This window comes from Acidobacteriota bacterium (genome assembly GCA_018268895.1).
Classification (GTDB): domain Bacteria; phylum Acidobacteriota; class Terriglobia; order Terriglobales; family Acidobacteriaceae; genus Edaphobacter.
In genome coordinates this window covers 633,893-691,563 of the sequence record JAFDVP010000007.1, presented here as the reverse complement: position 1 = coordinate 691,563, position 57,671 = coordinate 633,893, and the positions used below count along the sequence as shown (strand labels likewise).

Annotated in this window: 49 protein-coding genes and 1 pseudogene (2 of these 50 running past the window's edge); 34 read left to right on the top strand and 16 right to left on the bottom strand. The window is 61.3% G+C overall.

Features of this window, described 5'->3' with window-relative positions; genetic code table 11:
- A protein-coding gene (gene mfd / locus JSS95_10520; protein MBS1800249.1) for a transcription-repair coupling factor crosses the window boundary here: on the bottom strand, positions 1-766 show its 5' end (the start). 2,906 nt of this gene lie to the left of the window's left edge; only the first 766 of its 3,672 coding nucleotides appear in the window; it begins with the start codon at positions 764-766; its stop codon lies beyond the left edge, outside the window.
- Between the two features lie 151 nt (positions 767-917).
- Here mfd and JSS95_10515 point away from each other — a divergent pair, with 151 nt between their 5' ends.
- The 3 genes from JSS95_10515 (at position 918) to galU (ending at position 4,744) form a co-directional block, all read left to right on the top strand.
- The gene (locus JSS95_10515) at positions 918-1,916 is read left to right on the top strand and encodes a substrate-binding domain-containing protein (GenBank protein MBS1800248.1); all 999 of its coding nucleotides are present in this window, start codon (positions 918-920) and stop codon (positions 1,914-1,916) included.
- A gap of 38 nt (positions 1,917-1,954) precedes the next feature.
- Entirely contained in the window at positions 1,955-3,448 is a 1,494-nt protein-coding gene (gatB, locus tag JSS95_10510) for an Asp-tRNA(Asn)/Glu-tRNA(Gln) amidotransferase subunit GatB (GenBank protein ID MBS1800247.1), read from the top strand.
- Between the two features lie 420 nt (positions 3,449-3,868).
- Positions 3,869-4,744, top strand: coding sequence for a UTP--glucose-1-phosphate uridylyltransferase GalU (galU, locus tag JSS95_10505; protein MBS1800246.1), 876 nt, complete (start codon positions 3,869-3,871; stop codon positions 4,742-4,744).
- A 151-nt stretch (positions 4,745-4,895) separates the two neighbouring features.
- Here galU and JSS95_10500 read toward each other — a convergent pair whose 3' ends face one another.
- Positions 4,896-5,270, bottom strand: coding sequence for a hypothetical protein (locus tag JSS95_10500; protein MBS1800245.1), 375 nt, complete (start codon positions 5,268-5,270; stop codon positions 4,896-4,898).
- A 74-nt stretch (positions 5,271-5,344) separates the two neighbouring features.
- On the opposite strand from JSS95_10500, the gene JSS95_10495 reads away from it, so the two are divergent.
- Both JSS95_10495 and JSS95_10490 read left to right on the top strand, forming a co-directional pair.
- Positions 5,345-5,746, top strand: a complete 402-nt coding sequence (locus JSS95_10495; GenBank protein ID MBS1800244.1) for a hypothetical protein — start codon at positions 5,345-5,347, stop codon at positions 5,744-5,746.
- 89 nt (positions 5,747-5,835) lie between these two features.
- On the top strand, positions 5,836-6,312 hold the full coding sequence (locus JSS95_10490) for a ferritin-like domain-containing protein (protein MBS1800243.1): 477 nt from the start codon (positions 5,836-5,838) through the stop codon (positions 6,310-6,312).
- Between the two features lie 115 nt (positions 6,313-6,427).
- On the opposite strand, the gene JSS95_10485 is transcribed toward JSS95_10490, so the two are convergent.
- The 3 genes from JSS95_10485 to JSS95_10475 form a co-directional block, all read right to left on the bottom strand.
- On the bottom strand, positions 6,428-9,502 hold the full coding sequence (locus tag JSS95_10485; protein ID MBS1800242.1) for an LssY C-terminal domain-containing protein: 3,075 nt from the start codon (positions 9,500-9,502) through the stop codon (positions 6,428-6,430).
- Positions 9,503-9,661: 159 nt separating this feature from the next.
- Positions 9,662-10,045, bottom strand: coding sequence for a hypothetical protein (locus JSS95_10480; GenBank protein MBS1800241.1), 384 nt, complete (start codon positions 10,043-10,045; stop codon positions 9,662-9,664).
- Positions 10,046-10,326: 281 nt separating this feature from the next.
- On the bottom strand, positions 10,327-10,947 hold the full coding sequence (locus JSS95_10475; GenBank protein ID MBS1800240.1) for an NAD(P)H-dependent oxidoreductase: 621 nt from the start codon (positions 10,945-10,947) through the stop codon (positions 10,327-10,329).
- Between the two features lie 127 nt (positions 10,948-11,074).
- Between JSS95_10475 and JSS95_10470 the strand changes: the two genes are divergently transcribed.
- The 4 genes from JSS95_10470 (at position 11,075) to JSS95_10455 (ending at position 15,962) form a co-directional block, all read left to right on the top strand.
- Entirely contained in the window at positions 11,075-11,698 is a 624-nt protein-coding gene (locus JSS95_10470) for a TetR family transcriptional regulator (protein ID MBS1800239.1), read from the top strand.
- 90 nt (positions 11,699-11,788) lie between these two features.
- A complete protein-coding gene (locus JSS95_10465) occupies positions 11,789-12,244 on the top strand; it encodes a MarR family transcriptional regulator (GenBank protein MBS1800238.1) in 456 nt (151 codons plus the stop codon).
- 194 nt (positions 12,245-12,438) lie between these two features.
- Positions 12,439-13,320, top strand: coding sequence for a pirin family protein (locus tag JSS95_10460; protein ID MBS1800237.1), 882 nt, complete (start codon positions 12,439-12,441; stop codon positions 13,318-13,320).
- A gap of 311 nt (positions 13,321-13,631) precedes the next feature.
- Positions 13,632-15,962, top strand: a complete 2,331-nt coding sequence (locus tag JSS95_10455) for a DUF4838 domain-containing protein (protein MBS1800236.1) — start codon at positions 13,632-13,634, stop codon at positions 15,960-15,962.
- Between the two features lie 91 nt (positions 15,963-16,053).
- On the opposite strand, the gene JSS95_10450 is transcribed toward JSS95_10455, so the two are convergent.
- The gene (locus JSS95_10450) at positions 16,054-17,757 is read right to left on the bottom strand and encodes a hypothetical protein (GenBank protein ID MBS1800235.1); all 1,704 of its coding nucleotides are present in this window, start codon (positions 17,755-17,757) and stop codon (positions 16,054-16,056) included.
- Between the two features lie 85 nt (positions 17,758-17,842).
- On the opposite strand from JSS95_10450, the gene JSS95_10445 reads away from it, so the two are divergent.
- Both JSS95_10445 and JSS95_10440 read left to right on the top strand, forming a co-directional pair.
- Positions 17,843-18,655 (top strand): ABC transporter ATP-binding protein, encoded by an 813-nt coding sequence (locus JSS95_10445; GenBank protein MBS1800234.1) that lies wholly within the window; start codon positions 17,843-17,845, stop codon positions 18,653-18,655.
- Between the two features lie 190 nt (positions 18,656-18,845).
- Positions 18,846-19,601 (top strand): metallophosphoesterase family protein, encoded by a 756-nt coding sequence (locus tag JSS95_10440; protein MBS1800233.1) that lies wholly within the window; start codon positions 18,846-18,848, stop codon positions 19,599-19,601.
- A gap of 116 nt (positions 19,602-19,717) precedes the next feature.
- Here the strand turns inward: JSS95_10440 and JSS95_10435 are convergent, their stop codons facing one another.
- On the bottom strand, positions 19,718-20,608 hold the full coding sequence (locus tag JSS95_10435) for an SMP-30/gluconolactonase/LRE family protein (protein MBS1800232.1): 891 nt from the start codon (positions 20,606-20,608) through the stop codon (positions 19,718-19,720).
- Positions 20,609-20,799: 191 nt separating this feature from the next.
- On the opposite strand from JSS95_10435, the gene JSS95_10430 reads away from it, so the two are divergent.
- The 3 genes from JSS95_10430 to JSS95_10420 are packed head-to-tail and all read left to right on the top strand — an operon-like array spanning position 20,800 to position 23,490.
- Positions 20,800-21,579 carry a hypothetical protein gene (locus tag JSS95_10430; GenBank protein MBS1800231.1) on the top strand — a complete coding sequence of 260 codons (780 nt, stop codon included), beginning with the start codon at positions 20,800-20,802 and terminating at the stop codon, positions 21,577-21,579.
- Positions 21,576-22,364, top strand: a complete 789-nt coding sequence (locus JSS95_10425; protein ID MBS1800230.1) for a sel1 repeat family protein — start codon at positions 21,576-21,578, stop codon at positions 22,362-22,364. Before JSS95_10430 ends, JSS95_10425 begins: the two co-directional genes overlap by 4 nt.
- Positions 22,365-22,410: 46 nt before the next feature.
- On the top strand, positions 22,411-23,490 hold the full coding sequence (locus JSS95_10420) for a 3-deoxy-7-phosphoheptulonate synthase (GenBank protein MBS1800229.1): 1,080 nt from the start codon (positions 22,411-22,413) through the stop codon (positions 23,488-23,490).
- Positions 23,491-23,557: 67 nt separating this feature from the next.
- Here JSS95_10420 and JSS95_10415 read toward each other — a convergent pair whose 3' ends face one another.
- Both JSS95_10415 and JSS95_10410 read right to left on the bottom strand, forming a co-directional pair.
- A complete protein-coding gene (locus JSS95_10415; protein MBS1800228.1) occupies positions 23,558-25,561 on the bottom strand; it encodes an ABC-F family ATP-binding cassette domain-containing protein in 2,004 nt (667 codons plus the stop codon).
- A gap of 41 nt (positions 25,562-25,602) precedes the next feature.
- Positions 25,603-26,670, bottom strand: coding sequence for a hypothetical protein (locus tag JSS95_10410; protein MBS1800227.1), 1,068 nt, complete (start codon positions 26,668-26,670; stop codon positions 25,603-25,605).
- A 128-nt stretch (positions 26,671-26,798) separates the two neighbouring features.
- On the opposite strand from JSS95_10410, the gene JSS95_10405 reads away from it, so the two are divergent.
- The 17 genes from JSS95_10405 (at position 26,799) to JSS95_10325 (ending at position 44,495) form a co-directional block, all read left to right on the top strand.
- Positions 26,799-27,137 (top strand): hypothetical protein, encoded by a 339-nt coding sequence (locus JSS95_10405; protein MBS1800226.1) that lies wholly within the window; start codon positions 26,799-26,801, stop codon positions 27,135-27,137.
- A gap of 82 nt (positions 27,138-27,219) precedes the next feature.
- Positions 27,220-28,218: an LOG family protein gene (locus JSS95_10400; protein ID MBS1800225.1), complete on the top strand. Its 999-nt coding sequence runs from the start codon at positions 27,220-27,222 to the stop codon at positions 28,216-28,218.
- On the top strand, positions 28,215-28,874 hold the full coding sequence (locus tag JSS95_10395) for a leucine-rich repeat domain-containing protein (protein MBS1800224.1): 660 nt from the start codon (positions 28,215-28,217) through the stop codon (positions 28,872-28,874). Before JSS95_10400 ends, JSS95_10395 begins: the two co-directional genes overlap by 4 nt.
- A gap of 164 nt (positions 28,875-29,038) precedes the next feature.
- On the top strand, positions 29,039-30,217 hold the full coding sequence (locus tag JSS95_10390) for a hypothetical protein (GenBank protein MBS1800223.1): 1,179 nt from the start codon (positions 29,039-29,041) through the stop codon (positions 30,215-30,217).
- Positions 30,218-30,268: 51 nt separating this feature from the next.
- Complete coding sequence (locus JSS95_10385) at positions 30,269-31,168, top strand: hypothetical protein (GenBank protein MBS1800222.1); 900 nt, start codon at positions 30,269-30,271, stop codon at positions 31,166-31,168.
- Between the two features lie 94 nt (positions 31,169-31,262).
- The gene (locus JSS95_10380) at positions 31,263-31,592 is read left to right on the top strand and encodes a PadR family transcriptional regulator (protein MBS1800221.1); all 330 of its coding nucleotides are present in this window, start codon (positions 31,263-31,265) and stop codon (positions 31,590-31,592) included.
- Positions 31,593-31,604: 12 nt separating this feature from the next.
- Positions 31,605-34,331 (top strand): ABC transporter permease, encoded by a 2,727-nt coding sequence (locus JSS95_10375; protein ID MBS1800220.1) that lies wholly within the window; start codon positions 31,605-31,607, stop codon positions 34,329-34,331.
- A gap of 76 nt (positions 34,332-34,407) precedes the next feature.
- The gene (locus JSS95_10370) at positions 34,408-35,718 is read left to right on the top strand and encodes a multicopper oxidase family protein (GenBank protein MBS1800219.1); all 1,311 of its coding nucleotides are present in this window, start codon (positions 34,408-34,410) and stop codon (positions 35,716-35,718) included.
- Positions 35,719-35,796: 78 nt separating this feature from the next.
- Positions 35,797-36,594 carry a hypothetical protein gene (locus JSS95_10365; GenBank protein ID MBS1800218.1) on the top strand — a complete coding sequence of 266 codons (798 nt, stop codon included), beginning with the start codon at positions 35,797-35,799 and terminating at the stop codon, positions 36,592-36,594.
- A gap of 75 nt (positions 36,595-36,669) precedes the next feature.
- Positions 36,670-38,154, top strand: a complete 1,485-nt coding sequence (locus JSS95_10360) for a hypothetical protein (GenBank protein MBS1800217.1) — start codon at positions 36,670-36,672, stop codon at positions 38,152-38,154.
- A gap of 256 nt (positions 38,155-38,410) precedes the next feature.
- The gene (trpB, locus tag JSS95_10355; GenBank protein ID MBS1800216.1) at positions 38,411-39,655 is read left to right on the top strand and encodes a tryptophan synthase subunit beta; all 1,245 of its coding nucleotides are present in this window, start codon (positions 38,411-38,413) and stop codon (positions 39,653-39,655) included.
- Complete coding sequence (locus JSS95_10350; protein MBS1800215.1) at positions 39,652-40,014, top strand: hypothetical protein; 363 nt, start codon at positions 39,652-39,654, stop codon at positions 40,012-40,014. Before trpB ends, JSS95_10350 begins: the two co-directional genes overlap by 4 nt.
- A 6-nt stretch (positions 40,015-40,020) precedes the next feature.
- Entirely contained in the window at positions 40,021-40,782 is a 762-nt protein-coding gene (locus JSS95_10345; GenBank protein ID MBS1800214.1) for a tryptophan synthase subunit alpha, read from the top strand.
- A 160-nt stretch (positions 40,783-40,942) separates the two neighbouring features.
- Positions 40,943-41,206, top strand: coding sequence for a chorismate mutase (gene pheA / locus JSS95_10340; protein MBS1800213.1), 264 nt, complete (start codon positions 40,943-40,945; stop codon positions 41,204-41,206).
- Between the two features lie 59 nt (positions 41,207-41,265).
- A complete protein-coding gene (gene aroF / locus JSS95_10335; protein MBS1800212.1) occupies positions 41,266-42,303 on the top strand; it encodes a 3-deoxy-7-phosphoheptulonate synthase in 1,038 nt (345 codons plus the stop codon).
- 9 nt (positions 42,304-42,312) lie between these two features.
- The gene (locus JSS95_10330; GenBank protein ID MBS1800211.1) at positions 42,313-43,173 is read left to right on the top strand and encodes a prephenate dehydrogenase/arogenate dehydrogenase family protein; all 861 of its coding nucleotides are present in this window, start codon (positions 42,313-42,315) and stop codon (positions 43,171-43,173) included.
- 83 nt (positions 43,174-43,256) lie between these two features.
- Positions 43,257-44,495 (top strand): threonine ammonia-lyase, encoded by a 1,239-nt coding sequence (locus JSS95_10325; protein ID MBS1800210.1) that lies wholly within the window; start codon positions 43,257-43,259, stop codon positions 44,493-44,495.
- Positions 44,496-44,551: 56 nt separating this feature from the next.
- Here JSS95_10325 and JSS95_10320 read toward each other — a convergent pair whose 3' ends face one another.
- The 4 genes from JSS95_10320 to JSS95_10305 form a co-directional block, all read right to left on the bottom strand.
- The gene (locus tag JSS95_10320; protein MBS1800209.1) at positions 44,552-44,896 is read right to left on the bottom strand and encodes a VOC family protein; all 345 of its coding nucleotides are present in this window, start codon (positions 44,894-44,896) and stop codon (positions 44,552-44,554) included.
- Between the two features lie 128 nt (positions 44,897-45,024).
- A complete protein-coding gene (locus JSS95_10315) occupies positions 45,025-45,654 on the bottom strand; it encodes a thioredoxin domain-containing protein (GenBank protein ID MBS1800208.1) in 630 nt (209 codons plus the stop codon).
- A gap of 53 nt (positions 45,655-45,707) precedes the next feature.
- Positions 45,708-46,910 carry a D-alanine--D-alanine ligase gene (locus JSS95_10310; protein MBS1800207.1) on the bottom strand — a complete coding sequence of 401 codons (1,203 nt, stop codon included), beginning with the start codon at positions 46,908-46,910 and terminating at the stop codon, positions 45,708-45,710.
- Positions 46,911-47,079: 169 nt separating this feature from the next.
- Positions 47,080-48,276, bottom strand: coding sequence for a glycosyltransferase (locus JSS95_10305; GenBank protein ID MBS1800206.1), 1,197 nt, complete (start codon positions 48,274-48,276; stop codon positions 47,080-47,082).
- On the opposite strand from JSS95_10305, the gene JSS95_10300 reads away from it, so the two are divergent.
- Positions 48,275-48,472 carry a hypothetical protein gene (locus JSS95_10300; protein MBS1800205.1) on the top strand — a complete coding sequence of 66 codons (198 nt, stop codon included), beginning with the start codon at positions 48,275-48,277 and terminating at the stop codon, positions 48,470-48,472. The two genes, JSS95_10305 and JSS95_10300, sit on opposite strands and share 2 nt — an antisense overlap.
- On the opposite strand, the gene JSS95_10295 is transcribed toward JSS95_10300, so the two are convergent.
- Complete coding sequence (locus JSS95_10295; protein MBS1800204.1) at positions 48,473-50,911, bottom strand: RelA/SpoT family protein; 2,439 nt, start codon at positions 50,909-50,911, stop codon at positions 48,473-48,475. It abuts the gene before it with no gap.
- 1,259 nt (positions 50,912-52,170) lie between these two features.
- Here JSS95_10295 and JSS95_10290 point away from each other — a divergent pair.
- Positions 52,171-52,929 carry a hypothetical protein gene (locus JSS95_10290; GenBank protein MBS1800203.1) on the top strand — a complete coding sequence of 253 codons (759 nt, stop codon included), beginning with the start codon at positions 52,171-52,173 and terminating at the stop codon, positions 52,927-52,929.
- Between the two features lie 357 nt (positions 52,930-53,286).
- Here JSS95_10290 and JSS95_10285 read toward each other — a convergent pair whose 3' ends face one another.
- Both JSS95_10285 and JSS95_10280 read right to left on the bottom strand, forming a co-directional pair.
- Positions 53,287-53,838, bottom strand: coding sequence for an ATP-binding protein (locus JSS95_10285; GenBank protein MBS1800202.1), 552 nt, complete (start codon positions 53,836-53,838; stop codon positions 53,287-53,289).
- Between the two features lie 131 nt (positions 53,839-53,969).
- Positions 53,970-56,855, bottom strand: a complete 2,886-nt coding sequence (locus JSS95_10280) for an aconitate hydratase (GenBank protein ID MBS1800201.1) — start codon at positions 56,853-56,855, stop codon at positions 53,970-53,972.
- 656 nt (positions 56,856-57,511) lie between these two features.
- On the opposite strand from JSS95_10280, the pseudogene JSS95_10275 reads away from it, so the two are divergent.
- Positions 57,512-57,671 (top strand): annotated as a pseudogene (locus tag JSS95_10275) (YXWGXW repeat-containing protein) (it continues 602 nt past the right edge of the window).

Sequence of the window (57,671 nt, the reverse complement as noted above, 5' to 3'; positions counted from 1 at the left end):
GCGCATTGATCGCGCCAAGCAGCTTCTCCGTCACAGGAGTTTCGGTCAGCGGCAGCAGCAGCGCGCGATCCAACGAAGAGCTGCTTCGCTGCGTCTCCGGATCGAACCGGCGAATCGACTCAATCTCATCGCCAAAGAAATCGATACGCACCGGGCTGTCCTGCTCCGGCGAGTACACATCGATGATGCCGCCGCGAATCGTCACCTGGCCTGGCATCTCCACAACATCGACCTTCGTATAGCCGACGGAGAGCAGATGCTCCACCAGCATCTCCGGCAGATGCTCCTCGCCCACGCGCAGGTCGAGCGCAAGCGCGGCATAGTAGCCGCGATCGAAGAGCTTCATGCAGGCCGATTCGATGGGAGCGATCACCAGCCGCGGCGTTCGCGCCTTGTGCGCGCATATCTTCCACAGAGCCGACGCGCGCGTCTCCTGAATCTCCGGGTGCGGCGAAAGATTTTCAAATGGAAGTACGTCATGCGAGGGAAGGCGCAGCACCTGCGACGGTTCAAGCGCGCCCGTCAACGCGCACGTCTCGAGCGCCGCCGCATGAAGCGCCTCTGCCGATTTGTTGTCCGAAACAACGATCAGCGCCGGGGCCTCGGCCGCGCGCACGAAGTACGGCAGATACAGTGCGCGAGCCGTCACCGTCAGCCCGGAGACACGACGACGCCCCGATCCGGCGCTCAGATGACGCCGTACACGCTCAAAAGCATCAGTATGCTCCAACTCCGCAAGCAGTTCGCGGACGAACGGTAAAACCATGCTGTCCTTGATTTTAGTTGAAGCCGCAGAGCCAGAACTGCCCGCGCGGGCGTATTATCTCGCCGCCGCATTTTTGTAAGCCGCGGTGCTGCCCGCGCAACCGGGTTGAGCGAGTGCTTCGGACAGCATGTCTTTTGCGGAGGTTCGAAGAATGAGTATCTGGACGAAAGGCATCATCGTCGCCGTCATTGGTGTGCTCCCGCTTCTTGAAGGGTGCACACGCCACTCCAAGAGCGAGCGCTACTACCTGGTAACCGTCAATGTCGACCTTCCTTACTGGAAGACCGCCGCTGAGGGCTTCCAGAAAGCCGCAGCCGACTACGGCGTCACCTCCGATGTGCGCGGCCCGCGTAACTTCGACCCACAGGCCGAGGTGCAGGAGTTCCGCTCCGTCGTCGCCTCCAAACCCTCCGGCATCCTTGTCTCGGTAACAGACGCAACCCTCCTGACTCCTGAGATCGATGCAGCGATCGCCGCCGGGGTCCCCGTCATCACCATGGATTCAGACGCACCAGCCAGCAAGCGCCTCTACTTCATCGGCACCAACAATCTCCAGGCAGGCCGCCTTGGCGGACAGCGGGCAGCGGCTGTTCTTAATGGCAAAGGCAACGTCGTCTTCTTCACCATGCCCGGCCAACCCAATCTCGACGAACGTCTCAAGGGCTACAAGGACGTCTTCAGCAACTTCCCTAACATCAAAATCATCGAGGTCTTCGACATGAAGGGCGACTCCGGCGTCGCCATGGACAAGGCCCAGCAATACCTGGCGCGCAAGGACAAGGACCGCATCGACGCCTTCATCTGCCTGCAATCCTCTGCTGGAAAGGACGTGGGTGAGGCCATTCGCCGCGCCAAAGCTGACGGCGATCCCGGCCGCCTGCTGATCGCGATGGACACCGACGTTGCCACCCTGCAACTGGTCAAGGACGGCATCATCGACTCCACCATCTCGCAAAAGCCCTACACCATGGCGCTTGTCGGCCTCCGTGCGCTCGACAATCTGCATCACTACCCGGTAAAGATGGGCGAGGATTACGACCTCGACCCGTTCTCGCCCTTCCCCTCCTTCGTCGACACCGGCGTCTCGCTCGTCGACAAGAGCAATGTCAACTCGATCCTCACCCGCAAGGAGTCCTCAGGCCCGCAGTAGATACTCGCCTCTCGTCACTTGATAAAATCAAGATGACCATGTCGACCGCCACCGCGCTCTCACCCGAGGTCCTCGCCAAATACCAGCCCGTCATCGGGCTCGAGGTCCACGTTCAGCTCCTCACACAGACCAAGGCCTTCTGCGGCTGCGTGAACCAGTACGGTGGCGAACCAAACACCCACGTGTGCCCGACCTGTCTCGGCCTGCCCGGAGCACTGCCCGTGCTCAACCGCCAGGCCGTCGAGTACGCCGTGCTCGCGGCCAAGGCCATCAACTGCGAGATTCGCGAGACCAGCATCTTCTCGCGTAAAAACTACTTCTACCCCGACTCGCCCAAGGCCTACCAGATCTCGCAGTTCGACAAGCCCATCGCCGAGCACGGCTGGATCGACGTCCCTGCCTTCGACGCGGCAGGCGCGCCCATCACCAAGCGCATTGGCGTCACTCGCCTGCACATGGAAGAGGATGCCGGTAAGAGCCTGCACGACGGCTTTGCCGACTCTATCAACCGCACCTACATCGACCTCAACCGCTGCGGAACGCCGCTGGTCGAGATCGTCTCCGAACCCGACCTGCGCACACCCGACGAGGTCTTCGAGTACCTCACCAAGTTGAAAGAGATACTGCTCTACACCGGCGTCTCCGACTGCAACATGGAAGAGGGTTCGCTGCGCTGTGACGCGAACGTAAGCGTGATGCTCAAGGGCGCAAAGCAGTTCGGCACCAAAGCCGAGGTCAAGAACGTCAACAGCTTCCGCTTCATTCGCTCTGCGGTGCAGTACGAGATCGAGCGCCAGATCGGCGTGCTCGAAGACGGCGGCCGCGTCGTGCAGGAGTCGCGTTTGTGGAACTCCGGCGAAGGCCGCACCTACTCCATGCGCTCCAAGGAGCAGGCCCACGACTACCGCTACTTCCCCGAGCCCGACCTTCCGCCGCTTGTTGTTGGCTCCGAATGGCAGGCCGAGATCATCGCGCGCATGCCTGAGCTTCCTGAGGCACGCCGCGCACGCATGATCGCCGAATACGAGATCAGCGAACAGGACGCAGCCACGCTGACCGCCACGCAGTCCTTCGCCGACACCTTCGAGGTCGCCGCCAAGAAGGCAAAGTCGCCGCGCCGCGTCGCCGCCCTGCTTACTACTGAACTCACGATGCGCCTGCGTTTGAAGGGCCTCGAACTCGCCCAATCCCCCGTGACGATGGACGGTCTCGTTATGGCCGCCGACCTTCTCGAAGCAGGCACCATCAGCTCCAGGCAGCTCAAGCAGCTACTCGATACTGCCTTTGAGAACAACGAGGACTTCGCCGCCGTCTACGAGCGCGAGAAGCCGCAGCAGATCTCCGACACCGGCGCGATCGAAAAGATGATTGACGAGGTCATCGCCGCGAATCCCAAACAGGTGGAGCAGTACAAGGGCGGCAAGAAGACCGTCTCCGCCTTCTTCGTCGGCCAGGTCATGCGACTCTCCAAGGGCCAGGCCAATCCGGCACTGCTCAACGAGCTTGTAACTAAAAAACTGGACGCACAGTAAATCGGGTGCCCCATCCTTCGCGCAGTGAAGAGTGGGAATGTAAAACACTCAAACGACCACCAGCTGGGTGCCCCATCTTCGGCGCGGTTTCATCGCGACTAAGGTGGGCATTCGAGCGAAGCTCGAACCGCTTTGCTTAAGGGCACGGCTTCAGCCGTGCCACAAATTTCAAATAAGTGAGGGGCTTCAGCCCCTGAGGGCATTGCCCGCACGGCGAAGAACGTACCTCAGCGGCTGAAGCCGATTTCTTGTACTTAGTCTTTCGGCACGGCTAAAGAGCCTGTCCTGAGCGAAGTCGAATGGATGCCCTCAAGCAAGGCATACAACAGCACAATAAAGACAGTTCCCCCAAGCGTGGTATCCCAACCTTCCCCCTGCCTTGCTACGATTCCCACATACGATTCTGCATCGAAGGAATTCATGACTCAGAAAATCCGCAAAGCCGTCTTCCCCGCCGCGGGCCTCGGCACCCGCTTCCTCCCCGCCACCAAAGCCATCCCCAAGGAGATGCTCTGTCTCGTCGACAAGCCGCTGATCCAGTACGGCGTCGAAGAGGCCGTAGCGGCAGGCTGCACCGAGATCATCCTCGTCTCCAGCCGCGGCAAGGCCTGCATGGAAGACCACTTCGACCGAGCGCCCGAGCTTGAAGCCTCACTCGCCGCAAAGAACAAGACCGCGCTGCTCGAGGTCGCCAAATCCGTCACGAAGCTGGCCAAGATCACCGTCACGCGCCAGGCCGAACCGCTCGGCCTCGGCCACGCCGTTCTCATGGCGAAAGAAATCGTGGGCAACGAGCCCTTCTGCGTCATCCTGCCCGACGACATCGTCGACGCGAAGACCGCCTGCATGAAGCAGATGGTCGAGGCTTTCGAGGCCACCGGCTCGTCGATCCTCGGCTCCGAAGTCGTCGAAGGCGCAGCCATCCAGAACTACGGCTGCCTCAAGGTCACGCCCGACGCGAAGAACCCGCGCCTGCTCAAGGTCTCCGACATGGTCGAGAAGCCCAGGCCCGAAGAGGCACCGTCGCAGAACGCCATCATCGGCCGCTACATCCTCACACCGCGCATCTTCGAGATGCTCGAAACCATCACCCCCGGCGCAGGCGGAGAGCTACAACTCACCGACGGCATCAAGGCCCTGCTCAAGCACGAGAACGTCTACGGCTTCACCTACGAGGGCAAGCGCCACGACGCCGGAGACAAGCTCGGCTTCCTGAAGGCCACTGTCGAGTTCGGCCTCAAGAACGAAAAGCTCGGCGCGGACTTCAAGGCGTGGCTCAAGCAGTTCCCGCTGTAAGCATCAATATCAGAACTCACACGAAACCCAACCACTCCCTCGGCCCTCGGCAAGACACTCCTAAAGAGTTGTCATCCCGAGCGAAGCCGAGGGATCTGCTTTTTGCCTGTGATCCCACAGAAGCCATTGAGCCCATTTACATCTACACCACCTAGACCTTTACGATTTTCCCCATTGATACCAACAGTTTCTTTTTGTTCATGTGCATGTTGCTTGAATTGTTCTCTCTCTTCCACCACAGAGCCTCACCTAAAGATGCGTCCGGAACCTTCGCGAACCCTTTACGCCTCTTCGCAATCGTCGCAGACTCTGCCGCAAAGGCAAGGTCGTCAATTTCTTCACTGTCCTTTGCTTTAGTTACTAAGACAAGCGCATCTTTCATTGGTCTTCGTTCAGTCTGATGTTGTCGTTGTTTTGAACGAGGTATATTTTTCCGACTAGATTTATCGTTTTCACCATACATATTTCGACCATCCTTCTTCAGGCTGGCTAGCTTCTTGTCCTGCGGACTTTTTACCTTGCTCATGACGCTACCATTATCCCGAAGAAATAGAGAATCTCAAGCAAATTCGATCCACGAAACAATTGCCAGGAGCACCGATGAAATCCTTCAACGAACAAAGCGCCACTCAATTTCTCAAAGACATTCGCAAGCCTCTGCTCTCGCTGCACAAGTCCATCCTCGATCACGAGCGCGCAGCGTATGAAAAGGCCGTCGGACCAGTCACGCCCGCAGCGTTTCTGCAGCAATTGCTCAGCGGAGCCGACTTTCGCTGGATCGCTCCGCTTTCAACGGCAATCACGAGCATCGATGAGCTCCTCGACGATGAGAAGGTAACCGCCGAGGAGAAGATCGCCGGAGCACAGGCCATCGCCTCGCTCTTCGCAGCAGACGCACCCGACAACGCCTTCCGCCAGCGCTACCTGCCGTTGTTGCAGGAGAGCCCGTCCATCCTCCACGAGCATGGACGAGTCGTTCAGGCATTGCGCAGCGTCGAGTAGAATCCGCGGTCTATCGTCTCCCCGCGCAAAACGCTGTATCTTCTTTCTGCATCACACAGATGAGGGAAATTCCCGACGGAGAAAGAAGCATGTCGAAAGATTCGAAGAAGAAGAACGGCGCTTTCACCCGCGAGAAGCTGGTAGCGCTCCTCAACCAGGACCTTGAGCGCGAATACCAGGCCATCATCGGCTACGTCAACTACTCGCAGGTGCTCAAGGGAGCGGCCTACATGAACATCGCCGGGGAGCTCGAAGTCCACGCCGGTGAAGAGCTCGCACACGCGCTAAAGCTCAGCTACTGGATCGACAACCTCGGCGGTATGCCTGCCGTCACTCCCAAGTCCGTGAAGACCTCCAACAAGGCCGAAGAGATGCTGCGCTTCGACCTCGAAGCCGAGAAGGAGACCATCCGCAACTACCGCCGCCGCGTCAAGCAGGCCGACGAGCTCAACCAGTTCGCCCTCGGCGAAGATCTGCGCGAGATCCTGCGCGACGAGCAGGACCACCTCAACGCACTCGCCACCGCGCTCGGCATCGATACCCCCGACCCTGGCATCGCCGACTGATTGCTTCATCAATTTGGTTTGGAGTCGAAGAACCGGGTACCCCATTCATGCGGCTTCATCGCATGAGTGGGGCATTCGAACGCAGCTCGAACCGCCTTCTCCCGTGCGAGAAGCCCTAAAACGTAAACGCCACGCCCAGCGTAAACCGCTCTTTGATGAACTTCCTCTCCGGCCCCACGCGGATCACGTCCGTGGTGTAAGTCTCATCGAGCGCATTGGGGTCGTAGTCCTCGTAGCTGTTCGCGATGATGTCCGGGTTCTTCGCCCACGTCTCACGCCAGTCCGCGCGAAGCATCATCCTCGGCGTCACCCGGTACTTAACGCCGCCTCCATATTGCAAACCGAAGTGGAAGATGCCGCCGCCGTCCAGGGGAGGCGTATTGCCGAAGTCGAACGCCGCCTTGAACAGGCCGATGTTCTTCAACCCCAGCGTATAAACGCCAGCCGGCTTCTTCAGCGGAGCGCCATTCAACGCAACGAGCTGAAGCACCGGCCCCACCGCAGCATATGGCCGCCAGCGCGATGCCGGCCGCGTGGGATGAATCAGCAGGTTGTACTCAAACTGTCGTGTCACCAGACCGATACGTTCTGCTTCGAGATCTGTTTCGTCGAAGGTGGCGGTTTGACCAGCAGGGATAGCAACGTTCAATAGCGCGAGCTGATATTTGACCTGCTGGCGAAAGTACGAAAACTCGTTGGAAAAATGCTTCCAGCTATTCACCGTTACCGAACCGCCCGCCGCCCATCCGTCGCCAACCTCATCTGCCATGAAGAGAAAATAGGTGGGATTCGTCGGCACCGAGGAGGTCTCAATCACGCCCACGGCCGACAGATAGCTGGACCGCATGTGCACATAGCCGCCCTCAAGCGCAAACTCGTAGCGCGGAGGGTCCCACTTGTGGTCTTCCTTCGCCTTTGCAATCGCGGCCAGATCTTCCGGGCTTGGCGCTGAGCCAGGCGACTCGCCCGGCTTTCGTCGCTGTAGACCCGGATTCGAGCCGAACCCCTTGTAGTCCGAACCCGAAGCATCTGTCTTGCGCCACGCTCCCGTGTCCGGCGGAAGTTCGCTCTCGTTTTTGAAGTAGTTGCGCGCCGCGAAGCCGCCCGCGATCCCCTGGTACACCAGATTGCCGCGATACAGGCTGTTGCGGATGATCAGCGCCGTATTGCGCGTCGAGCGTTGCATACGGTTCGGCGCAGGGGCCGGTGTCTCCGGCGTCGTCACCGGGTTCTCGCAGCTGCTGATCTTCAGCACCGCCGCTTCGCCATCCGTCAGCAGACGATCGCCGGTCGAGTTGTACGCATCGCGCGGCACCCACGGACGATCCACCATGTCCAGGCTCTCCACGCAGCCCGTATACATCAGGTCGTTCACCACCTTCGACCGCTCGTTGTCGATGTGCTGGTCGATCACGTGGATGAACGTCTTCTGCTTGCGCGAAAACGCGATGCCGATGTCCTGCGTCGACGACGACGTCAGAACTGTCTGCCCATCGTACTTGTCGTCGGTTGGGAAGACACGAAGATGATGGCGCGACGAGAACGTGTTCGTCGTCTTGCTCAGCGTGAACAGCGGCGGCCGCTCGTCGAGCAGCAGCACCGACATCGGTGCCTGCGTGTAGGTCTGGTTGCCGGTCAGCGTCTTCACCGTGCGGAAGGTCGACCCGGCGTACAACTCGTCGGTATGCACCCATCCGGCCGCGGCAAACGCGCGTTGCAAAGCGTCCGGCTTGCCGATAAACACCAGGTTCGTCAGGTCCGAGACCTTGTTCGACCCCTTCGTCCGCGTGCGATACGGCAGCGTCTTGACGAACGCCTGAAGCTCCTCGCGTCCCTGCGCGTTCTTCTCCATCGGCAGCACCGACGGAGGATAGACCGTCGACGTAATCAGCGGCTTCACGTTCTCCAGCAGCAGCTCCGTGCCGCCGTGATACAGAATCTCCGGCTCGGCCACTCCAAGCACCGCCGGCCCCGACGCCGACGCGAAGATGTACGCAATCGGATCAACCCCCGCGAACGACAGGACGCCGTTCTCCACCGAGCTGCCGATCGTCCCCGTCGACCGTATTCCCTGGATCTTTCCCTGCTCGTTGACCTTCTCCTGCGCGTTCTCCACAGAGAACACGCGCATGTCGGTCTCAAGCGCATGGCCGTCCGGCGTCGTCACCTTCGTCCACTTGATTGTCAGCGAGGCCGTCTCATGCTTGAAGCCCCAGCCGGTGCTGTTCGCCTGCGTCACCGTGCCCTCGAAGTGCGACCCCGCCGGCACCATGATCTCGCCATCCACCACGACCGGCGTGATCGACACTGCCTTCACCGTGTCGCCCTCGTGCGTCGACCGCGACGACAGCTCCTGCGTCAGCCGTATGCCGAAACGCTGCCCCGCCGGAACGCCCTTGACCGGAGTCAGATCGGCAACCGGCACAGCATAGGTCGCCTTCAGGCCAAAGAGATTGATCAACTCCCCGTTCGTACGCCAGCGGCCTTTGGCAATCGAACCGTTCTCCAGCTCGACCATGGCGTCGCCATTCGGAAAGACCTGGAGGTACTTCGGTGCGGTCTGTGCGGTTTGCGGCGGAGCATAGATCTCGTGGAGCTCGGTCCCCAGCAGCACGCCGACCTTCGCCGTCTTCGACACACCCGCCTGCGCAAAACTCAGCGTCCGGTCACTATGAAATTCAGGAGAGGTTGCGTTCAAAAGCAGCCCCGGAATCGCCTGGTCGTCGCCGACCACGACCGATGGAGAACCCTCCGGTTGCTCTATTCCGCTCAACGCAAAGGCCCAGCGGTCGTCGGTCTCTTTCGTCTCGACAACCGAACCCGACGCGAACGGCACTCTCCCCAGCACGCGCCTGCGTCCGCTGGCAAGATCGTAGTAGCGCAGGATGTACTGCTTCGCCACCTGCCCCTTGGCGGGCTGCAACACCAGGATCAGCGCACCCGCATCACCCCGGACCCGCCACGCCGCCACAGCGTGCGGCGCAATCTTGCGGACCTTGCCCTTCTTCTCTCCCGGCATCTGCGCTTCGCCGTCTTCATGGCCCGGCTTGCGCACAATCGTGATCGGAGCCAGCGGAGTCTCTGCTGCGGTTGCGACCGCAGACGCCCCCGCTTGCTGCACTGTGGGCTTCTGCGCCCAGGCGATTGGAACCATCAGAAGGCCGAGCAGCAGGTACTGACACGTCTGCATGTTGCTCAGCGCAAGACAACCCGACCGCCACAGCATATGGCCTCACGAGACTGTAGTTTTGAAAGACGGAGAGACGGCAGTATAGCCCCTGCCGTTCCTCTGCATCATAACCCAGCGCTTTCTCGCTTCGATTGATCTGCTTTGGCTTACCGGCCGCTGTCAGGCGTTGACCCGCTGCGCGAAGACACCCGAGAAGGCGCTGCGCACGCCGCTGAAGACGACGAGCCAGAGCACTGTCGCAAACAGCGCCATCGGCAGCCCCTCGGGCGCAAGAAACGCATGGAAGCACACAATGTTCACAATCACCGGCCCAAGCAGGATGAGGGCCAGAGGAACATACCGGTTCGCAAGCAGCAGAATGCCTCCCACCAGTTGCACCAGAAAGACCACAACAAGGTAGTGGGAGACAAACAGCGCTCCCATGTACTGTCCGGCGAGGCCCGCGGGGGGCTGCATCGGAATAAAGTGCAGGAACCCGTTCGCCCCAAAGACGGTGAACAGAAGCCCCAGCAACACGCGCGAAATCGTAACGGCGATCTTCATTTCTCTCTCCTCAATCGAACCCGGCTACCGGCCGGGTACCGGGTTCCCCATTCATGACGCGGTTTTATCGCGGCATGAGTGGACATTCGAGCGAACCTCGAACCGCTTTGTTAAGGGCACGGCTTCAGCCGTGCCGTCCTGCTTTGGAAGAGGTAAGGGGCTAGCCCCTGAGGTCAGCTCCTCATGCAAACGATGACCTCAGCAACTGAAGCCGCTCTCCTCGCTGGAGCTTCGACACGGCTAAAGCCGTGTCCTTAAACAAAACTGATACAAACAACCCTTTACGCCGCCAGCTCTCGCACCTGCTCCAGGGTTGGCTTCAGAAACTCGCCGCGCTCGACCGCGCCCATCATCACCTTGGCCGCGCCGCCCGCAGTGATGAACGCCACATCGGTAATTCCAAGAAACCCGAGCACCGCGCGAAGATATGGCTCGACGAAGTTCATCGCCGCGCCGGGAGTTCCCTCGCTGTACACGCCGCCACTCGCAACCAGTACCGTCGCCTTCTTGCCCTTTAGCAGACCCTCCGGCCCGTTTGCGCCGTAGGCGAAGGTCTTGCCGCGACGCGCCACCTGGTCGATCCAGAGCTTCAGCACAGCGGGGACGCCAAAGTTGTGCATCGCCGCTCCAATCACGATCTCGTCGGCCTGTTGCAGCTCGGCGATCAACTGGTCCGAGAGGGCAAGCACCTGCTTCTGCTCGGCGGTCTGGGCGTCGTCCGGGGTGTATGCCGCGCCGACCCAGCTCTGGTCGATCGGCCGGGCAGGATCGGCGGCAAGGTCACGTTCGATCACCTGTCCACTTGGGTTTTTCGCCCTCCAGGCGAGGACATATTCCCGGCTCAACTCCCGCGTAATGGAGCTTTGAAGTGGGCTTGAATCGATATGAAGTAACGTTGACATCGTAGTGCTCCTTTTTAACGACATAAGACGTCTAACCGACTAACGTCGTATTACAGAGAAGTAGACGACACTCGTTGGTTGTTCGATTCTTTTTCTCTCTGATAGCCTCTAATAGGGAGGAGCCAGGATGCCGATCTCAGATTGTGAAGTTCGCGACCCCCGCATTCGGAGGACCCGTCATGCCCTTCAGGGATCTCTGCGCGAGCTGATGCAGACAAAGAGCTTCGACGAGATCTCTGTCCAGGACATCACCGACCTGGCCGACGTGAACCGCGCCACCTTCTACGACCACTACAACGACAAGTTCGCCCTGCTCGACGCCATGGTGGCCGGAGGCTTCCATAAGTTGTTGGCAGAGCGCAACATCATGTTCGACGGTACCTGTCCATCGGCCGCCAGCGCGATCATCCTGGCCACCTGCGACTACCTGACCTCCACCCATGCCAGCGCCGACTGCAACCGAAATAGCGCCTTTGAGCCGCTTATGGAGGCAGGCATTGTGGCCGCCATTCAGCGCACACTCCTTAGAGGTATTAAGGACAAAGCCGCTCCCGAGGGCCTCACACCGGAGATCGTAGCCACGACAGCAGCCTGGGCGATTTACGGCGCAGTCAAACAGTGGTTCTACACCCCCAACCATGCCCCTGCCGTCGAGGCAGTGCAGCCGCTGCTGTCGCTGATCTTCCCGGTCCTGACGAAGGTTGTTTCTCCGTCGGATGAGCCGATAGAAGTTCACCTGACGGCTCAGTAAACGCCAACCACGGATTTTCCCTTATAAATCCAACAGGTTGGCTTTGTTTGAATCTTTATCTTGATATCAAGCATCTTTATATCAAGATACATGACAACGCCAACACAACACGAACAGGACCTGAGCGGCATGCACCTCTGGCTGCTTCTCTGGAAGGCATCGCGGGCGGTTGAGGCACACTCCGCCCGCAGCATTGCGCGCTTCGATATGGGTATCAGCGACTTTGGCGTTCTCGAAGCGCTGCTGCACAAGGGGCCGCTGACGGTAAAGCAGCTCGGCGAGAAGGTTCTGCTGACCAGCGGCTCGATGACCGCTGCGGTCGACCGGCTTATCAAGCGTGGGCTGGTGACGCGGTGCGACGACGAAAAAGACCGCCGCGCCCGCATTATCCAGCTCACCGGCAAGGGCAAGGAGACGATCTCGGAGGCTTTTGCGCAGCACCGGCTGGCGATGGAGCGGGCTGTCGGGAACTTCACCCAGCAGGAGAGAGTGGAGCTTCTTCCTCTGTTGCGACGTCTGGGGCGCACGGCGGAAGAGAATTTTTAGTTCTTCACCCGGCATCCTGCAAACCCACCTTAGCGACGAAGAAGCCGTCGCGAAGATGGGGCACCCGCTCGTATCCCACCCTTGCTGCGCAAGGATGGGGCGCCCGGATGATTACGGCTCGATAAAGTTTTGAACGCTACACAACGCACCACGCACATGAAGTGGCGCCCCCGTGCGCCGAAGGGAGCAATACGATGAGCACCACAACCACAACGCAGAAAAAAGTCATTGGAACCTATGGCCCCGGCAGCAATCACTGGGTCGGCGACGGATTCCCTGTGCGGAACCTCTTCCCCTCGAACGGGCTTCAGCTTGAGGTCTCACCGTTCCTGATGCTGGACTACGCCGGGCCGCAGTACTTCACGCCCAGCGCAAAGCGTCGCGGCGTCGGCGAGCATCCGCACCGCGGCTTTGAGACGGTCACCATCGCCTATCAAGGGTCGGTGGGCCATCGCGACTCGGCGGGAAACTCGGGCGTGATCTACCCCGGCGACGTGCAGTGGATGACTGCTGCCTCGGGCGTTCTTCACGAAGAGTTGCACGAGGCCGAGTTCTCCAAGGCCGGAGGGACCTTCGAGATGATTCAGCTCTGGGTGAATCTGCCGGCGAAGGACAAGATGTCCAAACCCGGCTACCAGGCCATCACGAAGGAGCAGATCCCGGTCGTAAGCCTTCCCGGCGGCGGACACATCCGTGTCATCGCGGGCGACGTCGACGGAACCAAAGGCGCGGCAACCACATTCACTCCGCTGAACGTGTGGGACGTGATCCTGAAGGCTGGCGAGAAGGTCGAGTTGACGGTACCTGAGGGCCACAATACGGCGATCGTTCTGCGCAAGGGCGATGTGACCGTGAACGGCTCGGCGAAGCTGACAGGCGAGGCGCGCATTGCTGCTCTCTCGCAGGAAGGCAACATCGTGACGATCGAGGCGAAGGAAGACTCGCAGCTTGTATTGCTGAGTGGCGAGCCGATCAATGAGCCGGTCGCCAGCTATGGCCCCTTCGTGATGAACACGCGCGAAGAGATCATGCAGGCGGTGGCCGATCTGAAGGCCGGCAAGTTCGGGCAGTTGTAAGCAATTGCATTGCCGGCTGCTGCAAAATACAGGTCCTTCGACTTCGCTGCGCTTCGCTCAGGATGACAGAGTTGTGGAGGGTAGCTGCGCTTCGCCAGGATGCAGATGGCAAGAGCAAGGGGTCTTCAGCAAACGCTGGAGACCCTATTTTTTTGGCTGGCAGGCCGCACAGGTAAATGGATCAGTTTGAACTCTCTCAGCCACAGCTGCGAACGTCATTCTGAGCTGCAGGCGAACCTATTTGCAACCGCCGCATGCTTGAAGAAGATTGTCGTGCAGCGAGTTTGGTAGGATCGACGCAACAAACTGCCATGAAATCGCAAACGAAGATAACCCGCCTTGAATTTCTAAAGGGCTCGGGGCTGGTTGCCGCGGGCTTTAGCTTTCTGCCTCAGGCCGTATTGGCTCAAGCGAAGCAGTCCCAGAAGAAAGTGAGTATGCGGAGGCTGGAGGAGTACCAGATTGTTGTTCCCAGCCAGGCGAGTCCGGTGGAACAGCAGGCGGCCGAGAAGCTCCAGCATTATGTGGCAGAGATGTCGCATAAAAACCTGGCGTTAAAGAGCGAAGGAGAGTACCGCAGCGGCCCTGCCTTCTTTATTGGACAGACGCAATATGCGAAGACGCGCAACACCGACTTCAAACAACTCAAGGAGGATGGCTTCGCCTTCCGTCCCGCGGGAGACAACCTGATCGTTGCCGGGGGTACGGGAAAGGGTGTTCTCTACGGCGTCTATGGACTGCTGGAGCTTTGGGGCTTCAGGATGTATACGTCGAAGGCGATCGATGTTCCGACGTCAGGTGCAGTCGGCATTCCTCGCGATGAGCTTGTGGTTGTTCCTGCGGTGCAATACCGGACCACATCGTACCCGGACACCCGCGCCCCGGAATACACCAACTGGCACAGGCTTTCGTCGCGCGACGACTGGGGATTGTTCGTCCACACCTTCAACGAGCTGGTTTCGCCGGACAGGTATGGCAAGACGCATCCGGAATACTTTTCGCTCGTCAACGGACAACGGCTGCCGGGGACGCAGCTATGCCTTTCGAATCGCGAAGTGCTTGACGTGCTGACGGCCAACCTGAAGGAAAAGATTGCGGCGAAGCCCCATGCCTCTTACTGGTCGGTGAGCCAGAACGACAATGACCAGTATTGCCACTGCGGCCCCTGTACGGAGCTGAATGCAAAGTATGGCGGAGTTCCGAGTGGGTCCATCCTGTACTTCGTGAATGACGTGGCAAAAGCGTTTCCTGAGAAGACGATCTCTACGCTGGCCTACTGGTACTCAAGAACGCCGCCGCAGAATATACAGGCCCAGCCCAACGTCAACATCATGCTCTGCAACATCGAGAGCAGGCGACAGGGGCCGGTCTTTGAGACCGATCCGAAGTTTTCCAATGACCTGATCGCGTGGGGAAAGATATCGGGCAACATCCTTATCTGGGACTACAACATCCAGTTTTCCAACCTGGTCAGTCCGTTCCCGAACCTTCATACGCTGAAGCCGAACATCAAGTTCTACACGGACCACAACGTCAACTCGCTCTTCATGCAGGCGAACGGACAGGCCGGCGGTGAGTTCTCCGGGCTGAGGGCCTATCTCATCTGCAAGCTGATGTGGGACCCGAACGCCGACGACAGCGCCCTTATCGATGAATACCTGAGCGGCTACTACGGGCAGGCGGCGCCGTATATTCGTCAGTACATCGACAGGATGCGCGAGTCGCTGTTGAGCAGCGGGTTCAAGCTGAACATCTTCGGCAGCCCGGAGGATGCGAAGGATGCCTACCTGTCGGCGGCGATGATGAAGACGTACAACGCACTGTTTGACCAAGCAGAGAAGGCGGCGGCGAAGAGTCCGCAAATGCTTACGCGGGTTAAGATCGCTCGCCTGCCGATCAAGTATGCGACGATCCAGATCGGACGAAACGAAGACGCGGACACTCCGCGAAGCATGTTCGCGCATACTTCGGACGGCAAGGTCTTCGTAAAGCCGGAGATGAAGGCCCTTGTCACGGAGTTCGTCAGCGGATGCAAGCAGGACGGCGTAACGAAGGTAAGAGAGCGCACCACGACTCCTGACGACTATCAGGCGTCCTACGACAGAGTCTTCACGAAGGTCGCGGAGACGCAACATGCCAGGTCATTCGGCAAGAAGATCGCGCCTGTCACGCTGCCTGAAGGCGGCGCTGCCAACGCGCAGCGGCTAACCGATGGCATCTTTGGTTCGTGGGAGTCGTGGAGCGCGCCGGATGTCAACTGGGTGGCCTACAAGGGCCAGCACATGGACTTCGTTCTGGACATGGGAGAGGTGACGGACATCGGTTCCGTGAACATGGATTTTCTCAATGCGCAGGCGCAGCCGGACTGGAACCTGCTTGTGCTGCCTGCCTATGTCAGCTACTCGACGTCAACCGACGGAAGCGCGTTCGGCAACGAAGTGCGGGTGAGCAATCCGAACAATCCGAATCCGAAGGAAGATCCGGGGATCGCGAACATCCCGGTGCAATCGTTCCGCGCCGACTTGAATACAAGGGCGCGTTATATCAAGGTGCATGGAGAGAGCATTCTTCATATGCCTTCGTGGCATATCCGCGCCGGAAGCCCGGCGTGGATTTATACCGACCAGATCGTGGTTGCGTAGCCGCGCTTTGTTGCATCGGCGCAGCGAACTACAGGGATTCTTCGGCTGCGCCTCAGAATAGCGGGCCTTCTCTCCCTTCAGTGGAGCTTTCTTAGAAACCGTTCGCTGTCACGAAGATCTCTTCAGGCTTTGCGGCGATGACGCGGTAGAGCGCGAACTGACGCGAGCTTTGGCCGCGCAGCTCGAAGAGCAGGCTGGCGCGGTTGCTGGCCTCAACGTCGACGGCGTCGACCAGGCGCATCCACGGCGTGCGGTCGAGATGCGCGGCGTCGGTGGCGGAGGCAAGCGCGACCTTGAGCTGTCCCATCCCGTCGTCCTGCGCAACAACGGTGACGTAACGCATCACGGAGCCTGTCTCCACCGTGTGCGCCATGTAGACATAGGTTGGCGCTCCGCCGTAGCTGAGCAGGTAGCCCTTCAGCTCTTCGCCTGCGAGAACCACCGGAGCATGAACCGGGGTAGTGTGGTGGGTCTTGCTGCGCGCGCTGGATGCGGACGCCTTCTTTGCCGCCAAGGATGGAGCGGGCCTGGCCGCAGCGGCCGTTGTGTCGTCGGTGGGAATGCCGCGTTTCAGCCTCGGAGGGCCAGCCTCTGTGCCTGCCTGCGTCGCGGGCTTTGCTGTAGCTGGTGTGCCTTCCGTGGTGTCGTCGGTGGGGATGCCTCGCTTGAGACGTGGTGGACCGGGGCCTTCATTGGGTGCTGGAGCGTTGGCGCTGCTGCCTGCGGCAACCTTCGTGCCGGTGGTTGCCGTCGATGGAAGCTGCTGAGGCGGCGTCACACCCGGAATGACGCCGTACTCTGCCAGCTTGGCGCGTGCGAAGCCCTGCATCTTTGCCAGGATCGCTGCGTGCTCGGCGGTGTCCTCCCACGGGCGGGCGAATGGATGAGGCTCGCGGTTCTTCGCGTCGGAGACGGCGACCATCTGCTTCATGTCGGGAGGAACGCCCAGCAGCTTGGGCATGTCGTTGTCGTCGTCGCTCGACTTGGTGTTGTGCTTCAGTCTCGGGCGATCGGGATCGTCGTTCAGCGAACCGGCGCTGGTCACGGTGGCGAGGTCGGTCCTCTTCTTTTGCTTGTCGTTCTTGATGTCCTCGGGAGAGCGGCGGCGCAGCGTTGGGCGCTCGGCCTTGTCGTCAGGATCAGGTGCGGTCTGCGATGGAGCGTTGTTGGTGTCGTCTGCCGTTGAAGCTGTGTCGTCGCTGCGGCGCTTCATCGTGGGGCGGTCGGTGTCGTCGCTCTTCTTCGCGGAGTCGTCGGAAGGGTTCGCGGACTTCTGCTGATCGGTGGGCCTGGAGGCGTCGGCACTCTTATCGGAGAAGTGCGGCTTGTTTGGATCGCCGCCGGAGACCGAGATGACGGGAAGCGTTTTGGAGGGCTTGAGCTTCGATGCGGACTTTCTCTCCTGCGCAGGGGCCTTGTAGCTGCCGTATGCTGTCCAGCCTTCGATGTAGGCCGGGGCGGGCGATCCCTCGGGCAGCGTGGTCTTGAGCGCGGTCTCGAGCACGAGGGTGCCTTTGCCAAGACCGGCGTCCTCGAGCTCGTAGACGTTGCCGGTGAGCAGGGCAAATGGAATGGGCTGGGGGAGATAGACTCCGGCATCCTCAATCTCGCCGTCGATAAAGACGGTGACGGGCACGAAGCGGCTGCCGGTAGGCTTGGCCAGGTCGCCAGTCCACTCATACACGCCGACGGCGCGGACCACCGTATCGGGGTTGGTGACCTTGTGCATCTGGGCATAGGCGCCTGTGGTCAACGCCACGCCGCAAGCCACGACCGAGAGAATCGCTGTTTTCATATCCGTCACGAGTTTAGACGTATAAGCCTCCGCGATGGACTACGATGCGCTCCGGCGCGGGCGCTTTGCAGCTACTATTGCATCAATGCCTGTGCCGCTCGTCTCCGCTGAAGACCTGTCGATCGCCTTTGCGGGGAGGACCGCCGTGGAGGGTATCTCGTTTCATGTGAACGAGGGCGAGACGCTGGGGCTGGTGGGCGAGTCCGGCTCGGGCAAGTCGGCGACGTCGCTGGCGCTGCTGCGCCTGTTGCCTCCTACAGCATCGGTTGCGGGCAACATTCGGTTTGCGGGCGAGGACCTGCTTGCTCTACCGGAAGATGCCATGCGGCGGCACCGCGGGCGCAGTATGTCGATGATCTTTCAGGAGCCAATGACGGCCCTGAACCCGGTGATGCCGGTGGGTGCCCAGATCGCCGAGGCGATACGCGCGCATCATCCGGAGCTTGGCCGCCGCGAGGTCCGTGAGCGCGTGCTCGAGGCGATGAACGACGTCGCGCTGCCCTCGCCCAGACAGAGATGGAAGGACTATCCGCACCAGTTCTCAGGCGGGCAGCGGCAACGCATCCTGATCGCCATGGCCATCGTCAACCGGCCACGGCTGCTGATTGCGGACGAGCCAACGACCGCGCTCGACGTGACGGTGCAGGCGCAGATACTTGCGCTGCTGAAGCGGCTGCGGAAGTCACATAACCTGGCGATGCTTTTTATCTCGCATGACCTTGCAGTCGTCTCGCAGGTCGCCGATCGCGTTGCGGTGATGCAGCACGGCCATATCGTGGAGCAGGCGACGGCAGAGCAGCTATTTCATTCTCCGCAAAACGCTTACACGCGCCGCCTGCTGGCCTCGGTGCCGACGATGCAAACCGATCGCACGAAGCCGCTGGCGACCATCGGATAGACGAGTCCGGATTGGCGCGGATAAGCGGATAAAGCAGGATGAGCGAGAAAAACAGCCAGTGCGGGAGAATCATGTCAACCCGTTCGAGGAGATGGTTCAACTCCGCACCGATCCGTGCCGGTCCGCGGTCGCGCGCCGTCAGTGCATCAAGTAAACTAAACTCTTGGGCCGGCAGGCCGACGATGACGCCATGCGAGCCCTTGTTTTCTCCGATGTTCACGGCAACCTTGAAGCGCTCCACGCAGCCCTTGCGGCTGCGGGCGAGGTTGACGCTGTGTGGAACCTCGGCGATGTGGTGGGCTACGGCGCGAGTCCCAATGAGGTCATCGAGATCGTCCGTGTGCGTGCGCAGTACAATGTGCGCGGCAACCACGATCGCGTCTGTTGCGGCCTGGCCTCGGCGATCGGCTTCAATCCCGTGGCGCGTACCGCAGCCGAGTGGACCCGCGAAGAGATGACCGCGGCGAACCGCGAGTGGCTTGCACAGCTGCCGAAGGGCCCCCTCCAGCCGGAGGGAATGCCCCGCGTCTCCCTGGCGCACGGCTCTCCGCTCAATGAAGATCAGTACATCATCACCATGCGCGACGCATGGGCCCCGCTACAGCAGAGCGGCGTCAATGTCACCTTCATCGGCCACACGCATCTGCAAGGCGGCTTTATGCAGAAGGATCAGGACTGGCACGAGCTGCGTCCGCGGTACAACACGCGCAACGATGCCGAGACGTGGACGTTGCAGGTCGAGGAAGGCTCACGCTATCTCATCAATCCGGGCTCGATCGGGCAGCCGCGCGACAACGACTGGCGCGCGGGGTTCGCGATCTACGATACAAGCGCGATGGAGATTGTGTTTCACCGGGTTCCTTACGACCTGACCGCCGCGCAGGGCCGGATTCTGATGGCAGGCCTGCCCGAGAAGCTGGCGGCGCGACTGCGCGAGGGCCGGTAGGCGCCTGCAAGATACAGAGATTCTTCAGCTACGCCTCAGAATGACGACGCCTTGCCACGCACAGCGATCTGAAGCAGCCCTAAGAACTCGCACACTTCAAAATCGGCCGCAACGGACTATTTGGGCATGGGGATCGACTCGGCCTTGCCGGTGGCGCGTTCGGTAAACCAGAGCGTATCGCCCGCGGGTTCAATCCCGGTCGGCGTCTTGAGTCCTTCCTTCAGCACGGTAACGTGTGCCTTCTCTCCGTCGACGGTGATGGCGAGAATCCTGCCTCCGCCATTTTCAGCCACGAAGAGCTTGCCGTTGGCCGCGCGCATGCCATCGGGTCCTTTGACCATCTGGTCCATCCAGATATCGACAGGCGCGCCCGGTTTGCCGGAAGCGTCAACCGGAATGCGGTAGAGCTTGTTGAAGAACACATTGTTGACGTAGAGCGTACCGTTCAGGAAAGTGATGCCGTCGATGCCATTCAACGTGCGATGTTCCAGGTACAGCTCCGCGGCGGAGGCGCCGGCCGGCAGCCTGAAGATCTTTCCATTGGCGGTATCCGTGATGTAGAGCGCCTTGTCCGGCCCGATGGCAAAGTCGTTGCATATCGTGTTGTCGCCCGGCAGGTTCCAGCGGACCTTCGGAGCGCCCGTATTGAGATCGAAGCCCCTCAGTGCGGTGTGCCGTTGCACGGGAGTGGTTCCCTGCACCGGAGTGAGCTGGCACGTCCACAGCGTGTGGCTGGCGCCATCGGCCAGCATGCCGAAGAAGAACGTCCCTGGGCCTTCGCTGCTGGCGTCGACAAACTTCTCTGCCGTGGACGATCCCGGACGCACCTTGTAGACAAAGGGAGAGCTGGCGCTGCCGACAAACAGCACGCCGCCCGGCGCTACGGTCAGGCTCTCGGGCTGCGACCTGGCATCGCCGATCAGGATGTCGGCGGCAGATGCGATTTGCGTAAGGCCCAGTGCCATGACGGCACAGGCGGCGAACCGGCGTATGTTCAAAGTGGCCATCTTTAAATCTCCTCAGATTGGTCTCGATCTAGGATCGATTGATCGCATCGACTCGCCAGAAGGACTCGATCTACCTGGCTATCTTATACGTGGAATGATACGGCAGGCTCTCGCAAGAGAGCTTGTTTTCCGATAACGGCAGGCCATCTGCCGTGCGTCCGCTTTTCGCTTAAACTGGAGATGGAAGCGCCATGCCCGCCGAGATCATCCTCCAGCAGACCCCTGACGACGCCGCTCTTGCCGGCAAGCGAGAGCAGCTCGCCGGTGTTCGCACTGCGCTTGCCGAGCGCGAATCGGAGCTTGCCCAGCTTCGCGCGCAACTGAAGACCTTTGAAGGAAGATATCTTCGCCAGGTCGGCATTCTCTACGCGGAGCTGGACGACATCGAGGCGCGCATCGCCGAGCGCGAGGTCGATCTCTACGGCTCCGACTCTGCCCGCAGCCGCGCCGAAGAGGCCCGTCGCCAGGCACAGGAGACCCACGATGCCGCCTTTGGCGAAGCACGAGAAGCCGAGGAGTTCGACCCGCCACCCAGCCTGAAGACGCTCTTTCGCGAGGTTGCCAAGCGCATACACCCCGACTTCGCGCGCGACGACGCCGAGCAACGGCACTTCACCTTGCTGATGGCCCGCGCCAACCAGGCCTACAGTCGCGGCGACACCGACGCGTTGCAGCGCATGTTGGACGATCACCACGAGATCGATTCTTCCATCGCCGGTGAAGGCACTGTCGCCGAGCTTCTGCGCATCGCGCGCCAGATACGCCACGCCGAGCGCGACATCGCCAACCTCGATGCCGAGCGGCACACGCTGCTCGCAAGCGAGATCGCCCATCTCTACCTCGACGCCGAGGCCGCCGCGCGCGAACACCGCGAGCTGCTGACGGAGCTTGCTGCCAGCCTGCGCGAGCAGATCGCCGATGCGAAGTACCGCCTCGAGTTCGTCAACCGCCAGGTGAACGCGCAGCGATGAACGACAAGGCTAAAGGCGGACTGCAACACATCCCCACGGGAGCAGCGCTTTCGCTGCACTCCACACGCGCTGGCATCATTGCGCGGGGCCGCCGCGACGCTGCCAACGCAGCCTCGAACCCGCACTACAAGCAGGCAATCGCGGACTACAACGCAGGCAGGCCCACCGAGGCCGCCGCCAGCTTCCTGCTGGCCGCGGAGCAGGGACACGCGGAGTCGCAGTACATGTTGAGCACCATGTACGACGAAGGACGGGGCCTGCCGCGGGATGCCGCCGAAGCCGCCAACTGGGAGCGCAGGGCCGCCGAGCAGGGCCATGCCTATGCGCAGGCCAACCTCAGCTTTCGCTACTACATCGCCAACGACTTCGCCGAGGCCTTCGCATGGTGCCAGCGCGCCGCCTACAGCAAGCTCGCCTGGGCGGAGTACAACCTGGGCCTGATGTATCGCAAGGGCGAAGGCGTACAGCAGAGCGACACCGAAGCCGCCTACTGGTACCGCCTGGCCGCTACACAGAACTTTGCCGAAGCGCAGCAGAAGTTGGCTGAGCTTTATTACTTCGGCCAGGGAGTCCCGCTCAACTACGCGCAGGCGGCGGCGTGGTATCGCCGGGCCGCCGATCAGGGCAACGCGGAGGCGCAGTTCCAGCTTGGCCACCTCTACGCCACAGGGCAGGGGGTCGAGCACGACTATACGCAGTCGCGCCACTGGATTCGCCAGGCAGCCATGCAGGGCCACGAACAGGCTCTGCGCGAGCTTAAGAAGCGCGAGTACCGCGACCCGTAGTCTGCATTACCCGCCGGGGCCTCCACCTGCTACGCTAAAAGAGTCCATGTTTCACACAACGAACAATCTCAGAATCAAGTCCTCCAAAGTCGTCCTTCCGCCGGTCTTTCTCCTTGAAGAGGAGATGCCCATTACGGAGGCGAGCTCCAGCACCGTCTTTGAGACGCGCCGCCAGATCGGCAATATCCTCGAAGGCACGGACGACCGCCTCGTCGTGGTCGTCGGTCCCTGCTCCATTCACGACGTCGATGCCGCGCGAGAGTATGCCACGCGGCTGAAGAAGGCCGGCGCCGCGCTCGCCAACGAGCTGCTGATCGTGATGCGCGTCTACTTCGAGAAGCCGCGCACGACGCTGGGCTGGAAGGGACTCATCAACGACCCGTACTTCGACGAGTCGTTCCGCATCAACGATGGCCTGCGCATCGCGCGTCATCTGCTGCTCGACCTCGCGAACATGGGAGTGCCCGCGGGCACGGAGTTCCTGGACATGATCTCGCCGCAGTACATCGCCGACCTGGTGAGCTGGGGCGCGATCGGCGCGCGCACGACAGAGAGCCAGGTGCATCGCCAACTGGTCTCGGGCCTGTCGTGCCCGGTGGGGTTCAAGAATGGCACCTCGGGAAATATCCAGATCGCGATCGAGGCCATCGTCTCGGCCAATCACCCGCATACCTTCCTGGGAACCTCGGAGACGGGGCAGTCGGCGATCCTGTTTACGGCTGGCAATCCGGAGTGCCACATCATCCTGCGCGGCGGCCGCCAGGTGACGAACTTCGACGCGGCATCGGTTGAAACCACCGCGACGCAGATGGTGAAGGCCGGGATCAAACCGCGCATCATGATCGATTGCAGCCACGCCAACAGCAGCAAGGACTTCCGCAAACAGGCCGCAGTGTGCCGCAACGTGCAGGAGCAGATCGCAGCAGGTGACAGCCGCATTATGGGCATGATGATCGAGAGCAACCTGGTCGAAGGCGCGCAGTCGCTGGTGAATGGCAAGGCAACCAATTACGGGCAGAGCATCACGGACGCCTGCATCGGCTGGGACGAGACGGAGTCGCTGCTGGGTGAGCTTGCTGAGTCGGTGGCGAAGCGCAGGCTGCTGCGCGAGAAGGCTCGCTCCTGACGACAGCGGTTCGCGCTTGCGTTGAATGAGTCCAGGTCTCAGAGGCGAGACCTAGGGCATCTGGCTCCTATGCCTGCTGCTCCTCAAGAGCCATCGCCAACTCTTCCCACTCGGCGGTAATCGTGGCCTTCTCGCTGCGCAGGCGGTCGAGTTTGGCGGCGTCCTTCTGTGACTGCTCTGCAGAGACGAAGTTGCCGAGGCGTTCTTCGGCGGCGGCGATCTCGCCTTCGAGCCGCGGGATCTCCTCTTCCGCGAACCTCAGGCGGTCCTCCATCTGCTTCAGCTTGATGGGATTCAGCTTCTTCACGGGAGTTGCCGGAGCGGACGACGGCGGTAGTGAAGCAGGTCCCTCCGCTGCGGCGCTTTGCGCCTCCGGTCGGGATGACACAGTAGTTGGGGCAGATGGTGTGGGCTTGAGGTCGGCGCTTAGCGACTCCTTCACCTTCTCCGGGCCGCCCTGCTTGCGCCATAAATAATCTTCATAGTTGCCGGGGTAGATGTGGACGCGCTTGTCCTCGACCTCGAAGACGCGCGTGGCGAGGCCGTCGATGAAGTAGCGGTCGTGCGAGACGAAGAGCACCGTGCCGGTGAAGTTGCGGATCGCGTCGAGCAGAACGTCCTTCGCGCGCAGGTCGAGGTGGTTCGTCGGCTCGTCGAGCAGAAGCATGTTGGACGGAGACACCAGCATCTTCGCCATCGCATAGCGGTTGCGTTCGCCGCCCGAGAGCACGCCGAGCTTCTTGAAGACGTCGTCGCCGGAGAACATGAAGCAGCCGAGGAGCGAGCGCAGCTCGACGACGGGCACCTTCGGAGCGGCGGCGGCGATGTCGTCGAGCATCTCGTTGGCCGGGTTCAGCACCTTGTACTGGTCCTGCGCGAAAAAGTCGACAAGCGCGTTGTGACCCAGCTTGATGTTGCCGCCGGTCGGAGCTTCCTGCTCGCTCAACATGCGGATGAGCGTCGATTTACCCGCGCCGTTTGCGCCGACCAGGGCGATGCGGTCGCCGCGCTCGATGGTGAAGCTGACGTTGTCGAGGATGGTCTTCTCTCCGCCGGCGGGCGTGGGGTAAATCTTGGTGAGGTTATTGACCTCGATGACGGTGCGGCCCGAAGCGGGAGGCTGCGGGATGGTGAAGTGGATCGTCGCCTCTTCCTCCGGCACCTCGATGCGCTCGATCTTTTCCAGCTCTTTGATGCGCGACTGCACCTGCTTCGCCTTCGTCGCCTGGTAGCGGAAGCGGTTGATGAAGGCCTCGAGCGCGTCGATGCGATCACGCTGATTCTTGTACGCCGCCATCAGCGTGGCGCGGCGCTCGTCCTTCTGCGTCACATACTTCTCGTAGTTGCCGTGGTAGACCTGCATCCGCTTGTTCCATACCTCGACGATCTTGTTCACCGTCACATCGAGGAAGTAGCGGTCGTGCGAGATGAGGATGAAGGCGTTGGGATAGTCGTGCAGATACTCCTCGAGCCAGTTGCGGCTCTCGATATCGAGGTGGTTCGTCGGCTCGTCGAGCAGGAGCAGCGAGGGCTTCTGAAGAAGAAGTTTCGCGAGCGCGATGCGCATCTGCCAGCCGCCGGAAAACTCTTCCGTCTTGCGCTCCCAGTCTTCCTTCGAGAAGCCGAGGCCGCCGAGCACCGCGCCCACCTGCGCGTCGAGCGTGTAGATGTCGTGCACGTGGAGCTGGTCGGCGATCTCGGAGTAGCGATCGGCGGCCGCGATGTACTCCTTCGACTTCGGGTCTTTTTCTGAAAGCGTGTGCGTCAGCTCCAGGGACTCGGCCTCGAGCGCGTGCAGGTGCTCGAAGACCGACAGGCACTCCTCGAAGACGGTCTTGCCGCGCATGGCGAGGCCGTCCTGCGGCAGGTAGCCGATGGTGGTGCCTTTGACGCGCGTGATCTCGCCGTAGTCGAGCGACTCGATGCCGCCGATGACCTTGAGCAGCGTCGACTTGCCGGTGCCGTTGCCGCCGACGAGCCCGGTGCGCTCGTTGGGGGTAATCAGCCAGTTCACATCTTCAAAGAGGAGCTTTTGGCCGAAGCGTTTGCCGGCCTGGATGAGTTGCAGCATGCACCTCTATTTTCGCATCTCCACGGTTGACGCGCTTTTCACTACCTGGTGCGCATTGCCGACCATTTGCCCTCGGCATCTCCTTCAATCTTCATGCGTCCCTTCGCAGCGTCCCCGTCAACCCACCCGGCAAACCTGACATGGGCCTCCGTTTTGCCGTCCGGCAGCGCGCCGGTGAGAGCAAACTCGACGTAGCCATCGCGCCATGTGCCCGCGATCGGGAGATCGTTGCCAAAGGATCCAGACCACGTGCCCGCGATCTTCGTTCCTTCGCGCGTCAGCTTCGCCGTGCCATTGAAGGGCCCCATGTCGGTTGAGATGGCGACATCCCACGCGCCTGCGGCCTCGCCGCCGTTACTGATCGGCTCAGGGCCGGCGGGCGTGATCTTCAGGTTCGAGAAGTAGGACTCCTCCCCGGCGAACCCCCACAGACCCACGGCGCCATTGAGCGAATCGCCCTTCAAGCCGTCAACGATCAGGCTAGGCTTCGACGATCCGTTGAGGTAGAGCGAGGCGTGGCGTCCGTGCACTTCGATCTTCATCTTCGTCCATGCTCCGGGCTCAAGGTCTGCATACGACTCGTAGATCGCAGTCCACTTCGTCCGCAGAACCGGCCAGCCATAGTCCGGCTCGGCAGCGTATTGCACGGAGTGGTTGCGGTAGCTCTGATCGTCGGCCACAGCGTTGCCCGGCCTAACGTAGAAAAGGTCGTAGCGCACGGGGTCCTTCTGCAGCCGAAACCCGATGCCGGTGAAGCCGGGCATGCGCGCAGGCGGAGGTATGGTGACCTTCACGGCGAAGTCGGCCTCAATTGTGCCATCGCGAAAATCGACGCCGTCGATCAGCGCAAAGCCGTTGCTCTTCTTCGCCAACGGCGTCACGCGAATCGCCTTGCGGCCGCGATACTCGACGGCTTCCACCTTCGCATCGAGCGGAGTCAACCCCTCGGTAGTCGTGAGTGAATGCACCTTCGGCATGAGGGCGCCGCCGCTCGCAGTCTGCGCCATAGCGACGCTGTAAGAGACGAGCAGCGGAAGAGAGGCCAGTGCAAACAGACTTCCATGCGAACGGGTCATGCAGGTGAGAATAACGACAAAGTCCGCTTTCACTCTCCAGCCATTTGAAAACGAGGCGTTTTTGGGACGAACTGCATGAGCGCAGGGAAATACGGCCGGAAGTGGCTGGCGCGCAAAGACAACAGGAAACTCCCTTCGATACACTCATCTGTGAGAGCTTGATGCCAGGTCAGCCCCAACTGTTTCCGGACCGCGAACCGACCGTATTGTCGCCCCCGCCTCCCTCTTCCAGTGCAGACTCGAAGCGTGCGGCCGCGCCGGTGTGGCTGCAGCGGCTGTCGCTCTTTGTGCTGGTGCTGTTCTGCGTCTACCTCGGCGTGCTGGTGATGATCCTGCCCTGGTGGTCGCGCATATGGGACAACAACATGTTCATCCAGTCGCGGCCGACGTTGGCCACCTTTCTGCATAATGGCGCCGTGCGCGGTATCATCTCCGGGCTCGGGTTGCTGGACATATGGATCGGCATCTCCGAGGCGGTACACTACCGCGATTATAAGTAACGTTGTCCGTTCTCCGTTCTCTGATGTCAGATAAGATCGACAACCTGAGACTGAGAACTGACATCGGAGAACTGAGAACGTTATGGATATCCCGCAGCAGCCTGAACCACTCGCCGAAGCGCCACTCGCCTACGAGAACCCGAAGTTCCTCAACTCTCCCGACGCTCGCATTCTGCGCATCATGGCCGAATACCAGGAGCCGCTGTCGCGCTTCCGCCGCGAACGCATCCAGGACACCGTCGTCTTCTTCGGCTCGGCCCGCTTCCGCGCGCTCGACGTAGCAGCCGCCAACTTCGAGTTGCTGGCCAACACAGGCTCGAAGGAGCGCGCCGCCGAGCAGCCCGCCACGCTCGAAGAGGTCGAGCACGGCAAAGCTACGGGCGCACGCCTTCGCCTGGCGGGAGCGGCGATCGAGATGGCCTCCTACTATGAGGATGCGCGCATTCTCGCCAACAAGCTGGCAACCTGGGCCAAGTCGCTGCCCGGCCCGCGCCACCGCTTCGTCGTCACCTCTGGCGGCGGCCCCGGCATCATGGAGGCTGCCAACCGCGGCGCTTACGAGGCCGGCGCAAAGACCATCGGCCTCAACATCAAGCTGCCTTTCGAGCAGCAGCCGAACCCCTACATTACGCCGTCGCTCAACTTCGACTTCCACTACTTCTTCATGCGCAAGTACTGGTTCGCGTATCTCGCAAAGGCGCTGGTCATCTTCCCCGGAGGCTTCGGCACGCTCGACGAGATGTTCGAGCTGCTCACGCTGGCACAAACTCACAAGTTGGCCAAGAGGATCACAACGATCATCTACGGCACCCCGTACTGGAAGAGCGTGATCAATCTCGACGTTCTTGCTGAAAAGGGCGCGATCGCTCCAGGAGACCTGGAGCTCTTTCGATTCGCCGACACGCCGGAGGAGGCCTTCGACATTCTGAAAGAGGACCTCACGAAGAACCACCTTAACTCCGACTACGAGCGCGCTCTGCAGGAACGCGCCCGCGCAGCGGCTGGAGCCAAGGATGTTCCCCATGAGCCTGCGCCGACGGCACAGGAGATTCTCGGCCCGGATATCGCGTCGACACGATGAACGCCGACGGTGCGGTTCTCAATCTATGGAAGAAGAACCTCGGCAGCGTTCCGTACGAGGTATGGGAACAGACTGGCACAACGACTCTCATTCTTGCCGATAACGGTCTAACCGAGATATCGGAGAAGCTCGGCCATTTGGACCACCTGCGCACGCTCGATCTTGGGCATAATCAGCTCACTGCAATTCCAGAGAGTATCGGGGACCTTCAAGCGCTTAGCGATTTTCTCTATCTGCACGACAACCGATTGACGACGCTGCCAACTTCCATCTCCCATCTGAGGAAACTGCGCTATCTGAATATCAGCGAGAATCTCTTTCAGAAACTTCCGGCGGCGGTTTGCAGCTTGTCCGGTCTTATTGAACTTCGTCTCACAGACAATCGGATCACAGAGCTTCCCGCCTGTATCGCACAACTATCGCAACTACGCGAGCTTCATTTTCGCAATAACCAGTTGACGACTCTGCCCGATGCAATCGGAGAGATGAAGGAGCTGCGACAGCTTGATCTGCGAGGAAACCCTCTGGAGTCTTTACCTGACTGCATCGCCGAGCTTCCGAGACTCGAAAAACTGGATCTCCGCTGGGTGAATACACTTCGATCTATAAATTGGCTGGAAACTTTGGAACAGCGCGGATGCTGCGTGTATCGATAAAGGAGGCTTATCTGGACCGGCAACAATAGCTGTAACCAACTCAGTTACCGTCTCTTGCGGATATTGAAGCCCCATTCTCGATGCAGTCATCGAGGCTTCACATTCGCCCCGCATACTGCCCCCGAGCGAGCCAGAAGCCAGAGCACGCTCAGCGCGGAGGGCCAATGAGTCAGTCCACCATCTCTTATCTATGGCGCGAGCCCGAGGCCGCCAGGGGCTTCGCCACCGGCGTCTCACTGCACAGCCACACCAACCAGTCGCATGAGACGCTGAACTTCATCGCCGAGCTCTCGCACGACTGGGGCTTCCTGCAGCCGATCATCCGCTGGGCCGAGCGCCGCTCGCACCGCGCCTCCGGCATCACCCCCGACTACGCCCGCAGCTACTGGACCCCTCCGTTGACCCCGCGCCTCGCCTTCGACCTCGAGCGCTCGCAGATCGAGAACCGCCTGCAACTTCCCGCGCTTGTCTCGCTCACCGACCACGACGACATCAACGCGCCCCTGCTTCTGCGCTCGGTCGACTCGGCACGCCACATCCCCATCTCCGTCGAGTGGACCGTGCCCTTCTACGAGACCGCATTCCACATCGGCGTCCACAACATCCCGTCCGCACAAGGTGTCGCGTGGATGGACCGGCTTCGCGCCTTCACCGCCATCCCCGTCGCCCATCGCGCGCCAACCATGCTGCGCGAGGTGCTCGCCGACCTGCACGATATTCCGCAGGTGCTCATCGTCTTCAACCATCCCATGTGGGACCTCTACCGCGTCGGACGCGAGCGCCACCTGGTGCTGGTCAACGAGTTCCTCGCCGTCTACGGCCAGTACGTCCACGCGCTGGAGCTGAACGGCCTGCGCGACTGGAAGGAGAACCGCGAGGCCGCAACGCTCGCCGGCAAGTGGAACCAGCTCGTCATCTCGGGCGGCGACCGCCATGGCGTCGAACCCAACGCGAACGTCAACCTCACCCGCGCCGCCAGCTTCACCGAGTTCGTTCACGAGGTGCGCCGCGAGCGCCGGAGCCACGTCCTCTACATGCCGCAGTACGCCGAGCCGTGGAAACACCGCATCCTGCAATCGACGCTCGACGCCATCCGCGACTACCCGCACTTCCCCGAAGGGGCGCGACGCTGGGACCAGCGCGTCTTCCATCCCGATGCAACCGGCGAGATGCGCCCGCTCTCGGAGATATGGACCGGCGACCACCACGCTGCACCAGGCTGGATCGAAACGATCCTGGCGGCAGTGCGGCTGATGGGATCGGCACCGCTCTCCGGTACGCTGCGCTACGCCTGGGACGATTCCGCAAAGATGCGCGCTGCAATGGCCAAGCAGGAGGCCTGAGACACATTTCACCGTGAACCGGCGGCGCTCCTGCTGCGTATCTTCTATGCAATGCCCCGTTACCTCGCCGCTCTGTCCTTGCTTCTGTTGACGACAACGCTGCCGTGCCTTTCGCAGCAGCCGACGAGCGCTGAAGCTCCGCTCACCGCCCAGGCGATCATGGCGCGCGTCGCCGCCAACCAGGACCGCGCCGAGACGGAGCGTACCCGCTACATCTACGTGCAGCACGCTCGTGTCCTCTCGCGCAAAGGGAAGACCGTCATGTGCGAAGAGATTACCGATTCGCGCATTGTCCCCTCCAGCAGCGGCTCGCACGCGGAACTTCTCAGCATCAGCGGCCGGCAATGGAAGAAGAACCATTACATCGCCTACGACACGCTGCCGAAGAAGAGCGAAAGCGCCAGTTCAAAAACCGATGACAAGGATGAGTTATGGAATGACGACATGGACCGCGATCTCGTGGAGAGCATGCGCTCCAACCTGACGAACGACAAGTCCAAGGATGGGCTGGCCGCGCGGCTCTTCCCGCTCACCTCGAAGAACCAGGCCGAGTATCGGTATCAGCTCATCGGTCGCGAGCAGAAGAATGGGCGCGACGTCTTCCACATCCGGTTCGCGCCGAAGGACAAGAACCAGTACACCTGGAAGGGCGATGCCTGGATCGACTCCACCAAGTTTCAGCCCGTCGTCATCTCGACGGCGATGGCCCGTAAGGTCCCCTTCGTTGCGCGGACGCTGCTGGGCACCAACTTGCCCGGCCTCGGCTTTACCGTGGTCTATGCTCCGCAGTCCGATGGCGTGTGGTTCCCTGTGAGCTTCGGCACTGAATTCAAGCTGCACGTACTCTTCATCATCCACCGGCAGATCGTCATCGACGCCCAGAATCGCAGCTTCGAGAAGACCCACGTAAGCTCCCACATCATCGAGGACGAAGCGGTCGCGCCGCAATAATTTCGTCACATCTCCCTTGACATAGTTTATCTATGCCAGTTACCGTCATGTGGCATAGACAGGCTATGCCAGAAGTCACGTTGAGGTGCCGCACATGAAGCGCGACGAGATTCCACCGGGAACACTCTACCTGCTGATCCTCAAGACGCTCTCGCTGCACGGCTCACTGCACGGCTACGAGATGGCGAACTCCATTCAGCAAAGCTCCGACGACGTGCTCCAGGTGGAAGAGGGCTCGCTCTACCCCGCACTGCAACGCATGTTGATCAAAGGCTGGGTCACGGCCGAGTGGGGAGTCACCTTGGGCAATCGCCGCGCGCGCTACTACCGGCTCACCGCCGAGGGCCGCAAGCAACTGGCGCGCGAGCTCTCGCAGTTCCAGCGCGTCTTCGGTGCCATCAACCGTGTCATCCAGACCGCCTGAAGGAGATCTGCCATGATCCTCGACGAAGCCCTTCGCCGCATACGAATGCTCTTCCAGGGCAGGAAGTTCCAGCACGATCTCGACGAAGAGATGCGCACGCACAAGGAGCTGCGCGAGCAGGAGTACGTGGACCGCGGTCTCTCACGCGACGCCGCGCACACTGCCGCCTCGCGCAGCTTCGGCAACACGGCCTCCATCCGGGAGACGAGCTTTCGTGCCTGGGGCTGGAGCTGGCTTGAAGGGCTGCTGCAGGACGTGCGTTACGGCGTGCGCTCGATGTTCCGCAGCCCGGCGCTGACCATTGTCGCGCTGCTCTCGCTGGCGCTGGGCATCGGTGCAAACACAGCCATCTTCAGCTTTCTCGACGCCGTCATGCTTCGCTCGCTTCCGGTCAAAAATCCCTCACAGCTTGTCCTTTTCTTCGGCGACGAGCTCGAATACGGCGTGACAGACAGGTACGGCTCGGCCACGCTGTACTCCTATCCGTTCTTCCGCCAGATGCAACAGAAGAACGCTGTCTTTTCAGATGTTGCCGCAATGTTCAGCTTCTGGCAGAACGTTCACGGAACCGTGGAAGGCCGGGATGCGATGGAGGAGATGAAAGTTCAGCTCGTCTCAGGTACGTACTTTCCGATGCTTGGCGTTCAAGCGCCCATTGGCAGAACACTGACAGATGAAGATGACAACTCCGAGGGTGACCACCCTGTCGTCGTCGTTAGCTATGCATGGTGGAAGCGTGCTCTCGCGAGTGATCCTGCTGTCCTCAACAGAAAAATCAAGCTCGGCAAAACAATGTTTAACATCATCGGCGTTGCCCCGCCGGAGTTCTTCGGAACCAAAGTCGGTGACGCACCCGATATCTGGGTGCCGATGTCGATGATGAGGTCCATACCACCTGAGATGAAGGGTTATAAAGACGACTTCTATCAAGCCATGTTGATCATGGGCCGCCTGAAGCCCGGCGTCTCACCCGCGCAGGCGACAGCAAACGTCAACGTGCTGTATCAGCAGATCATTCGCGGCTTCTCCGATGCGGACCTGAGTCAGAGGAATGTCGCCCACCTCGACAAAGCTCACGTAACTCTGCTGCCCATGGCGACCGGCTTTTCACAACTGCGCCGCCAGTTCTCGGAGCCGCTGCACCTCCTGATGGGAATCACGGCACTGGTGCTGCTGATCGCCTGCGCCAACATTGCGAACCTGCTGCTTGCACGCTCCACCGCGCGGGCGCGTGAGCTTGCGGTGCGGCAGGCGCTCGGCGCTCGGCGCATCCGCATCGTGCGGCAGTTGCTTACGGAGAGCCTTCTGCTCGCCTTTATTGGCGGACTGCTCGGCGTGGGCCTTGCCGTCTTTGCCGACCGGCTGCTGCTGCGCATGATCTCCGGCGGAGCGGATGTGATTCCGCTCGACGTCTCCCTTAATACACGGCTGCTGCTCTTCACCTTTACGGTCACAGTAGCCACGGCGGTCCTCTTCGGCATCATTCCGGCCCTGCGCGCCACGCGCGTTGAGCTGACCGATGCGCTCAAGGACGGGCGCGGCTCATCGAACGGCACCGCAAGAAGCCCGCTCGGCAAAGCACTGATTGTGACCCAGGTCGCCATCTCGCTCGTACTGATGGTGGGTGCGATGTTGTTCGTCCGCACCCTTGTAAACCTCAACAAGGTCGATATGGGGTTCGATCGCGAGAACGTCCTTCGCCTCGACATCGACTCCACCGTTACCGGCATCAAGTCCGACGATCCGCGAATGATCTCCATGTTCCAACAGATCGAGCAGCGCATCGACGCGCTGCCCGGGGTGAAGAGCGCGAGCTTCGCTTCGTTCTTCTTCAACGAGGGAAGCTGGAACACCCGCATCCGAGTGCAAGGCACGACGCCCGACGAGAACGTCAACGTCAAACATAACGTCATCGGCAACGGCTACTTCTCCACCATGCAGATTCCTCTGCTTGCCGGACGCACCTTTGGCCCGCAGGATACTTCCACCTCACAGCACGTCGCCATCATCAGCGAGAGTATGGCGAAGAACCTCTTCCCTGCCAGAATCAATCCGATCGGGCATCACTACTACACAGGCTTCGATCCGAAACCGGAGAACGACGTCGAGGTGATCGGCATCGTGAAAGACGTCAAGTTCGGAAGCCTCGACGAAGACCAGCAGTACGTCGACTACCTCCCCAACCCGCAACATCCTTGGGGCTATGGCAGACTGGCTGTGCGTTACGACGGCAACTTCGCCGCAATCTCGAATGAGGTGCAGCGTGCGATCCACGGCATCGATCGCACACTGCCTATCAGCCACGTATCGACGCTCGACGACCAGGTGGCCCGCTCCATCACCAACCAGCGCCTCGTCGCGCAGCTCTCCGCCTTCTTCGGACTTCTCGCTGTCTTCCTCTCCTGCATTGGAATCTATGGCCTGATGTCGTACATGGTGGGCAGGCGCACCAACGAGATCGGCATCCGCATCGCTATCGGGGCATCGCGCGCGAACGTTCGCTGGCTCGTCATGCGCGAGATCATTCTCCTCGTCGCCGTCGGTATTGCCATTGGAGTTCCCGTCACGCTCCTCGGAAGCCGCGTCGTGACGAACATGCTCTTTGGGTTGAAAGGAACAGATGCCGTGAGTCTTGTCGCATCCGTCGTAGGATTGCTCCTGGTCGCCGTGCTGGCCGGATATCTACCCGCTCGCCGGGCAGCACGCGTCGACCCGGTGATCGCCCTCCGCTATGAGTAAGCTGTTCGGCACGAGACCGCTTTGCACTTAGTATGAAGGTGTGGTGACTCGGCGACAGGCGCTTAGGTTGTCTGCGATGGCTGGGGCGGCGCTGCTGGCTGGAGACGCTCGCGCACTGGCTGCGCCTGACCACTCGCTCACAATCGGGCCGTGCTCTCTTGAGGTTTCGCGGCGGCGGTTCATCAGGACGACGGCCTACAATGGCCAGTCTCCCGGACCATTGCTGCGTCTGCTAGAAGGCATGCCCGTCACAATCAACGTCACGAACCGCACTGCGGCGAGCGAGATCGTCCACTGGCACGGGCTGTTTCTTCCTCCGGAGGTGGACGGTGCGGCGGAGGAGGGGACGCCGCCGATCGCGCCGGGGGCAAGCGCGACCTATACCTTTACTCCGGAGCCTGCGGGGCTGCGCTGGTATCACACGCACACGATGGCGGGAAGTGACATGCGGCGCGGGCTCTACAGCGGGCAGTTCGGCGTGCTGTGGGTTGAGCCGCGCGTGAACCCGGCGCGCTATGACGAGGAGTTCTTTCTCACGCTGCACGACTGGGACGGCACGATGGTGGGTAGCGACGACGGGTCGATGGGCCCGGTCTACAACATCTCGACGATCAATGGCCGCGTGCTGGGGTTCGGCGAACCGCTGCGCGTGAAACAGGGCCAGCGCGTGATGCTGCATGTGGTGAATACGAGCGCCACGGAGCCGCACTGGCTGTCGCTGGCGGGGCACAGGTTCCGCGTCATCGCACTGGATGGCAATGCGGTGCCGTCGCCGCGGACCGTGACGATGCTGCATCTCTCGCCGGCCGAGCGCGTGTCTGCCGAGGTGGTGATGGACAACCCCGGCGTGTGGGTGCTGGGCGAGGTGCGCAGGCACGTGCAGGCTGCGGGCATGGGCGTTGTGGTGGAGTATGCGGGCAGCGGCGGCAAACCGGTATGGCAGCAGCCGCAAATGCTTGAGTGGGACTATCTGCAGTTCGGCGCGGAGCGGTCTGCCGAGGCTTCAGCGGAGGTTAATGTCACTACGATTCCATTGGTCTTTGAATCGAAGTTTGCAGGGCATGGAGCGATGGATCGCTGGATGATTAATGGCAAGTCGTATCCTGACACGGAGACAGTGGGGCTAAAGCAGGGACAGCGCTACCGGCTGATCTTCAGGAACAGGAGCATGGACGACCACCCGGTCCATCTGCACCGGAACACGTTTGAGCTGCGCAAAATCAATGGCCGCGAGACGCGCGGGATTCTGAAGGACACGGTGCTGGTGAGCGCGGGCAAGGAGGTGGAAGTGGAGTTCACGGCGGAACGCGCCGGGCTGTCGCTGTTTCACTGCCATCAGCAGGACCACATGGACATGGGGTTCATGATGTTGTTCCGGTGCATCTGAGTCTGTTTTGTTAATCACATCGTCTCAATGATGGAGAGATCGATTCCGCTCGAGGGAAATAGGATATTGCTAGATCGAATGAGACTTCTGTACCTGCTTGTACTCTTCGCGCTTCTAGGCGCGGGTGAGCTGCAGGCGCGGGCGCAGGGCAACTACGAGATCCAGGTGTATGGATCGCAGACGGTAGAGCCGCGCAGCACGATGGTGGAGCTGCACTCGAACTTCACGCCCAAGGGCTCGCTGACGACCGATGACGGCACGTATCCGACGAACCACCAGCAGCACGAGACGGTGGAGATCACGCAGGGGATCAATAGCTGGTCGGAGGTAGGCTTCTACCTGTTCACGAGCTGGCAGAACGGGCATGGTGTGCAGTGGGTGGGCGACCACATACGCCCGCGCGTGCGTGTGCCGGACTCGTGGCACTGGCCGGTGGGGGTGAGCCTGTCGACGGAGATTGGCTACCAGCGGTCGCAGTACTCGCCGGATACGTGGACGTGGGAGATCAGGCCGATCGTGGACAAGTCGATCGGGCGGTGGTATCTGGCGGTCAATCCGGCGCTGGAGCGCACGTGGCACGGGCCGGACACGAGTCAGGGCGTGGGCTTCGCTCCGGCGGCGAAGGTGGGGTACGACTTTACGCGCAAGGTCTCGGGCGGCGTGGAGTACTACGGCAACTTCGGGCGGGCGTGGTCGTTCAGCGCCCTGCACGACCAGCAGCAGCAGCTCTTCGCGGTGACCGACCTGAACGTCTCGCCGAAGTGGGAGCTGAACTTCGGCGTGGGCATGGGCGCGACGGCCTCGACCGACCACCTGATTATCAAGGCGATCGTTGGAAGACGGTTCAACTGGGGCAGGCAGTCGCCGGTGAACTAGTGCGTATCGAAGATTTATTGTGCGATCCTTCGAGTTTCTGTGCGATTCTTCTTGCGCATCGCTGAGGGTCTCCTTATGCGTTCTGGAGAGGTTCCTACAAATTCTGAGCTGGTTGCCGACGGCGTAGCCGCGCAGCAGATGCCGGTATGGCCGATGACGCTGGGCATCGTGATTGCCGCCTGGGTGCTGGACTTCCTGGTGTCTTGGCTGCCGCGCGGATCGATGAACCGCATCGGGCTGGTGGTTCTGGCATCGATGCTTCTGTTTTCAGCGGTGATTGTGTGCGGCCTTGTGGTGCGCACCGTGTACGGACGTCTTCTGCCGAGCGGCAAGGCCGTGGCGACACCGGTGGTGCGCGCGGCGTGCCTGACAGCGCTGTGGGTTCCGGCGTGGGTGCTGTTTGTGGAGACATCGTCGCTGCTGATGATCGCGGCGAGCATCTTATGTCTGCTGACGCTGGGCTACTTCATGAAGCGGTGCCAGATTGAGAGAGTGCAGGCCGAAGTTGAGGCCAGACAGCATCAACCCGGGACGCCGTTTTTGTTCGAAGGGACGCCGCTGACGCGGGTGCTGCTGCCGTCGCTGCTGCTGGTGCTGTTGCTCGACGCGGCGATTGCGCTGGCGGCGAACTATTGGTTTGTGGCTTCGTCGCTGATGGCGGGAGTGTTTGCGGGTGTGCTGGCATGGCGGGCGGCGACGCGGCGCATAGTGATTGCAGGAGCTTCGCCAGTAGTCCAGCCGAAACCCGTTGTCTCCAGCAGTGGGCAGGCGGGAATCGCGGCAGCGGCGTTTGTGCTGACGCTGGCGGCGTTGCTTCCCTTCCTGCGGGCGGGGCAGAAGACTTACAGCATGAAGGGGCCGAAGGTCGCAAAGAACGCGGCCGATGCTCCGAAGGATCCGTCTGCGTCGGCGGATGGGTATTCGGGCATCATTCTTTTGCCGCTTGCTGAGGCGCAGAAGAAGATTGTCGCTCCGGTAAAGCGCGACCTGGTGCCGCACTTTGGCGTGAAGATCTCCGAGCCGATGGAGATACCGTTCGACGGGCAGTACTGGTACTTTAAGCCGCCGGAGAAGCAGCCACGGCCGACGGCGAAGGTGGTGCGCGGGAGCTCGACGAAGGCGCAGATACGTTCCACCGACCGCTATCCGCTGCTGATGGAGGCGCACCAGAAGCTTTCAGAGCCGATTGATCTGGGCTGCTGCTCTGCGATGAACCTTGTGGTTGAAAATGCCGACAAGCTGGAGGGAGCGATTGCTCTCGAGTTGTGGGTAAAGAAGTTGCCGGATGCCAAGGCTGCGGCGAAGCAGCGGGTCAACGTTGTTGCTCCTGAGTTGGCTCCGCACTACCTGGGAACGATGGTGATTCCAACGAGCGAGATGCCGATTGCCGCGCGGCCGAATGTTTCGGGCAAACTGGTGGAGGAGAAGCTGAGCTTCCCGATTCCGGCGGCGATGGATGGCACGATGTTCGACGAGATTACGGTGGTGGTGAGGCCCGCGCCGGAGAGGGCAAAGGCCGGGGCGCAGATTGCCATCAGGAAGTTTGTGCTGGAGCCGTGAAGGTTGACCAAAATGCAAACCGCTTGCGGCCACACTGAGCCCCGTGTATGCTTGAAAGCAAGATGACCTCGAACTTCAGCCGTATTATCAGCTTTATTGACCGCTACTGGTATCCGGTAGCGGCATCGGCGGAGTAGGGTCTTCTGACGGATTAGCTCAAGAAGCAAAGCTGAAAGTTCAGACAAGATTCGAAATCCACACGAGCCGCGACCAATACAGGTTGCGGCTTTTGTTTTGCTCTGAAGGGAGCGCGAAGATGGGCGGAGTGACGTCAGCATTGGTGAATCCAGCGGGGCCGGTTCGGTCGGCTGTGGGGCGGTTCGGTATATACGGCGGCAGGTATGTGCCGGAGACGCTGATGGCCGCGCTCGAGGAGCTTGAGGCCGCTTACAACGAGGCGAAGAACGACGCGGCGTTTCAGGCGGAGCTCGCCGACCTGCTGCACAACTACTGTGGGCGTCCGACTCCTCTGTACTACGCGAAGCGACTGAGCGAGACGCTGGGCGGCGCGAAGATCTATCTGAAGCGCGAGGATCTTGTGCACACCGGCGCGCACAAGATCAACAATGCTCTGGGCCAGGGGCTGCTGGCAAAGCGCATGGGCAAGCAGCGCATTATTGCCGAGACCGGAGCCGGGCAGCATGGCGTAGCGACGGCGACGGTGTGCGCTCTGCTGGGCATGGAGTGCGTCGTCTACATGGGCGAGGAGGACATGCGGCGGCAGGAGCTGAACGTCTACCGCATGAGGCTGCTCGGCGCGGAGGTACGCGGCGTCTCGGCGGGTTCGGCGACGCTGAAGGACGCGATCTCTGAAGCCATGCGCGACTGGGTGACCAACGTTCGTACGACGTTCTACATCCTTGGCTCGGCGCTCGGCGCGCATCCCTACCCGACGATGGTGCGGGACTTCCACCGCGTGATCGGCATCGAGGCCAAGCGGCAGATCATGGAGCAGGAGGGCAAGCTGCCGACGGCGATTGTTGCTTGCGTGGGTGGCGGGTCGAACGCGATCGGCGCGTTCTACGAGTTTCTGAGCGACGCGAATGTGCAGTTGATCGGCGTGGAGGCCGGTGGGCGCGGGACGGCGATTGGAGAACATGCGGCGCGGTTTGCGAAGATCGGTGGCGGCGTTCCCGGAGTGCTGCAGGGTACGTACAGCTACGTGCTGCAGGACGATGCGGGGCAGATCGCGCTGACGCACTCGGTGAGTGCGGGCCTCGACTACGCAAGCGTGGGGCCGGAGCACGCGATGTTGCATGATTCGGGTCGCGCGACGTATACATCAGCGACGGACGACGAGGCATTGAAGGCCGTGGTGACGCTGGCGCGGACGGAGGGCATTCTTCCGGCGCTTGAGAGCGCGCACGCGGTGGCCGAGGCGATCAAGCTGGCTCCGACGATGAAGAAGGATGATGTGCTGATGGTGAATCTGTCAGGGCGCGGGGATAAGGACATGGGGATCTTGTCGAAAGAGCTGGATGTGAGAGGAGCGGGTTCATGAAATCCATTGCTCACACAGATATCGAATTGAGTGCGTCCGAAGCTGAATTGCTATTGAACGCAATTCCAAATGAATTAATCAACGGCTTTGAGTTAAACAATTTTGAGTCAACGATTGGTATTGGCATCGATCAACTGAAATCTATTAGCGAGAATTTCCAAGATTTTTCTAAGAGCAATAAGTTTGTTGTTCATTGTTCGGAGGCTCGGTCACTCAAGAATGCTCTTGCAGCAGTCTTGAATGAGCTAGGAATAGAAGAGTTCCAGACCCGTACAGGCTTTGAACACGATGAAGCCCAACGACTCTTAGGTGATATGGAACGAATTCTCACTGAAAACAACAAAGAAGGCGCGAGATAGGACATTATGGCAATAAATTTTCCAAAGAAGCCTGGCCTCGTTATTTATCTCACTGCTGGTGATCCAGATCTTGCGACTACTCGCGATATTGCGATTGCCGCGATTGACAATGGCGCGGATGTGATTGAGCTGGGTGTGCCGTTCAGCGATCCGCTGGCTGATGGGCCGGTGATTCAGCGGGCGAGTGAGCGTGCAGTAGCGAAGGGTACGCGGCTTACCGATGTGCTGGGGATTGCGAAGGAGATTCGCGTGGCTCGGCCTGAGGCGGGGTTGATTCTGTTCAGCTATCTGAATCCTGTGATGCGGATGGGGATGAAGGAGTTCGCGGCGAAGGCGGCGGGGGCGGGCGCGGATGGCGTACTGCTGACGGACATGATCGTCGAAGAGGCGGGCGAGTATCTGGAGGCGATGCAGGCGAACAAGCTTGCGCCGGTGTTTCTGGCGGCTCCTACCTCGCCGGATGTGCGTCTGAAGGCGATTGCGGAGAACTCGAAGGGGTTTGTGTATGCGATCTCGCGTGTGGGGATTACAGGTACGCAGTCGAGTCTGACGAGCGATGCCTCGCAGGTGGTGACGCGGTTGAAGCAGTTTACCGACCTGCCGATCGCCGTGGGGTTTGGCGTGTCGAACGCGGAGCATGTGAAGGCCGTAGGTGAGTTTGCGGATGCGGCGGTGATCGGTTCGGCGATTGTGCAGTTGATCGAGAAGACCGCGCCTCAAGAAGCAGCGGCGGCGGTTGGGAAGTTTGTCGCGGGGTTGAGGGCATGAGGCGCGCGGGGCGTTCTGCGAACCCACGTCTCAGAGGCGAGATGTGGGGCGCCCGATTCGGTGAGCTTGATGGCGATTCCGGCGTTTATCATGGCCTGTACGTCAAAACACCGCAGCCTGCGCCGGTTGGCGCTGCCGGGCTGCTTTATGAGGACACTCAATGGAGATCTCTGACTGGCGGAACAAGATCGACGGGCTCGATGAGCAGATCGTTCGCCTTATCAACGAGCGTGCCGAGGCGGCGCAGGCGATCGGAAAGCTCAAGCAAGGCGCAGGTCTGCCGGTCTACGAACCGAAGCGCGAAGAGGCGGTCTTTGAGCGTGTGCGCAAGGCGAACGCGGGGCCGCTCTCCGACACGGAGGTGGTCGACATCTATCAGCGCATTATCGATGTGATGCGGGCGCTGCAGAAGAAGGACCCATAGGGGCGGGCGCTCGAAGATTCCGTAGTTGGTCTCCGAAAGAAGAAAGCGAAGCGAAGACGATGATCGTAGCCATGTTGGGCGAAGCAACCGAAGAAAATATTCAAACCGTCATCGAGCGGATGGTCGAGCTCGGGTTCAACGTTCACCGCACAACGGGCGCAGCACAGACGATTCTGGCGGGTGTGGGCAAGCCGGACCACTTCGAGGTAGCCGAGTTCAAAGTGCTTGCCGGCGTGCACGATGCGTATCGCATCTCATCGCCTTACAAGCTGGCCGGCCGCAACTTCCGCCCCGAGGGGACGAAGATCACATTCTCCAACGGCGTCGTGGTCGGCGGCAACGAGATCGTCGTGATGGCGGGACCCTGTTCGGTGGAGTCGCGCGAGCAGATTCTGCTGAGCGCGAAGCAGGTTGCCGCCGCGGGATGCCAGTTTCTGCGTGGCGGAGCATACAAGCCACGCAGCTCGCCGTACAGCTTCCAGGGCATGGGCGTCGAGGGCCTGAAGCTGCTGCGCGAGGTGGCCGACGAGACGGGCCTGCTGGTGATCACCGAGGTCATGGAGATCTCGCAGATCGAAACGATGCTGCCGTACATCGACTGCTTCCAGATCGGCGCGCGCAACATGCAGAACTTCAACCTGCTGCGCGAGCTGGGCCATGTGCGCAAGCCCTGCCTGCTGAAGCGCGGCATCGCGGCGACGATCGAAGAGGTTCTGCTGTCGGCCGAGTACATTCTCTCGGGCGGCAACTACGACCTGATGCTGTGCGAGCGCGGCATTCGCACCTACGAGACGGCGACGCGCAACACGATGGACATCTCGGCGATCCCGGTGCTGAAGAAGCTGACGCACCTGCCGGTGCTGGGCGATCCGTCGCACGGCGTGGGTATCCGCGACTTCGTTCCTCCCATGGCACTAGCCGCCGTGGCCGCGGGCGCCGACGGACTGCTGATGGAGATGCACCCGAACCCGGACAAGGCGATGAGCGACGGCGCGCAGAGCATGTATCCGGAGCAGCTTGAGAAGCTGGTGAAGCAGCTCGGACAGCTTGCGCCGGTGGTTGGGCGCAGCGTGGCGAGCGCGGTGCCGGTGGCATAGGGCGGACGAGTGATCGAGCGTGTCCTCATCATCGGAACAGGGCTGATCGGAGCATCGGTCGGCCTCGCCCTGCGCGCGGCGGGCTTTACCGGCCGCATCGACGGGTGGGACGTTAGCTCGCTGGAGCTGCGCGCCGCGGTTGCCGTGGGCGCGCTCGACGGCGCGGCGGGCAACGACTGGGGCGCTCTGGAGCTGGCGCGGCAGGCCGACGTGATTGTGCTCGCCGTGCCTGTACTGGCAATCAAAGACTGGATGCAGCGGCTCGCTCCTGTCACCGGCGCGGGCCAACTGATCACCGACGTGGGCAGCACGAAGCTCGAGATCGTGGAGCTTGCAGCGACGCTCTTTGGCGGCAAGGACCAGGCGGTCTTCCTTCCTGGCCACCCGATGGCGGGCAAGGAGAGCGGCGGCGCGATGCTGGCCGAGGGCACGCTGTTCAACAACGCGATGTGGCTCTTCACGCCGTGCAACAACCAGACAACGCCGATTGAGAAGGACTGGCGCATGTGGGTTGGCCTCTTCGGCACGCGCTCGCTCGACATGGACGCCGCACGGCACGACGAGATGTGCGCCTGGGTCAGTCATCTTCCGCAGATGCTTTCGACGGCGCTGGCCGCGCTGCTCGAAGAGCGCTTCGGCGACGCTCCGGAGATCGCCGCCATCGGCGGGCGCGCGTTGCGCGAGACGACGCGGCTGGGAGCAAGTCCCTACAGCATGTGGCGCGATGTGGCGATGACGAACACAGCGCCGATTGCAGATACATTGCTCGCGTTGGAGCAGCGCCTGACGCACGTTCGCGAGAACCTGCGCACGCCGGGTCTGCGCGAAGAGTTTGAGCTGGCGAACAAGTTCCGTGTGCGGCGGTCGTAGTTTCTGCTGTTGGTCGAGAAGCAGATTCCTTCGCTGCGCTACGGGATGACAAAGATTGAGTAAGAGGATTCAAGGAGCGTACAGTGTCTGCGACTGAGACGAAGAGCGAAGTGAGCATCAGCCTGGCGGACGTGGTCGCAGCGCGCGAGCGGCTGCGTGGCGCAATCTACTACTCGCCGTGCGCGCACTCGCAGATGCTCTCCGCCGTTACGGGGCAGCAGGTCTACCTGAAGCTCGAGAACCTCCAGATGACGGGCGCGTTCAAGGAGCGCGGCGCGCTGAACCGCCTCGCCCTGCTGACGCCGGAGCAGGCTGCGCGCGGCGTCGTGGCGGCGAGCGCAGGCAACCATGCGCAGGGCGTGGCCTATCACGCGACCAAGCGCGGCATCCGCTCCATCATCGTGATGCCGCTCCAGACGCCGCTGGTGAAGGTGACGGCGACGCGCGGCTTTGGCGCGGAGGTGGTGCTGCACGGCGCCAACTACGACGAGGCCTACGAAGAGGCGCGCCGCATCTGCGCCGCCGAGGAGATGACCTTCATTCATCCCTTCGACGATCCGGCGGTGATGGCCGGGCAGGGCACCATCGGCCTGGAGCTGATGGAGCAGGTGCCGGATCTCGAAGCGGTCGTCGTCCCCATCGGCGGCGGCGGTCTGATCGGCGGCATCGGCTGCGCGGTGAAGGAGACGAACCCGAAGATCAAGGTCGTCGGCGTGCAGACCTCGCGGCTGCCTTCGATGGCGCGCGCGGTGGAGCAGCATCAGCCGGTGACGATCCCGGCGGCAACGACCATCGCCGACGGCATCGCGGTACGGCGCTCGGGCGAGGTGACGCTGCCGGTCGTCGAGCGCTACGTCGACGAGATCGTCACGGTGGACGAGGACGAGATCGCCTCGGCCATCCTCATGCTGCTGGAGCGCGAGAAGACGCTGGCTGAGGGTGCGGGCGCGGCTGGTCTTGCGGCGCTGCTGCAGAAACGAACGTCGCTCGACGGCGCGCGCACGGCGGTTGTGGTGGGCGGAGGCAACATCGACGTCACGCTGCTGAGCCGCATCATCGAGCGCGGTTTGGTGCAGGACGGACGCATGATCCGCCTGCGCATCACGCTGCTCGACAAGCCCGGCGCACTGTCGGAGCTGACAAAGCTGATCGCCGAGCATCGCGTGAACATCGTCGACACGCTCTACAACCGCGCCTACTACGGCGTGAACCTGGGCAATACGACGATCGACATTACGCTCGAGACGCGCGGGCGCGAACAGGTGGAAGAGCTGCTCGCGGCGTTGAATGAGGGCGGCTTCGAGCACAGCCGCGTAGTGTAGCGAACACTGCCTGTGACATATGAAGGGTGACCTTTTGCCAGGTCACCCTTGATATTTTAATGGCTGCTTTGCATCACTGCGAGCTCGTTTCCTTGCGGATCGCGAAAGTGGAAGCGGCGTCCACCGGGGTAAGCGAAGATCGGCAGAGTGATCGTGCCTCCAGCCTCCCTGACCTTCTTCTCCATTGCTTCGAGGTCGCTGGTTTCGACGATGGCCAGGGGCGCTTTGGTGTTGTGGCTGGAGTCGGCGTTGAATCCGCCATCGAGGCCGGCATCTTCAAGGGCGACGTAGTTGGGGCAGTAGTCCTGAAAGGTCCAGCCGAAGAGGGAAGAATAGAACTTCTTCAAAGCTGCTACGTCGACGGACGGAAGTTCGAGATGGGCAATCTTGTTTGCTGACATAGGGGCTCCTGTGGGACGCTCTGAAGCGCCACTCTCGCAGTTAGCCCCCATCCGGCCCGCGGCGAGAAGAACGCAGGTCAGGTAGAGACCAAGTGATTTGGCCTCGCGAGGAACATGGTTATCGTAAATCAGTTTCGCCTGGCGGGCGAATTCGTCTCTGCTTCTGCGCGGTCGATCGCAGCATAGAGCTGATTTGGGTCTGTCACCTCGATCCATCGCTTCGCCGTTGCGACGATGAGAGTGGGAGTGTGCGCTATGCCGATCCTTCTTGCGAGAGCGCAGTCTGCTTCCACCTCTTTCGCGCACCTGCCCGTCGGATCAATCATGAATGGCATCGGACGGCCATGCGTTTGAAACCATCTTCTGGTGAACTGTTGCAGATCGTCTTGACTCGAGATCAGTCGCTGGTTCGCGAACACGTCTTTGCGATAGCCCTCGGCAGACTGAAGAGAGACGGTGTCCTCAAGATAGCGTGCGTAGATGGCTGCGCTGCGAGACCACATATGTCCGGGAATAATGAAGTCGTAATGAACTCGCGGAATGTGATGGCGGTTCATCGCATCGTGAACCATTGGAGAAACTTGAGCGCACAAGGGACACTCCAGGTCCTCGAACTCAATGATGGCTACCCTTGCGCCATTCGGTGGCCTGAATGCAGAAGTGTCTTTGAATGCCGTTGCACCTGCCGATGGCATCGCTATTTGCGCGCTGGCCGGAATGGCCAAAGCAAGGACCAAGGCTGAGATCGATCGCTTCATAGTCTGCATTTTAAACATTTGGATATCATATTCCGCGCTTTAGAGACAGGACACTAGCTGCGCGTGAAAGATGTCTGCTGCTTCTCCTTGTGGCGCTCGATGGCGAGCTGGATGAGCCGGTCGATGAGCTTCTTGTATGGCAGCCCGCTTGCGGCCCAGAGCTTGGGGTACATGCTGATCGAGGTGAAACCGGGGAGCGTGTTGATCTCGTTCAGGTAGATGCGCGGCTTTTTCTTTGCGCCCTTCTTCACCGGCTCCATCAGGAAGTCGACGCGGGCGAGCCCGGCGCAGTCGCAGGCCTTGAAGGCCTCGATGGCCATCTGGCGAATCTGCTTCGATTCGGCGGCGGTGAGTTTTGCCGGGATGATGGGAACGCTGGCGTCGGAGAGGTACTTGGCCTCGTAGTCGTAGAACTCGGCCCCGGGGACGATCTCGCCGACGACGCTTGCCTCGGGCGCATCGTTGCCGAGGACGGCGACCTCGAGCTCGCGCGGCTTGGCTCCCGGACCGCCGACGCCTTGCTCGATGACGAGCTTGCGGTCGAAGCTGGCAGCGAGGTCCATCGCGGGTGCAAGCTCGCTGCGGTCGTGCACCTTGCTGATGCCGACGGAGGAGCCGAGGTTCGCGGGCTTCACGAACAGCGGATACTTCAGCGCCGCTTCGATCTTCTTCGTCGCCTTCTTCGCATCGGCGCGCCACTCCGAGCGCAGCATCGAAAGGTAGGGCGTCTGCGGCAAACCGGCGGCAGAGAAGAGCTTCTTCATTGCATCCTTGTCCATACCGGCCGCGGAGCCAAGGACGCCCGAGCCCACGTAGGCAATGTCGGCAAGTTCAAACAACCCCTGGATGGTGCCGTCTTCGCCGAAGGTGCCGTGAAGCACGGGAAAGACAACGTCGATGTCGAGCGTGGGCCGGTGCAGCGCAAGCTCGGTCGACGCGGAGAGCTCAAGCGGCTGCAAAGATTCAGCAGGAACGGGCGGCACGATGATCGCCTCGCCGCGGCGAATGACGGCGGCGGTCGGTGTGGCTTCGGGGTCGCCTGCGAGCAGCGGGTTCTCCGGCGCGGACCTGCCTGTCAGCAGCGCCTGCGCGTCGTGCGAGGTGACCCAGCGTCCTTCGCGCGTGATACCGATGGGCACGACGTCGTACTTCGCGCGGTCGATGGCCTTGAGGATGGAGGCGGCAGAGAGGAGCGAAACCTCGTGCTCGCCGGAGCGGCCGCCAAACAGAATCCCGATGCGTAGTTTCTTCTTCATGGGTCGTACTTCCAGTGTGCGGCAGAGGGCGGTGGATTTGGCGAAGAGTCGGAGACTCGAATCCCCGTGGATACCCCGTGGATACCCCGTGGATACCTCCACGAGCGTCGGATCTGTGGAGAGGCAACCGGCTGAGATTCTTCCCTTTCGCTACGCTCGAGGGTCAGAATCATGCGGTTGTTGGCGCGGCAAACTGTCCGGAGGGCAAGGCCTCGAGATAGCCCTCGTAGACACGGGTGAAGACCGCGTCCCAGCTACAGGCGAGCGCGTACTCACGCGCAGCCGCGCGCATCTGCGCGAGTCGCGCAGGGTCGTTGGCGAGCGTGGCGATGGCGGTGGCGAAGCCTGCATCGGGAGCTACGAAGCCGGTCTGCTGGTCGCGGACGATGTACTTGGGGCCGCCTCCGGTGGTGACGACAGCCGGCACGCCGCTCGCCAGCGCTTCGAGCACGACATTGCCGAAGGTGTCGGTGTGCGACGGGAAGACGAGGATGTCCATGTCGGCGTAGGCGCGGGAGAGATCGGCCCCGCGCAGGACGCCGGGGAACTCGGCCTGTTTCAGTGCGGCCCGAAGCGAAGCCTCTTCAGCGCCATGCCCGACGATGACGAAGCGAAACTTCGCAATGCCTCGTGCAAGCAGCTCGCGCTCAATCTGCGCGAGCAGGGCGACATTCTTCTCAACCGAGAGACGGCCGACGTAGCCGAGGATGGGCGTGCCGTCGTCTGCATGACGTGTGCGATGCGAGGGCGAGAACTGCGCCGTGTCGACGCCGCGCTGCATCAGGTGGCAGACGCGATGCGTCGTCTGCTCCAACATGCGGCACAGCTCGTCGTTGGGAGCGTAGAGCACGCGGGCGAGCGAGTAGAACCGCGACACGGCCCACAGCGATCCATCCTCCACCTTCCGCGAGACGGCATCGCCGTAGCGTCGCGCGAGATGGCCTGTGATCCAACCCATGCGCCGCGCCGCGTACTCGTGCACGTTGGTGTGCCATGAAGCAACGAGCGGAACGCCAAGCTCCCATGCGAAGTACGCGCCGAAGATTCCCAGCTCGCTGGGGCCGGTGATGTGAATGATGTCGGGACGAAAGCGCTTCAGCTCGCGGCGAATCGCGTGCGCGTGGCGGAAGAAGAGCGAGTCGAAGTCGAGGTCCTTCTCCATGTGAATCGAAGCGCGCGAGCGGCGCAGCTCCAGCGTGCGCATCTCGCCGGCCCGCTCGAAGGGCGTGGAGCGTGAGCCCGCGCGTATGCAGAGGAAGGGAAGGTTGTGGCGCTGGGCGTATGCCACGAAGTTGCGCGAGGTGTGCGCGACGCCGTTGACCTCGTGGAAGGAGTCTGGCAGATACGCAACGCGCGGCGCGGTCATGCGAATACTCTATCTGAAGGTTGTTATTCAGCGTCGCTTGAGCGCCTCAAGTTCGTCGAGCGTTCGCGGCCAGTCCTGTTTTGAGAAGCCGCGAGAGGCTGTGATCGGCCAGCACCTTGCCTCCAATCTGGCACTCGGCGCAGTAATTAGTCTCGTTGTCAGCGCAGCGGATGCGCTGCAAACTGAAGAACAGTGATCATATCTTCTGCACGCGATGAACCTCGCGTACGCCGGGGACGCGACGGAGGCGCTCGACGAGCCGGTTCAGGTGCCTCACGTCCATCGTCTCAACCACAAAGTCGACCAACGCCGATCCGTCGGACTCCGCCTTCGTGTCCATGCTGCGGATGTTCGTGCCGTCCTCGGAGATAATCGCCGTGAACTCCTTCAGCATTCCCGCGCGGTCATCGCAGGCGATCGTCAGCTTCACCGGGTACGTCTGCGCCTTCACCGCGCCGGGCTCCGAAGGCATCGGCGCCCACTCCACCTGGATGCGCCGGTCCGACTCATACAGCAGGTTCTGCACATTGGGACAGCTTCGCGCATGCACCGCCACGCCCTTGCCGCGCGTCACGTAGCCGATGATCTCCTCGCCGCGAATCGGGTTGCAACATCGCGCGCGATACACCAGCAGGTCGTCCTGCCCCTCCACCTGAAGCGACTCCGAGCCCTTGCCGAAGAAGACGCGCTTCACCGCCTCCGACATCTGCCCGATCGTGTTGCCCACCACGCCGTGCTCCGCCGGAGCAGGCTCCGCCGCCATCGTCGACCCCGGCTCCAGCTTGTTCAGCACCTGCCGCGACGAATACTTCCCGAAGCCGATCCCCGCCAGCAGCTCCGCCTCGCTCGTCAGGCCGTACTCCCCGGCCACCTTGTCGTAGTCCGCCGCCGCGAACTTGTTCAGCGACAGCTTGTACTTGCGCGCCTCGCGATCCAGCAGCTTCCGGCCGATCTCCATCGCCCTCAGCCGCTGGTGCTCGTTCAGCCAGTGCTTGATCTTGTTGCGCGCCTTCGAGCTCTTCGTAAAACTCAGCCAGTCCCGGCTCGGCGTATGCCCGGCCTGCGTCGTGATCTCCACGATGTCGCCGTTTTTCAACCTCGTGCGCAGCGGCACGATGCGCCCATTCACCTTCGCGCCCGTCGTCGTATTGCCGACCTCGGTGTGGATCGCATACGCGAAGTCGATAGGACTCGCGTCCTTCGGCAGCACGACAACCTTGCCCTTCGGCGTAAACGTGTAGACCTCCTCCGGGTACAGGTCGATCTTCAAGGTCGACATGAACTCATTGGGGTCGGTCATCTCCCGCTGCCACTCCATCAGCTGCCGCACCCACGCGAGGCGCTGCTCATCCTTGGCGCTGACGTTGTCGCTCGCCTTGTACTTCCAGTGCGCCGCAATGCCTTCTTCGGCCACGCGGTGCATGTCCTCCGTGCGGATCTGCACCTCGAACTGGTGCCCGCCCTCCGCGATCAGCGTCGTGTGCAGCGACTGATAAAGGTTCGGCCGCGGCATCGCGATGAAGTCCTTGATCCGCCCCGGCACCGGCCGCCAGATCGAGTGCAGCAGACCCAGCAGCGCATAACAGTCCTGCACCGTGTGCGTGATCACGCGGATCGCCAGCAGGTCGTACACCTGGTCGACCGGAATCTTCTGGTCCTGTAACTTCTGTTGGATCGAGTAGAGCCGCTTGATGCGCCACTCCACTCTCCCCTCGATCTTGAACTCGCGCAGCTTCTCTTCCATGCGCGTGACGATCTTCTTCAGGAACTCTTCGCCCGCGCCGCGCAGCGCATCCACCTCGGTCGACACCTGCTCATACGCGAACGGATCGGTGTAGCGGAACGCCAGGTCTTCCAACTCGCCGCGCAGCTTGCCCATGCCCAGCCGGTGCGCCAGCGGAGCGTAGATGTCCAGCGTCTCCCGCGCGATCTTCTGCTGCTTCTCCGGCTTCAGGTGCTCGAGCGTGCGCATGTTGTGCAGCCGGTCCGCGAGTTTGATGATCACCACGCGAACGTCCGTCACCATCGCCAGCAGCATCTTGCGGATGTTCTCCGCCTGGTGGTCCTCCCGGTTGGCGAACTTGATCTTGTCCAGCTTCGTCACGCCTTCGACGATGTGCGCCACCTGCTCGCCGAAGCGCTTCGAGATCTCGTCCGAGGTCACGTCCGTGTCCTCGACCGCATCGTGCAGCAGCCCCGCCGCGATCGCCGTCGAGTCCATCTTCAGCTCCGCCAGAACCTGCCCCACCTCCAGCGGATGGATCACATACGGCTCGCCCGACGCGCGCTTTTGCCCCTCGTGCTGCCGCAGGCAAAACTCCCACGCCTTGCGAATGATCTCCAGATCATCCCCCGGCCGGTTCTCATGCACCGTCTCCAGCAGCCGCTGAAATTTTTCGTCGATGACCTTCACATCTGCCGGCGCATACCCGCTCAGGTGCGCCGCCGAGGAGTTCGTACCCGCTTCAGGCGCAGTAACAACCGAACCCGCCGGCCCCACCGGAGCCACGGCTGGCGGAACCCCCTGGGGCTCGACACCTGCTGTTGGATCTTGAATCTCCGGCTGGCCTTCAGGTCGATTCTGCGTCACAGGCTGCGGACCGGTCTGCGAAGAGGCCGGATGAGCGGTTGCCATAGGTCATTATAGGCCCCCGAACTTGAGCTGGCTCGATTGATCGCGTGTCCTACTGAGCGAAAGAACCGCTCTGGGCAAAGTCGAAAGGGAGAAGTCCCAGCATTTTTCCCATATCACGACAAACCCCACCCATAAATTGTCATCCTGAGCGTAGCCCGCAGGATCACCACGCTCCGCAGAATTCGGGTAGTGAATCACTTTAGTGCAAGTAAGGTCCGTTTTGCGTAGTGGGTCCGCTTCGTTTTGTTAAGGGCACGGCTTCAGCCGTGTCGCTGACCTCTCAAGCTGGATAGGACTTTAGCCCCTGAGGTTCCATCGTTATCTGGCCCACACTCTCCGGCGAACCTGACGTCGAAGAATGTGGGCGCAGCCGTTACAAGTTATTTGCAGCAACCGCTGCCATCGCAACAGGCAGGATTGTCACAGCAGGTGAAGACCGTTGCGGCCTGGGCCGACAACGAAAGTGCGAGGAATGCTGCAAACGCGAATGCAAGTACCTTGAATTTCATAACAAATCTCCTTTGTGAAGTTGCTGAGAGGTCTCGCACGGCAGACATTCTGCCGTGCAGCTCAGGGGAAACGAGCCCCCTCTCTAAATGCGAAGATCGTCTTTGAGATCGAAGACCGTGCGCTGGCAATGGAGGCCGGGGGTCAGCTCGCGAAGAGATGCTGTGACGGCCTTCCCAGCCCGATAGCTCGGAACCTTTTTGACCTGTGAAACACGTCTTGGCCGCTTCTGCTCGCTGGTGTCCCTGGTCGCAAGCGGAGCAATCAACCAACAAGCCGGACAGGAACCATTCGTACTGTTCGTTGATTGCGGGCAGCAAGGCGATCTCTCAGGCTGACACAGCGGAAACTCCGCAGAAGCATACTCACCGAAAACCGCACCCGTGACCATTAAGCAGGCCAACAGCAGAGGTAAGAGACCGCGAAGATGCTTGCGATACGTCACACCCAAACTCTAACGCCGTCAGATAAAGCGTGCAATTCAACCCGAAGCTCGAATCTGCGTCCCGCGAGACAAACATTCACCCCCGGTCAAAGTTGCTAACTGCTGGCCGATGTCTACATACGCACCGGGAAGTATCGCCGGACCCTCCCTCAGCCTGAACAGAATCATTGACTTATCGGCTTTCCCCGCCAATAATCGGCGCTGCAAAGAAGCGCAGCCCAGAGCTGTCCTGTGTTGCTTCTTCGCATCCGGCCCCGATATTCCTCCCCAAGCTCCAAAGAACAAAAAATATATGGAGGAACCTGCAATGAAACATCCCGGTATCACCCTTGGCGCGGTAGCAATCGCGCTGCTCTCCACCTACACCACCTGTTCCGCCCAATCCAATCCATGGAACGGCTCCTGGAAGATGGACGCCTCATCCCTCCAGTACGACGGCTACAACACAACCTTCAAGATCGACGCCGACGGCTACACCATGGACGACAACCCCAAGACCACCTGCGACGGCAAGCCGCATGAGATGAAAGCCGGCCTGACCACCTGCAATAAGACCCCCTCCGGCTATCACGTCGTCGTCACGAAGGACGGCAAAAAAATCCGCGACAACACCCTCTCCGTCACCGCCGACGGCAAGACCGCCACGCTCAAGTCCGACCGCACTCCCTCCAACGGCGCACCATACACCATCTCCTCCAGTTGGAAGCGCCTCTCCGGCGGACCCGGCCTCGCCGGCACCTGGAAGCAGCTCTCCTTCCATGAGTCCGACGACACCGGCATCATGAAGGTCAACGTCTCCGGCAACACCATCACCTTCCAGGAGACCGACACCCCCAAGCCCATGGTCTGCAAGCTTGACGGCACGCCAACCGATATCGGCGACGGCGCCACCATCTCCATCAAACTGGCCGACCCCCACACCCTCAAGGTCACCTACAGTGTCGACGGCAAGGTACGGCGCGAGAACACCTTCATCCTCAGCGCGGACGGCAAAACGGTCCACGAGACCGACCTGACACCGCCGCCCGCAACCTCAAAGATGACCGCCACCCTGCACAAGATGTAACTCGCTACAGGCAGGCCATCCTCTCCACGCCCCGGTGCCCATATCTGGCGGCCTCATCGCCAGATGTCGGACATTCGAGCGAAGCACGAACCGCTCTTGCTTCAAGGTACCCAGGGCTTCGGCCCTGGGTTTCTCATGCCCTGACGAAAAGAGCTTTAGGGGCGTGAAAAGGGATTTAGAGACTGCGTGAGAACCAGCAAAAACCTTCAGCGCCAACGGCGCGGGATAGACCGGCATGGGGCGAAGCCCCATGGATAGAACACCGAGAGCCGAGAAGGCTGAAAGCCCGATCTATAAAAAACTCCAGTTCCCACACAGACTCTTTAGCCCCTGAGGTACTCTTTCGAACTGACTCCCCTAAGGCTTCCGGGGCAACGCCACCACATACCGGAACATCCCCTTCGGCGGAGAATCGACCGGCCCGTTCGTAGCGAAGACCGCCACGCCGTGAAACGATTCCAGCCGCTCGAGCAGATACGAGACCTCGATATTCGCGTACTTGTCGTGGCTGTCCTTCACCTCCGTGCGCTTGCCGAACAACGCATCCGCCTCGTCGAAGAACAGGATCGCTCCACTCTCCTCCGCCGCGGCAAACGCGCGGTCGAGGTTCTTCTCCGTCTCGCCGATGTACTTCGACGCCACTGCGCTTAAGTCCACGCGATAGAGCTGCCGCCCGGCATCGTGTGCCATCGCCTGCGCCGCAGCCGCCGAGTCCGCAGACGCTCCAGTCAAGAGCACCGTAGTCGCAGCGGCAGACGGGGCAGCCGTCTTCACCGCCCCCACCACACTCGTAAGCTGCTGCCGCACCACCGGCGAAACCACCAGACCCGAAACCGGCGTCATCGGCCCAACGTGCTTGATGAACTTCATCGGAACCTCCCGAATCGTGTCACTCCCAACTATCTTCATTCGTCGTCATTCTGACCCTCGAGCGAAGCGAAGGAGAAGAATCCTCCGTGTTTCCCTCGTGACCGAAAACGGCAAGGGCCCCGCGCACGGCAGGGCCCTCGTCGATCAGCAAAACCGCGAACGGCGAAATTCTACCCCTTCGCCGCAAGCCTGCGCAGCACGTACTCGAGGATGCCGCCATTCTGGTAGTAGAGAATCTCCTGCGGAGTGTCGATGCGCACCGTCGCCGAGAACTCCCTCGTCTTGCCCCCGTCGCTCTCGGCAAACACCGAGATCGTCCTGCCGTTTGCGAACTTCGCGTCGAGCATCGCCTTCAGCTCGCCCGCCTCGCCCACGCGGAAGACCTCTTCGCCCGTCAGGCCCAGTGACTCCGCATTCTGCCCATCAACGAACTGCAACGGAAGAATGCCCATGCCCACCAGATTCGAGCGATGGATACGTTCGTAGCTCTCGGCGACCACGAACCGGATGCCGAGCAGCCGCGGCCCCTTCGCCGCCCAGTCGCGCGACGAACCCGACCCGTACTCCTTGCCCGCCAGGATCGCCAGCGGAGTGCCCCGCCGCGCATACTCCACCGACGCATCGTAGATCGACATGTCCGTTCCCTCAGGCAGCAGGCGCGTCACGCCGCCCTCCGTCCCGGGAGCCAGCTTGTTGCGCAGCCGCACATTCGCGAACGTTCCGCGCACCATCACCTCGTGGTTGCCGCGACGGCTTCCATAGGAGTTGAAGTCCGCGGGCTTCACCCCGTGGTCGGTCAGGTACTTGCCCGCTGGCCCATTCAGCTTGATCGACCCCGCCGGCGAGATGTGGTCCGTCGTCACCGAGTCGCCCAGCACCGCCAGCACCCGCGCTCCGCTGATGTCCTCCACCGGCGCAGGCTCGGCCTTCATGCCGTCGAAGTATGGAGCCTTGCGGATGTACGTCGAATCCGCCTCCCATCCATACGTCTTGCCCTCGGGGAACTTCAGGTTCTGCCAGTTCTGGTCGCCGTCCGTGACCGTCGAGTACTCCTTGTGGAACATCCCCGAGTCGATCGACCTCGCCACCGTCTCCGCGACCTCGGTCTGCGTCGGCCAGATGTCGCGCAGGAACACTGGCTTGCCGTCCTTGTCCTTGCCCAGCGGGTCCGTGTCGAAGTTGTGCTCGATGTGCCCGGCCAGAGCATACGCCACCACCAGTGGAGGCGACATCAGGTAGTTCGCCCTTACCTCCGGCGAGATGCGCCCTTCAAAGTTACGATTTCCCGAGAGCACCGACACCGCAACCAGTCCATGGTCCTCGATCGCCTTCGAAACATCCGTCGGCAGCGGGCCCGAGTTGCCGATGCACGTCGTGCAGCCATAGCCCACCGTCTGAAAACGCAGCGCGTCCATATACGGCGTCAGCCCGGCCTTCTGGTAGTAGTCCGTCACCACGCGCGACCCCGGCGCCAGCGATGTCTTCACCCACGGCGGAGTCTTCAGCCCCTTCTCCACGGCCTTCTTCGCCAGCAACCCGGCAGCGATCATCACATACGGGTTCGACGTGTTCGTGCAGCTCGTGATCGCCGCAATCACAATCGAGCCATGGTTCAGATACGGCTCCGGGTCAACCCCGAAGCGGCTCTTGATCGAGACGGCCGGTGCGTCCAGTACAGGAATTCTTCCGCTGTCCGACTCCAGCGCAGCCACCGGAACTCCCGGCGAGACTACCACCGGCGACGGCGCGCCCACTGCGCTGTTCAGGTCGCCGTTCAGCGAGGCGTGCCCGCCCTCACCCTCCCAGCGCACCATCTGCCGCACCGTGTTGCCGTTCGCGTTCGGCCCCAGCAGCGAAGGCAACTGCTGCTTGAAGCTCGACGCCGCATCCGACAGCAGCACCTTGTCCTGCGGCCTCTTCGGCCCGGCCACACTCGGCTGCACCGTGCTCAGGTCCAGCGCAATCGTCGCCGAGTACTCCGCCTCAGCCGCATCCGCCGTGTGGAACATGCCCTGTTCCTTGTAGTACGCCTCCACCAGCGCAATCTGTTCTTCCGAACGACCTGTCAGCCGTAAATAGCTCAGCGTCTCCTTGTCCACCGGGAAGATGCCGCACGTCGCGCCGTACTCCGGAGCCATGTTCGCAATCGTCGCGCGGTCGGCCAGCGGAAGCTCGCTCACACCCGGCCCGTAGAACTCGACAAACTTGCCCACCACGCCCAGCTTGCGCAGCATCTGCGTGACGGTGAGTACAAGGTCGGTCGCCGTCGTGCCTTCCTTCAGCTTGCCCGTCAGCTTGAAGCCCACCACCTGCGGCACCAGCATCGACACCGGCTGTCCCAGCATCGCAGCCTCTGCCTCGATGCCTCCCACGCCCCATCCCAGCACGCCCAGCCCGTTGATCATCGTCGTGTGCGAGTCCGTGCCCACCAGCGTGTCCGGGTACGCAAGACCGTCATCGGTCGTGAACACCACGCGAGCCAGATACTCCAGATTCACCTGGTGACAGATTCCCATCCCCGGAGGCACCGCCGAGAAGTTGCGGAACGCCGTCTGTCCCCACTTCAAGAACGCATAGCGCTCGCGGTTGCGCTGAAACTCCAGCGCCGAGTTCAGGTCGTACGCGCGCGGCGAGCCGAACTCGTCCACCTGCACCGAGTGGTCGATCACCAGCTCGGCCGGCTGCAATGGATTGATCAGTTCCGGGTTGCCGCCCAGCGTCTTCATCGCATCGCGCATCGCCGCCAGGTCAACCACTGCGGGAACGCCCGTGAAATCCTGCATCAGCACGCGCGCCGGCATGTACGCGATCTCGCGCGAGGGCTCGGCCTTCGGGTCCCAGTTGGCGAGGAACTTGATGTCGTCCGGGGTCACGCTCGCGCCGTCCTCATGGCGCAGCAGGTTCTCCAGCAGGATGCGCAGAGAGAACGGCAGACGCGAGAGGTTCACGCCGCTCGACTTCAGCGCATCCAGCCGGAAGATGTTGTAGCTCTTCGACCCCGACTTCAGGGTCGCCTTGCTCTTAAAGGAATCGGGATTGTTCTGTGAGGTCGGCATCGTATTCTCCATGGGTGCGCTTCGAAGGCGCGATCTGGAAAGGCCCAAGGCCTTCCAATAGCTCAGGGGCCGGAAAAGAAAACTCTATGACGTTGTGCGAGAGATGAAAAGAGCAGCAGCTCAGCGTCCGCGGTCGGGACGGCCGTGACGATAGCGCTTGAGAATTGGGCATCGTGCCGCCATCGCCATCCATTCTACGACCACATTTCGCACCGCCACAAATGCGGTGCCCCCATATCTGGCAGCCTCATCGCCAGATGTGGGATCATTCGCGCAAAGCGCGAACCGCCTCTGGGTACACCAGGGCTTTAGCCTTGGTCTTCTCATGGACGATGAAGAAAGGGGGCTTCAACCCCTGGGGTATGCCGTTTCGCATGAGTGGGACATACCAGCAAAGCTGGATGCAAACCGCTGAAAAAGGATGCTACAGCCACACAAAAGAATTCCCGCATCTCATAAGCCGTAGTGGTGTTCAACTCTACAGAACGAGGAGCATTGGCACCATGAACGCGCAAAAACACACATCCCGGGCTCTCCCCATCCTTCTGCTCTTCGCAGCGACCTTCGCCGGAGGCTATCTGGTCGTCGGCTGCCATGCGCACGCTCAGGCCGCGCAGCAGACCGGCAACAACAGCCCCGACCCCGCCGACGCCAACATGGCACCCACCACGGGAGACACCTCGCAGGCGGCCACGCAGCCCTATCCCGGCCAGACGCAGCAGCAGCCGGCCCCGATCGTCCGGCAGCAGCCCGGCACCACCGCTCAGAACGAGAGCGTCCAGCGCGCGCAGGAGTACTCCCAGACCGGACAGCAGG

What these genes read in the sequence shown, in the direction of transcription:
- JSS95_10425 (MBS1800230.1), top strand. Translation starts at nt 21,576, where the DNA reads ATGAACGACAAGGCTAAAGGCGGACTGCAACACATCCCCACGGGAGCA.
- JSS95_10465 (MBS1800238.1), top strand. Translation starts at nt 11,789, where the DNA reads ATGACAACGCCAACACAACACGAACAGGACCTGAGCGGCATGCACCTC.
- JSS95_10415 (MBS1800228.1), bottom strand. Translation starts at nt 25,561, where the DNA reads ATGCTGCAACTCATCCAGGCCGGCAAACGCTTCGGCCAAAAGCTCCTC.
- JSS95_10310 (MBS1800207.1), bottom strand. Translation starts at nt 46,910, where the DNA reads ATGAAGAAGAAACTACGCATCGGGATTCTGTTTGGCGGCCGCTCCGGC.
- JSS95_10345 (MBS1800214.1), top strand. Translation starts at nt 40,021, where the DNA reads ATGGCAATAAATTTTCCAAAGAAGCCTGGCCTCGTTATTTATCTCACT.
- JSS95_10370 (MBS1800219.1), top strand. Translation starts at nt 34,408, where the DNA reads ATGGCTGGGGCGGCGCTGCTGGCTGGAGACGCTCGCGCACTGGCTGCG.
- JSS95_10290 (MBS1800203.1), top strand. Translation starts at nt 52,171, where the DNA reads ATGAAACATCCCGGTATCACCCTTGGCGCGGTAGCAATCGCGCTGCTC.
- JSS95_10315 (MBS1800208.1), bottom strand. Translation starts at nt 45,654, where the DNA reads ATGAAGCGATCGATCTCAGCCTTGGTCCTTGCTTTGGCCATTCCGGCC.
- JSS95_10390 (MBS1800223.1), top strand. Translation starts at nt 29,039, where the DNA reads ATGAGTCAGTCCACCATCTCTTATCTATGGCGCGAGCCCGAGGCCGCC.
- JSS95_10360 (MBS1800217.1), top strand. Translation starts at nt 36,670, where the DNA reads ATGCGTTCTGGAGAGGTTCCTACAAATTCTGAGCTGGTTGCCGACGGC.
- JSS95_10460 (MBS1800237.1), top strand. Translation starts at nt 12,439, where the DNA reads ATGAGCACCACAACCACAACGCAGAAAAAAGTCATTGGAACCTATGGC.
- JSS95_10430 (MBS1800231.1), top strand. Translation starts at nt 20,800, where the DNA reads ATGCCCGCCGAGATCATCCTCCAGCAGACCCCTGACGACGCCGCTCTT.
- JSS95_10480 (MBS1800241.1), bottom strand. Translation starts at nt 10,045, where the DNA reads ATGAAGATCGCCGTTACGATTTCGCGCGTGTTGCTGGGGCTTCTGTTC.
- JSS95_10375 (MBS1800220.1), top strand. Translation starts at nt 31,605, where the DNA reads ATGATCCTCGACGAAGCCCTTCGCCGCATACGAATGCTCTTCCAGGGC.
- JSS95_10435 (MBS1800232.1), bottom strand. Translation starts at nt 20,608, where the DNA reads ATGGCCACTTTGAACATACGCCGGTTCGCCGCCTGTGCCGTCATGGCA.
- JSS95_10395 (MBS1800224.1), top strand. Translation starts at nt 28,215, where the DNA reads ATGAACGCCGACGGTGCGGTTCTCAATCTATGGAAGAAGAACCTCGGC.
- JSS95_10385 (MBS1800222.1), top strand. Translation starts at nt 30,269, where the DNA reads ATGCCCCGTTACCTCGCCGCTCTGTCCTTGCTTCTGTTGACGACAACG.
- JSS95_10300 (MBS1800205.1), top strand. Translation starts at nt 48,275, where the DNA reads ATGCGAATACTCTATCTGAAGGTTGTTATTCAGCGTCGCTTGAGCGCC.
- JSS95_10285 (MBS1800202.1), bottom strand. Translation starts at nt 53,838, where the DNA reads ATGAAGATAGTTGGGAGTGACACGATTCGGGAGGTTCCGATGAAGTTC.
- JSS95_10445 (MBS1800234.1), top strand. Translation starts at nt 17,843, where the DNA reads ATGCCTGTGCCGCTCGTCTCCGCTGAAGACCTGTCGATCGCCTTTGCG.
- JSS95_10305 (MBS1800206.1), bottom strand. Translation starts at nt 48,276, where the DNA reads ATGACCGCGCCGCGCGTTGCGTATCTGCCAGACTCCTTCCACGAGGTC.
- JSS95_10320 (MBS1800209.1), bottom strand. Translation starts at nt 44,896, where the DNA reads ATGTCAGCAAACAAGATTGCCCATCTCGAACTTCCGTCCGTCGACGTA.
- JSS95_10380 (MBS1800221.1), top strand. Translation starts at nt 31,263, where the DNA reads ATGAAGCGCGACGAGATTCCACCGGGAACACTCTACCTGCTGATCCTC.
- galU (MBS1800246.1), top strand. Translation starts at nt 3,869, where the DNA reads ATGACTCAGAAAATCCGCAAAGCCGTCTTCCCCGCCGCGGGCCTCGGC.
- JSS95_10470 (MBS1800239.1), top strand. Translation starts at nt 11,075, where the DNA reads ATGCCGATCTCAGATTGTGAAGTTCGCGACCCCCGCATTCGGAGGACC.
- JSS95_10475 (MBS1800240.1), bottom strand. Translation starts at nt 10,947, where the DNA reads ATGTCAACGTTACTTCATATCGATTCAAGCCCACTTCAAAGCTCCATT.
- trpB (MBS1800216.1), top strand. Translation starts at nt 38,411, where the DNA reads ATGGGCGGAGTGACGTCAGCATTGGTGAATCCAGCGGGGCCGGTTCGG.
- JSS95_10350 (MBS1800215.1), top strand. Translation starts at nt 39,652, where the DNA reads ATGAAATCCATTGCTCACACAGATATCGAATTGAGTGCGTCCGAAGCT.
- JSS95_10495 (MBS1800244.1), top strand. Translation starts at nt 5,345, where the DNA reads ATGAAATCCTTCAACGAACAAAGCGCCACTCAATTTCTCAAAGACATT.
- pheA (MBS1800213.1), top strand. Translation starts at nt 40,943, where the DNA reads ATGGAGATCTCTGACTGGCGGAACAAGATCGACGGGCTCGATGAGCAG.
- aroF (MBS1800212.1), top strand. Translation starts at nt 41,266, where the DNA reads ATGATCGTAGCCATGTTGGGCGAAGCAACCGAAGAAAATATTCAAACC.
- JSS95_10400 (MBS1800225.1), top strand. Translation starts at nt 27,220, where the DNA reads ATGGATATCCCGCAGCAGCCTGAACCACTCGCCGAAGCGCCACTCGCC.
- JSS95_10455 (MBS1800236.1), top strand. Translation starts at nt 13,632, where the DNA reads ATGAAATCGCAAACGAAGATAACCCGCCTTGAATTTCTAAAGGGCTCG.
- JSS95_10420 (MBS1800229.1), top strand. Translation starts at nt 22,411, where the DNA reads ATGTTTCACACAACGAACAATCTCAGAATCAAGTCCTCCAAAGTCGTC.
- JSS95_10295 (MBS1800204.1), bottom strand. Translation starts at nt 50,911, where the DNA reads ATGGCAACCGCTCATCCGGCCTCTTCGCAGACCGGTCCGCAGCCTGTG.
- JSS95_10515 (MBS1800248.1), top strand. Translation starts at nt 918, where the DNA reads ATGAGTATCTGGACGAAAGGCATCATCGTCGCCGTCATTGGTGTGCTC.
- JSS95_10280 (MBS1800201.1), bottom strand. Translation starts at nt 56,855, where the DNA reads ATGCCGACCTCACAGAACAATCCCGATTCCTTTAAGAGCAAGGCGACC.
- JSS95_10440 (MBS1800233.1), top strand. Translation starts at nt 18,846, where the DNA reads ATGCGAGCCCTTGTTTTCTCCGATGTTCACGGCAACCTTGAAGCGCTC.
- JSS95_10450 (MBS1800235.1), bottom strand. Translation starts at nt 17,757, where the DNA reads ATGAAAACAGCGATTCTCTCGGTCGTGGCTTGCGGCGTGGCGTTGACC.
- JSS95_10485 (MBS1800242.1), bottom strand. Translation starts at nt 9,502, where the DNA reads ATGCAGACGTGTCAGTACCTGCTGCTCGGCCTTCTGATGGTTCCAATC.
- JSS95_10365 (MBS1800218.1), top strand. Translation starts at nt 35,797, where the DNA reads ATGAGACTTCTGTACCTGCTTGTACTCTTCGCGCTTCTAGGCGCGGGT.
- JSS95_10405 (MBS1800226.1), top strand. Translation starts at nt 26,799, where the DNA reads ATGCCAGGTCAGCCCCAACTGTTTCCGGACCGCGAACCGACCGTATTG.
- gatB (MBS1800247.1), top strand. Translation starts at nt 1,955, where the DNA reads ATGTCGACCGCCACCGCGCTCTCACCCGAGGTCCTCGCCAAATACCAG.
- JSS95_10500 (MBS1800245.1), bottom strand. Translation starts at nt 5,270, where the DNA reads ATGAGCAAGGTAAAAAGTCCGCAGGACAAGAAGCTAGCCAGCCTGAAG.
- JSS95_10490 (MBS1800243.1), top strand. Translation starts at nt 5,836, where the DNA reads ATGTCGAAAGATTCGAAGAAGAAGAACGGCGCTTTCACCCGCGAGAAG.